This is a genomic window from Pseudoalteromonas sp. P1-8 (assembly GCF_001399985.1).
Taxonomy (GTDB): domain Bacteria; phylum Pseudomonadota; class Gammaproteobacteria; order Enterobacterales; family Alteromonadaceae; genus Pseudoalteromonas.
On sequence record NZ_LJSO01000001.1, the window covers coordinates 258070 to 315740 of the forward strand.

The window sequence follows — 57671 nt, forward strand, 5'->3', positions numbered from 1 at the left end:
GTTTCAAGTTTCAAGTTTCAAGTTTCAAGTTTCAAGTTTCTCCAAAGTATATTCGGTAATTTTTAGCACAATTAGCACAAAAAAAACGGGCTAATTTTCATTACCCCGCTTCTTTATCTTTTGTACAATTAATTTTTTACGATTAACTTAATGTCCCGCTAATCGCATACTTTAAAACCCAGTTCTTTGCAGGGCCTGTGTTATTAGCAAGCTTTAAAAACTTACTGCGCACCCAGCTCAGTGGTTTAATCTCGTTTGAAAAACCAAAATAACATGCATCCATCATACTCATCATTAGTAAATTAGCGTGGCGGCGTTTTTTCTCGTAGCGTTTTAATAACGCTTGCTGACCAACATCAGGTTGATCTGCCAAAATATCTGCCAGTGCTACAACATCTTGAAACCCTAGGTTCACACCTTGCCCTGCGAGCGGGTTAATTGTGTGCGCCGAATCACCCACCAAAACTAAACGTCCGTGCGAGTAATCATTGGCATGTTGGCGTGCAAGTGGAAAAACAGCATGCTCAAGTAATTCAAAGTCACCCGGTAGTTCAGGAAAATGGTCAATGAGCTTTGCTTTGAGTTGCTCATTCGACAATTTTTGCCACTGCTTTAAAACTGCAGCATCGTGATAACAAATTAAATTAGCATAAGGCGCCTGCATCGGTAGAAACGCCACAGGCCCGGTTGGCGTAAATTGTTGCCACGTTTTTACCTGCTGCGGGGCATCTAATTTGATTAACACGCCCATGCAATGCTGGCCATATTGCCAACCCGTTACACCTAAACCAGCTTTAGTTCGCAATTGTGACTGTCCACCATCTGCAGCAACAACTAAATCAGCGGTATATTGAGTATCGCCATAATGTAAGGTGATTGAATCAGCCGTTTGAGTAATATCCGTGATGGCAGATAACTGCTCTATCACTTCGATGTTGTACTTGGCGAATTGCTGCCAAAGACTTGCTTGAATTAAATTATTTTCGATTAAATGACCTAAATGCGTTTCGCCAATCTCATGGCTATCAAACAATAAATTCTCGCCTTGTTGCTGGTAGGCCTCTAATTGTTGATAGGGTGCGATACGATTTTGTCTTAGTAACGGCATTGCACCAAGCTCATCAAGTAAATTCTCTGAAAAACGATTAATAGCCGAAATGCGAATATCTACCTTATCTGAGCTTAAAATTTGATCAGCATCGATAAGGTGCTTTTCAATAACGGTGACATCCCTACCCTGCTTGGCCAGTTTTACAGCAGTAGCAGCACCTACCATGCCGCCACCGACAACAATTACCTTATTTTTATTCATTTAATATTCGCTCATTTGGCTATTTAAATACGGGATAAATTGTAACTTAATTCAATATTGCGTGTCAGTGCATTTACTGCTTATGAATTTCAAAACAGTGACTTGTTTGATTTCACACCACAAAGATAAAAACTATACTTGGATCTGTGCGGGTATCCAGCTAAAATACGCGTCCTTTAAGTCGGCATACTTGCCACTTAATCCTGTTTCTAACACATTTTTGTGTCACTACCGAATTGAAAACGAGGCTATATTTCAATGAGTAAAAAGCTGCATATTAAAACCTGGGGTTGTCAGATGAACGAGTACGACTCTCAGAAAATGGCTGATCTACTAGATGCGACTAACGGCTATCAGTTAACTGAAGAAGCTGAAGACGCTGACGTGATCTTACTCAATACCTGTTCAATCCGTGAAAAGGCACAAGAGAAAGTATTCCATCAGCTTGGCCGTTGGAAACTATTAAAAGACGACAAACCTGAGTTAATCATTGGTGTTGGTGGCTGTGTTGCATCGCAAGAAGGTGACTCAATTCGTCAACGTGCGCCGTTTGTTGATGTAATCTTTGGCCCGCAAACATTACACCGCTTACCTGAAATGATTAAGCAAGTGCAAAGTGGCGACAGCAGCTCGGTAGTTGACGTTTCATTCCCTGAGATTGAAAAGTTCGACCGTTTACCTGAGCCAAAAGCGGAAGGCCCAACTGCGTTTGTATCAATTATGGAAGGTTGCTCTAAATACTGTACATTCTGCGTAGTACCTTACACGCGTGGTGAAGAAGTAAGCCGCCCACTTGATGACGTCTTACTTGAAGTTGCCCAACTTGCAGAGCAAGGTGTTCGCGAAGTAAACCTACTTGGTCAAAACGTAAATGCGTATCGTGGTGAAACTCACGATGGTGAAATTTGTTACTTCTCTGATCTATTACGTTATGTCGCTGCGATTGACGGTATTGACCGCATTCGTTATACCACATCGCACCCAGTAGAATTTACGCCAGATATCATTGATGCGTATGCAGACGTACCTGAGCTTGTTGACCACCTACACTTACCAGTGCAAAGTGGTTCAGACCGTGTTCTTAACCTTATGAAACGTGGTCACACTGCACTCGAGTACAAATCTACGATTCGTAAGTTACGTAAAATTCGCCCTAACCTAAGCATGTCTTCAGACTTCATCATTGGTTTCCCTGGCGAAAGCAAAGCGGACTTTGAAGCAACTATGAACCTTATCAATGATATTGGTTTTGATATGAGCTTTAGTTTCATCTACAGTGCGCGCCCTGGTACACCAGCTGCTGATTTACCAGATGACGTAACAGAGCAAGAGAAAAAAGAACGTTTATACATTCTGCAAAACCGTATCACGCAAATGGCGCAGCAAATCAGCCGCCAAATGTTTGATACCGAACAGCGTATCCTAGTTGAAGGTCCTTCTAAGAAGAACCCAATGGAATTACGTGGCCGTACTGAGAACAACCGAGTGGTTAACTTTGAAGGCCCTCACTCAGTGATCGGTCAATTCGTTGATGTACGTATTACAGAAGCATTGCCAAACTCTTTACGTGGTGAATTAATTCGTACAGAATCAGAAATGAACTTACGCCGTGATGTGGCACCTTCAGCTATTTTAAATAAAGCTGCTGAAGCTGAGGCCGCTACGGCCCCTAACGAAATTGGCGTTGCTACTTTCGTACCTTAGGGTGACACTTGGTGCAGGCACAGCCTGCACCCATCAATAGGAAGCAATTTTGAGTAATCAGTTAAAAACATTAGAGATTTATTTAGAACCCGCCGACAACAAACGCCTTTCATCTTTATGTGGTCCGTTTGACGAAAACATTAAGCAAATTGAACGCCGCCTTGGTGTTGAGATTGCACACCGTGATAATTTCTTCAGAGTAACCGGTAAACTGCACCTTGCAGCTGCGGCTGTTGAGATACTAAAAAACCTCTATATTGAAACTCAACCTATTCGCGGCCTGATTGGCGAGATTGAACCTGAAGCCGTACATTTGGCAATTAGCGAATCAAATGCGCTAGAGCAAGATGAAAACCCAGGTGTATATGGCAAAGACATGGTGATTAAAACTCGCCGTGGCGTTATTAAACCGCGCAATGATAATCAAGGCGTGTATGTTGCAAATATTTTGCATCACGATATTACCTTTGGTATTGGCCCTGCTGGTACAGGTAAAACTTATTTAGCGGTTGCTGCAGCCGTTGATGCCTTAGAGCGTCAAGAAATTCGCCGTATTTTGTTAACTCGTCCTGCGGTTGAAGCAGGTGAAAAGCTAGGCTTTTTACCGGGTGACTTAAGCCAAAAAATCGACCCGTATTTACGCCCTTTATATGATGCATTATTTGAAATGCTGGGTTTTGAACGAGTTGAAAAGCTAATTGAGAAAAACGTGATTGAAGTCGCGCCCCTTGCCTACATGCGTGGTCGTACGCTAAATGACGCGTTTATTATTCTCGATGAAAGCCAAAATACCACAGCAGAACAAATGAAAATGTTCTTAACTCGTATTGGTTTTAATTCAAAGGCGGTGATCACGGGTGATATTACACAAGTCGATTTACCGCGCGGTGCCCGCTCAGGCCTACGTCATGCCATCGAAGTATTAAACGGTGTCGATGAAATTAGCTTTAACTTCTTCCAATCACACGATGTGGTTCGCCACCCGGTTGTTGCTCGTATCGTTGAAGCTTATGAGCGAAACGATGAAGCAGAACGTTTAAAACGTGCAGAGAAGCAACGTGCAAAAGAAGCACAAGCAAACCAACAAGAAGCAAACTCGTGACCGAATTAGATTTACAAATAGCCTGTGAGTTTGACGACTTACCAAGCTTTGAACAATTCCAGCTATGGGCTGACAAAGCCCTTAGCAACTACCGTGAAGATGCAGAGCTGACTATAGTGGTCAGCGATGAAGCACAAAGCCAGCAGCTCAACAATGATTACCGCGGCAAAGATAAACCGACTAATGTCTTATCTTTTCCATTTGAAGCACCACCGGGCATTGAGTTACCTTTAGTAGGTGATTTAATCATTTGTCCGGCTATTGTTTTAGCCGAATCAATTGAGCAAGAAAAAACCTTTCACGACCATTTTGCCCATATGGTTATCCATGGATGCTTGCATTTACTTGGATTTGACCATATAAAGGACGAAGATGCACTTGAAATGGAAAGCATTGAAAAGCAATTACTTGCCGATCTGAACATTGCTGACCCATATCGAGACGATATTTAAATTAACGGAGCAATTAGACGCAATGAGCGACGACAACTCGCAAACTAGCCAGGGTTCTTCTGGCAAAACGTGGCTGGGCCGCATAGCCCAAATGTTGCAAGGGGAACCCCAGAATAGAGAAGAGCTGGTAGAAGTAATTGCCGATGCGCAAGAACGCGACCTTATCGACCCTGAAACCAAAGATATGATTGAAGGGGTGCTAGGTGTATCAGAGCTAAAAGTGCGGGACATCATGATCCCACGCTCGCAAATGGTAACCTTAGAGGTTGATACACCATTAGAAGAGCTATTACCTATGATGGTTGATTCAACACATTCACGTTTTCCTGTGGTATGTGAAGACAAAGACCATGTTGAAGGTATTTTATTAGCAAAAGATTTATTACCACTGATCATCAACAAAGATGAGCAACTGCCTTCTTTACGTGAATATTTGCGTCCTGCAGTTGTAGTGCCTGAAAGTAAACGTGTAGACACGCTGCTTAATGAGTTCCGTCAACAACGTTACCACATGGCGATTGTTATTGATGAGTATGGTGGTGTGTCTGGTCTTGTCACTATCGAAGATATCCTTGAAATCATCGTGGGTGAAATCGAAGACGAGCACGATGAAAGTGAAGACCTACAAGATATTCGCCAAGTTGCAAAACACGTTTACGCTGTGCAAGCGCTGACTGAAGTTGATGACTTTAATGAGTATTTTAAAACTGGTTACAGCACCTCAGATGCTGACACCATAGGTGGTATTGTTTTACATGCATTTGGCCACATGCCAAGCCGTGGTGAAACAATCGAGGTAGAAGGCTTACAATTTAAAGTCACTAACGCAGATAACCGCCGTATCTTACAATTGCAAGTCACCATTCCAAAGGCTGATGATAACGACAGTGAAGAAACTGCTAACTAACCTAAGTCACCTTGCAAAAGATAAAAAAGCCTGGCTCGCACTTATTGCGGGCCTCTTTTTAACCTTAAGTTACGCACCCTATAACCTATGGTTTATAACTTTTCTTTCCCTTGGTGCTCTACTCTACTGCATTAACCCTCTCGCAAACGGTAAATTAGCCGCTAAACAAAGTGCTAAATATAGCTTTATATTTGGTTTAGGTTGGTTTGGTGCAGGTATAAGCTGGGTGCATGTATCAATAGCGACCTTTGGTGGCATGCCATTAATCGCATCACTTTCGTTAATGGTGCTGCTTTGTGCTTATTTAGCCCTTTATCCTGCATTAGCTACTTGGCTGGCAACACGCCTTGCTAAAGGCCCATATAGCTTTATATGTTGGTTACTCGCCGCTATCGCAACCACAGAATACTTACGTGGCACATTGTTAACAGGCTTTCCGTGGCTGAGTTTTGGTTACACGCAAACAGACAGCCCACTTAATTTTTTAGCCCCGGTAATTGGCGAGTTTGGGATTACGCTTGTATGTATGTTAATTGCGTTTGCTTTATATCGCACAGCTTACAAAGATGGCAAACCACTTATCGCCTCTGTAGCCTTATTAGCTGGCTTATATACGATAGCAAGCAGCAGCCAGCTACACTACCAAGACAAAACCATTAAAACTGTACTGGTGCAGGGCAATATTAAGCAGCATCTTCGCTTTGAGCCGTCTGAGTTTTGGACGACTATGAGCAAATACCAAGATATGACTCGCTTACATTGGGATGCTGATTTAATTGTTTGGCCAGAAGCTGCGGTGCCGGAGCTTGAAGCTTTATCAACCGAGTATTTAACAGGCCTTGATAGTGCCGCAACCTTTAATGACACCGCGCTTATTACTGGTATCGTTGATTACCAATACGACACGCGTAACATTTTTAACACTTTAATAGTGCTTGGTAAAAAAGAACACGATGACAGTGAAGGCCACTATCAATATTTAGGTAAAAACCGCTATCAAAAGCATCAGTTATTACCTATTGGTGAATTTGTGCCGTTTCAGGACTTCTTGCGTCCAATTGCGCCACTGTTTGATTTACCTATGTCATCTTTCACTCGAGGTGATGAAGTACAAAACAATTTACGCGCAAATGGCTTAAATATTTTACCGGCTATTTGCTATGAAATTGCTTTTTCTGAGTTGGTTCGCGGAAATTATCGCAGTGACTCCGACATTTTATTCACGGTGAGTAACGATGCGTGGTTCGGTGACTCACATGGCCCGCATCAGCACATGCAAATAGCGCGTATGCGCGCCCTAGAGTTACAGCGCCCACTAATTCGTGTTACTAATAATGGTATTAGCGCCGTTTACGACCCTATCGCTCAATCACAATTAGCTATGCCACAATTTAAAGCTGATGTACTTGAGGCCAATATCACTTTAATCAAAGGCGATAGTATCTATAGCCAATACGGCAATTGGCCGGTATGGGCGGTGGTGATGCTACTCAGTACTGTTGGTGTGCTTGCTAGGATTAAAAATAACAAATAAAAGTTTAGACAACAGTTAAAGAGTGGTAACTCCACTCTTTAACTTATAACGCTAGCATTGATAAGTGTATATTTCTTTATTTCCCTTCGTTTTGGTTTCCACAACTCGGCAGCTAACTCCTCCGTCTAGTGAGCTGGAGTATCTTTCAAACTTGGCGTGTTCATTTCTTTCGCTCTCATTTTTATCTTCGTTCTTAGCATTTGCGAATATAAAATCATGACCACTAATTTCGTCTTGGTTCAAAGGAATTGAGTTTTTAAATCCATCCCGCCCGCCTAAAATATTAAATGACTTAATTACTGGGTTTAGTGTTACGCTAACAAAACCATTTAGGCTTTTAGCCAAATCATCACTATAAAAGTTTATACGAACATATAGCTTTAACTTATTCATATTCGGAAATTTAATTGTTCCCTTAGTTGGTAATAATATTTTTGTTAAAGCTAATGTCTCACCCGCAAAATAAAAGTCATAAACATCATTTCTAAAATAACTGGCAAGCAAAAAGTCATAGGGACTTCCCTTGACTTCAATCCCCTTTCCTATCGGAGAATTATCATTTACATTGGAATTAGTATACTTAGGAGTCGATATATTACGTTGAGTACTTTGCGCATTTTTAAGCATACTCTTTTCAGAAGCACGCGTTATTACACGTACTAACTCTTTGCGGTATTCATAGAGAAGGTCTAAATCAAAAGCTTCATCATTACTAAGCTCAGACAAAGAAACACTAACTACTGGCTCACCATAACGATCTTCAATGTAGTTAGTATCATATTTTAATGCTGTTTCATTAATCATATCGACCACAATGACAGCTTTAGTATCAGAGTTAACGCTTAGCCTTGCAACCTTGTCTTTTTGACTTTGAGAGCAATTATTGCAGATTTCAACTTCTGCCTGACCAAAAGCAGGCAAGGATATTCCCGAAAAAATAATAAACAATAATATAAGTTTGTACATTCAAAAATCCTTTTATTAATGCAACTTTAAAATAACCAAAATACAAGAAACAACCTAATTTTCTGAAGGTTTTCTATGGGCTATAGAGGTTCATTTTAAAAAATGAGATGAGGCTTTACTACTTCAGTGCAAATAAAATACCCCAAAAAGGTACTTTAGAACATATATAGCGACCGAGCAATTTTGTCAACGCAAGATTAACTAGTTATTACACTGCAACGTGCATGTTCGAAAGAGCAAATTACTTTAAAAGTCTCAGCTACTTTACATTCAATAATGTTTGCATTGAGGTAAATCTGTTCAACTACTTTAGCAGGCAATTAAAAAAGGCTTCATGATGAAGCCTTTTTAACATTTTAAGATTCTATCTTTATCAACTCTACATCAAATATAAGTAGCGAGCCTGCTGGAATGCTACCGACGCGTTTACGGCCGTAAGCAAGCTGAGGCGGGATATAAAAGGTAAACTTATCCCCTTCGTTCATTAGCTGTAAGCCTTCGGTCCAACCTGCAATGACTTGATTCAAACCAAAGCTGATTGGCGAATTTCTTACCACTGAGCTGTCAAAAACACTGCCATCCATAAGCGTGCCATGATAGTGAACCTTTACTTTACTAGTTGCACTTGGCTTTGTGTCATTACCTGAACTTTGCTCAATTTTGTATTGCAGCCCAGATGCGGTTTCATGAACATCGTCGGCTTTACTGTTATTTGCTAAAAAGTCCGCGGCGAGCTTTTCATTTTCAAGGGCTTGTAGCTTCGCCTTTTTACTGTTTTTAAAAATTAAAAAACAAAAAATACCAATGATCAGTAAAAGTATTAAATTAATCATTCTGCGTCCTTCTCATCATCATTGTCGCCATTTACGATATCTGCAATATTGGCAAGCCTTGCTAACGCAAGTGCATTAATAGAGCCTTCGGGATAACCTTCTGCGGTCATTTCACCTGCGTCTTTATCCATTAATAAACTCAGTGCTTGATCAACCGTTTCAACGGCATAAATATTAAAGCGCCCTTTTTCAACCGCATCGAGTACTTCGTCATCAAGCACTAAATTAACTTGGTTTGATTTAGGAATAATCACCCCTTGCTCACCGGTTAAGCCACGCATTTTACAAAGCTTGAAGAAGCCTTCTATTTTCTCGTTTACGCCACCAATTGATTGCACATCACCATGCTGGTTAATTGAACCTGTCAGTGCGATAGATTGGCTAATAGGTAAGTTCGTAATGGCTGATATAAGCGCGCACAGCTCTGCTAATGAGGCGCTATCACCGTCGATATAGCCATAGCTTTGCTCTATTGCGATATTGGCACTGAGCGTTAGACTAAATTGCTGAGCATACTTATTTCCTAAGTAACCGGTTAATAGCATCACTCCTTTAGAGTGAATGGCTTTACCTAGTTCAGCTTCTCGTTCAACGTCAATTACGCCATCAGCACCTGCGTACACAGTGGCTGTAATGCGTGCTGGTGTGCCAAATGAGGTATCGCCAATATGCAGCACAGTTAAGCCATTTACTTTGCCCACTGCGTGACCTTCGGTTGCAATTAAAATTTGCCCTTCTTTGATATCACTCAGCATGGTTTCTGAAATTTGCCCTGTACGGTATTGCTTACCAACAATGGCTTCATCTATGTGATGAGCATCAATCACTGTTTGGCCATCTTGTTTGGCATAAAAACTGGCTTCTGCCACTAACTCTAATACATCAGCAAAACGAGCTGAGAGCTTGTTATGGTGCTCAGCTTGGCGATAACTAAACTTTAATAATCTCGCCATTGCCGCTTCATTTACAGTGCAGTTGAGTGTTTGCTGACAATACTCAGTCACCTTGGTAATGAACTGATATTGCAGTTTATCGCTACTTGGCAAGTAATAATCAAAGTCAGCAAGGACACGGAATAACTCTGCAAACTCTTCGTCATATTCACCTATGGTGTAATAAAGATCGCGAGAGCCTAGCAGCACTATTTTTACATCAAGAGGAATAAGCTGCGGACGTAACGTGAAGCTGCTTCCCACAGAGCTGTCTTGATAGGGTAAGTCGTTTTTGATTTGATGCGTTTTTAAAGAAAGTTTAAGGCCATCCCACACTTGTGGATTCGCCATGACTTTTTCAGCATCCATAATCAAGTAGCCACCATTAGCACGATGCAGTGCACCTGGCTGAATTGAGCGGTAACTGGTGATAAGCGAGCCTTGCGAAGTCGCATATTCAATTTTGCCGAAAATATTGCCAAAAGTCGGGTTTGGCTCATACACCACAGGGGCTGCATCGCCCTCTTTGTATTCGACTAGAATATTTGGCGCAAAGAAGTCTGTGAGCATCCCTTTACGGTCAAAGTCTTCTTTGTTTTCGTCGTTTTCATCATCGTCAAGCCATTCAAGTACCGCATCAATGATTTCTTCACGAATGTCTTTTAAATAACGTAATACACCAATGTGCGTAGCGTATTTATGTTCAAGGGCTTTTATTAGTGGCTTAGTAGCAAGCTCAGCAGTTGACTTTTTAAGGTTACGTAGTTTTTCAGATGACTCTCGTTTCCAGCGAGGAAGCTCAATTAATGCTTCGATTAACGCATCTTCAAGCTTTTCGATAACCTCATAAAATTCGATACGCAGTGGCTCATCAAGGGCTGCAAATTCACTGTCGCTCAGTTGTTTACCATTCACTAAAGGCGCAAATCCAACAACACCATTTTCTTCAATCAATGCCACGCTTTGCTCAAGAGCGGCAATTTCAACAGCAGTAATTGCCGCATCGTAAGTATCGGTAAACTCACGGTCGATTGACTTTTTCTTGCGTTGATAACCTGGGTTATCAAAAGCCGCTGGGAATGTATCGAGTACTTCGTCGATAAATGAATCTATATCGTCAGCTAACTGCTTTGATTGACCTGCTTGCATGAATAACGCGATTGGCTCGCGGTGGTCATCATAGTTGTTAACATACAACCACTCATTAGGCGTTGGGCGGTCTTTTGAATGGGCTGTGAGTTTGTCTTTTACTAAGGTGTAACGACCATGAGCCGCTTCACCCATCACATAAACATTGTAACCCGGTAATTCCATTCCGAGTGAAAAGTCGAGGGCACTTTGTGCACGTTGTTGACCAATAAATGGCAACGCTTCTGGATATGGGTTTTGCATACAAGTCGCAACATGACTTGCGGCAATTTTAGGCGCTAACGCAGAAATAGGTAGAGGGATTAGTTTTTTTGTCATTCTAACTTCTTATTTCCCAGTCTTGACTGGGCATTATAGGTAACGCCCAGCACAAGCCTGCGTCACTGATTAAGGTTGTAATGCCTTACGGCGAAAATAAATACCGCCACATTCAGTACAAGGAGTAATTTGCGTAGCATGGTAAACATCGTAACTATGCTGACAATTTTTACATACTAATGTGCCCATGGCTATCCATTCTCCCTCTTGATAAACACCATTATGTTGAAAATCTTGGTTTAAGGCTTGCCATTCGAGCTGGGTTTTATCTTCAATGTGCGATAACTCATACCAAAGCGATTCTTTAAGCTCTAGCCATGCGAGTGAATCATAGTGACTGTCGTTTTCTTTAATGTGGTCGATATCGCGTTGTAGATAGTCACGATACTGATTGAGCTTTTCTTGCCCTAAGTCTTTAAGTGCTTGCTCTGACTCAACAAATTTTTCCATTGCATCTTTTAGCTCATGATCTTTTACGTCTTTAAGCCATGCACTTAAATCGCTAAGCCAAGATTTATAATCTGCCATCGTTTACTCCTTCAAAAATGATGAAAAATCAACCGTTATTCTAGTAGAGTATAGGTTAACCTGCCCTGAAAATATATTTCCTTGGAAAATTAACAAAAGCGCCTATTTGCCGCTGTGATTAGCATGTATTTTGGGTTATCCTTATCGACAATTTTTTATTAATTTGCAAGAAGTCTGGAATCGTAGATGCAAGAGCAATATAACCCGCAAGACATTGAGTCAAAAGTACAAGCCTACTGGGAAGAAAACCAAGTATTTAAAGTCACTGAAGATGAGAGCAAAGAAAAGTATTACTGCCTATCTATGTTCCCATACCCAAGCGGCCGACTCCACATGGGTCACGTTCGTAACTACACCATTGGTGACGTAGTATCACGCTTCCAACGCTTGCAAGGCAAAAACGTAATGCAACCTATGGGTTGGGATGCGTTTGGTCTACCTGCTGAAAATGCGGCAATCAAAAATAACACAGCCCCTGCTAAGTGGACTTACGAAAACATCGATTACATGCGCGACCAGTTAAAGCAATTAGGCTTTGGTTATGATTGGGATCGTGAAATCGCAACATGTCACCCAGAATACTACAAGTGGGAACAATGGTTCTTCACTAAGCTTTACGAAAAAGGCCTAGTATACAAAAAGATGTCAACAGTAAACTGGGATCCAGTTGACCAAACAGTACTTGCTAACGAACAAGTTATTGATGGTCGTGGTTGGCGTTCAGGTGCCATTGTTGAGCAAAAAGAAATTCCTCAATGGTTCATCAAAATCACTGATTACGCACAAGAGCTACTAGACGATTTAGATAAGCTTGATCACTGGCCTGAGCAAGTTAAAACCATGCAGCGCAACTGGATTGGTCGCTCTGAAGGTTTAGAAATCGAATTTAAGCGTGCTGATAACGAAGATACATTCAGTGTTTATACAACACGCCCAGATACCTTTATGGGTGTGACGTACGTAGCTGTTGCTGCAGGTCACCCAATTGCACAAGAAGCCGCTAAAAACAGCGACGCTGTAGCTATGTTTGTTGATGAGTGTAAAAACACGAAAATCGCTGAAGCAGACATGGCAACCATGGACAAAAAAGGCATTGCAACTGGCTTTTATGCGATTCACCCATTAACAGGTAAGCAAGTACCGATTTGGGTTGCTAACTTTGTATTAATGGATTACGGCTCAGGCGCTGTAATGGCTGTTCCTGCACATGACCAACGTGACTACGAGTTCGCATCAGCTTATGGCCTTGAAATTGCCCAAGTTATCGCACCAGCTGCAGGTTCTGAAGAAACGGTTGATTTAGACAACCAAGCATTCACTGAAAAAGGCGTGTTAGTTAACTCGGGTGAGTTCGATGGTCTTGAGTTTGAAGCAGCATTTAATGCCGTTGCAGACAAACTAGAAGCGCTGGGTGTAGGTGAGCGTAAAGTTAATTTCCGTCTACGTGACTGGGGTGTTAGCCGTCAGCGTTACTGGGGTTCTCCAATTCCAATGCTTAGCGACGAAAATGGTGATGAGCTTGCAGCAACAGAAGACATGCTACCAGTTCGCTTACCAGAAGACGTAGTTATGAATGGTGTGACTTCACCAATCAAAGCGGATCCTGAGTGGGCTAAAACAACGGTAAATGGCGCGCCTGCATTCCACGAAACAGATACCTTCGATACCTTCATGGAATCGTCTTGGTACTACGCTCGTTACTGTAGCCCACGTTTTGACGAAGGCATGATCGAGCCAGGTGCTGCAAATTACTGGTTACCAGTAAACCAATACATTGGTGGTATTGAGCATGCGATCTTGCACCTACTTTACTCGCGTTTCTTCCACAAACTATTACGTGACTTTGGTTTAGTAAACTCAGATGAGCCATTTGAGCGCTTATTATGTCAAGGCATGGTACTAGCTGATACTTTCTATCGTAAAGATGAGAAAGGCGGTGATATCTGGATTTCACCAACTGATGTACAAACTGAAACAGACGACAAAGGTCGTGTTGTTAAAGCGTGGCACAAAGAAGATGGCGAGCCGGTATTCTCTGCGGGCATGAGCAAAATGTCGAAATCGAAAAACAACGGTATCGACCCACAACAAGTTATTGCCGAATACGGTGCAGATACAGTTCGTTTATTCATGATGTTTACAGCGCCACCAGAGCAAACTCTTGAATGGTCTGATTCAGGTGTTGAAGGTGCAATGCGTTTCTTAAAACGTATTTGGAAATACGCTGTTGATGTAGAAACAGTAGGCTACCAAGCGCTTGATAAATCAGCATTAAACAACGACCAAAAAGTTCTTCGTCGTGAACTTCATAAAGCAATTGCAAAAGTGACTGATGACGTTGAACGTCGTCAAACATTCAACACTGCAATCGCTGCTATCATGGAAATCTCGAACAAGTTACTTAAAGCACCACTTGCTGATAAACAAGATGTGGCAATTGCTAACGAAGCACTTGAAGCATTACTTATCATGCTTGCGCCTATCACACCGCACATGTGTCACCAGTTATGGCAAGACCTTGGCAAAGAAGGCGACATCTTAGATGCAGCATGGCCAACAGTTGATGAGTCAGCACTTGTTGAAGATGAGAAGCTAATCATTGTACAAGTTAACGGCAAGCTACGTGCTAAGTTAACAGTGCCTGCAGATGCAACCAAAGAGCAAGTTGAAGCATTGGCATTTGCTGAAGAAAATGTGACTAAGTTCACTGAAGGCGCGACTATCCGTAAAGTAATTTACGTACCTGGCAAACTACTTAACGTGGTTGCTAACTAAGATGGCAGCGCTTCAAGCACTGAAAAACGGACTAGCCCTTGCGCTAGTCTGTTTACTGCTGACAAGTTGTGGCTTTCACTTAAAGAAAGCCTCTAACTTGCCTGACGACTTGAAAGTAATCACCCTTGTTGGTGATGATGAAAAGTCAGCATTATTCGAATTAGTCGAAAAAGAACTGATTGCGAGTAAAGTTGAGCTTAACCAAGTTGGTAAACACCCTGAGTTAAAGATTCACAAAGACCGCTTAGAGCGTCAAATCTTGTCATTATTTGATAATGGTCAGGTTGCTGAATATGAACTTGCCTATAGCGTAAGCTATACCCTGAAGCGCCCTGGACAAAAAGCGATTAATCAAAGCTTTGAATTGTATCGTAACTACCAAGACGACCCAGACAATGCCCTTGCAAAAGCAAAAGAGCTTGATTTGCTATTAGGCGAAATTCGTAAGCAAGCGAGTCGTCGTATTGTTCGTGAGTTATCACAACTGTAATGCGTTGTTATGCAAACCAGCTTCCTAGCCAGTTAAAAAAAGGCCTCGCGCCTTTTTACATGGTGTTTGGTGAAGAGCCTTATCAAATTGCTCAGTGCATCATGCAAATTCGTCAAGCAGCTAAACAGCAAGGCTTTGACGAAGTCATTAAATTTACCTTAATGCCGGGTTTTGATTGGCAAGAAATTGTTGCTCAATACCAAAGTATGTCACTGTTCAGCGCTCGTACCCTAATTGAATTCGATTTAAACGAGCAAAAACCAGGTACGCAAGGCAGTCAAATCTTTAAGCAACTTGTTGAGCTTGCTAATCCCGATACTATTTTGGTTTTAAAAGGTGCCAAAGCCAGCCAAGATATTCAGCGCAGTGCTTGGTTCAAAGCCTTAGATAAACAAGGCTTATTTGTTCCTTGTTACCCATTAACAGGTAATCACCTGAGCCGTTGGCTAGATGAACAGTGCTATCGTTTAAACTTAAATCTTCACAACAACGCAAAACAAAGCTTAATTGATGCCACTGAAGGTAACTTACTTGCCTGTCATCAAGAGTTAGAAAAACTATCTTTGCTTTATGGTAGTGAGCTAATTGACCAGCAAGCCGTTATGCAAGGGCTACTGAATCAGTCAAAATTTGATATTTTTGATTTAAGTGATGCTTTATTAAATGGCCACGCCGAACAAGCGGTTAAAGTAATGACTAAGCTGGCTGCCGATAACACTGAAGCCATGAGTATTTTTTGGGCCATCAATAAAGAAGCAGCTAACTTAGTGGCAATGCAACACGGGCGCTTGAATGGTGCCAATATGGCTGATTTATACAAAAAGTATAATATTTGGAAAAACCAACAAGCTGTTGTACAACAGGCCTTAAACCGCTTGAACATCCAAGTACTCGAACAAATTACCAAACAATTAGCTCAGTTTGATGCTGCATATAAACAAGGCAACCTTGTAGCCCCCTACCAAGCATTAATGCAAATATGCTTAGTGTTTTGCCAACCAGTGGCGATACCTTTACCTTGCCACCCGGTCTTTGACTAAGAGTAACAATTCATGATTGCTATTTTTGGTGGCACCTTTGATCCAATTCACTTAGGTCATATTAATATGGCCCAGCAGTGTGTTCAGCAGTGCCAACTCGATACCCTTTACTTCATGCCTTGCGCTATTCCTGCCCATAAAGCCAAGCCAGGAATAAGTGATGAGCATCGCATTAATATGCTAAAACTTGCGATTGACAACAATCCGCATTTTGCTATCGATTACCGTGAGCTAAACCGAGAAGGTGCGTCTTATTCTTTGCTGAGTTTAGAAGAGCTTCGTGCAGAAAACCCAGCAGCGCCGATTATGTTTTTAATCGGCATGGACTCATTCAATAGCCTAGATAAATGGTTTAAATGGCAAGAGATTGTCAAACTTTGTCATATCGTCGTGTACCAGCGCCCGGGGCAGCACTGCCAAGTATCTGGTGAACTTGCAGCTTATAAAGAGAATGCCGTAACAGAGCAACTTAGCCAGCTACAACAGGCCCCTGCAGGTAAGTTATTCTTTTTAAATGGCTTACAAGTTAATGCCGCCTCAAGCGAAATCAGAAAAAAGCTGCATTTAAATAATGATATAGCGGAACTTTTACCTACCAATGTAAGTCAATACATTGCGCAGCATCATCTTTACCAAACAGATGAATAAATACTGCCTGCGTGATAAAATAACAAATTAAGATTATTTATTTTTGAGAAAACACTTTGGATTCTAAACAACTACTCGCATTTGCCCTTGATAAAGTCGACGATATGAAAGCCCGTGATGTGGTACAGCTTGATGTACGTGGTAAGTCTGACATTACTGATTACATGTTAGTGTGCTCAGGTAACTCTAAACGCCATGTACAATCGATTGCTGATCACGTTGCTAAAGAAGCACGCCATGCAGGTGAAGAGCCTCTCGGATACGAAGGCCAAAACGAAGGCGAATGGGTGCTGGTAGACCTAGGTGATGTGGTAGTGCATGTAATGCAAGACCAATCTCGCGACTTCTATGATCTAGAGAAACTTTGGGGCTAACCCTTAGCAAGGACATAGGTAACCATTTTGAAAATACAATTGATTGCTGTTGGCACCAAAATGCCAGCATGGGTTGAAACCGGATTCACAGAATATCAACGTCGCTTCCCACGTGATATGCCCCTTGAGCTAATTGAAATCCCCGCAGGTAAACGTGGTAAAAATGCGGATATCAAACGTATTTTACAACTTGAAGGCGAAAAGACCCTTGCTGCTATCCCTAAAGGCAACCGCATTGTGACGCTAGAGGTCACCGGTAAGCCAATGGATACCCATCAGCTGGCAAAAAGTATGGAAAAATGGCAGCTTGATGGTCGCGATGTCAGCTTATTGATCGGCGGACCAGAAGGTTTAGCACCTGAGTGTATTGCAGCGTCTGAGCAAAAGTGGTCATTATCAAACCTGACACTACCGCACCCTCTAGTGCGCATTATTGTTGCAGAAAGCCTATACCGAGGCTGGAGCTTGAATAACAACCACCCTTATCATCGCGAGTAGTAAAGCCAATGCGAAAACACAGACCCACGATTCGAGACCACTCGGCTGAGGCAAACTTATTTGCTCGCCGAGCATTTGTGGGTTTTGTGTTTGTTACACTGTTAATTGGTGTGTTGTTATCTAACCTATACAACATCCAAGTTATCGAACATCAAGACTACCAGACACGTTCGAACGATAACCGCATCAAAGTTATTCCAATTGCCCCTAACCGTGGGCTTATTTACGACAGAAATGGCGTATTACTGGCTGAAAACAAGCCAGTTTATAATTTAGAAGTCATACCCGAGGAAGTTGATAACCTTGAAGAGGCACTGAGCGAAGTTGAAAAAGTTATCGAAATAACTGAGCAACAAAAAGCTGACTTTCTAGATGACATTAAGCACAATCGCCGCTTTAAAAGCCAAGTATTAAAAGCCCGTTTAGACGAAATCGAAGTTGCAAAGTTCTCGGTTAATCAGCATAAGTTTCCAGGCTTTAGTATCGAAGCACGTTTGGCTCGCTATTACCCTTATGGTGATACCCTTACCCATGCCTTAGGTTATGTTGCCAAACTTAACAAAAAAGAACTCACCAAACTTGAAGCAGAAGACCAAGCAACCAACTACCGTGCAACGCACGACATTGGTAAGCTCGGTATCGAAAAGTATTACGAAGAACTTCTTCATGGTGTGGTTGGTTCGCAGCGCGTTGAAGTAAATAACCGTGGCCGAGTTATCCGTACTTTAAGCCTCACGCCACCTGAGCCAGGTCACGACTTAGTACTTACTTTGGATATTGGCCTGCAACAAATTGCTCAACATGCCTTAAAAGATATGCGTGGTGCCATTGTAGTGCTTGATGCTAAAGATGGCGGCGTTTTAGCACTCTACTCTAACCCAAGTTATGACCCGAATTTATTTGTTCATGGTATCAGCAGCACAGATTACAAAAAGTTGTTAAACCCAGACCGACCGCTAATTAACCGTACCACGCAAGGGCGTTATGCACCTGCCTCTACAGTTAAACCTCATATGTCAATTCTTGCCCTTGAAGAAGGACTGGTAACAGAGCAAACACAAATTTGGGATCCGGGCTTTTTCCAAATTCCTAATGTGGAGCACAAATGGCGTGACTGGAAACGTTGGGGCCATGGTCATGTTGATGTTTATCGTGCTATTGAAGAATCATGCGATACCTATTTTTACGATGTTGCTTACCGTTTAGGGATCACCAAAATCAGTGACTTTATGACGCAGTTTGGCTTTGGCGAGCTCTCTGGAATCGATATTCACGAAGAAACATCTGCCATTATGCCATCGCGAGAGTGGAAAGAAGCCCGCTTTAGAGAGTCATGGTGGCGCGGCGACACCATTTCAGTGGGTATCGGGCAAGGTTATTGGACCGCAACACCAATGCAAATAGCTAATGCTACCAACATATTAGTGAACCGCGGGCTCGATCATCCTCCGCACCTCGTACAAGTCGCTAAAAAAGAAAACGAAGTAACGCAAATCAATAATGATGAAAAGCCACCTGTAGTATTAAAAAATCCTCATCATTGGCAAATTGCGCTAGATGCGATGCACAACACCGTACATAAAGTCACAGGTACTGCACATAAAGCATTTAAAGGGGCGAATTACGACCCAGCAGGTAAAACGGGTACTGCTCAGGTTGTAAGTATTGCTCAAGGTGAGCGTTATGATGCTAAGTCACTTAAAGAGCGCCAACGTGATAACGCTATCTACGTTGGTTTTGCACCCTATAACGACCCACAAATTGTGGTCTCTGTGGTGGTTGAAAACACCGGTGGTGGTAGTACGGTTGGTGCGCCTATTGCGCGTCAATTAATGGATTACTACTTCTCAGCGAATCCGATTCAAATAGCCCAAAGTGACGCGCCATGATCCCATTAAATAAAAAACGCTCAATTTGGCAGCGCCTACACCTAGACTTACCGTTGCTTCTAGCTCTGATGACGATGATGGTAGCCAGCCTTGCCATTGTATACAGTGCCAGCGGCCAAGACTCAGCGATGATGATACGCCACGCAACACGTATGTTTGGCGCTATCTTAGGTATGTTTATACTCGCGCAGTTTTCGCCTAACACATTAAAAAGTATGGTCATTCCGCTCTACTGCGTGGGGCTTTTGATGCTGGTTGGGGTGTTGTTATTTGGGGTTAGTTCAAAAGGTGCACAGCGCTGGCTTGACTTAGGTGTGACACGTTTCCAGCCGTCAGAGTTAATGAAAATTGCCGTGCCAATGATGGTTGCATGGTATATCGGGCGTAACCATTTACCGCCAAGAATCATCCATTTAATTATTGGCTTTGCGATTGTAATGGTGCCAACCATTTTAATTAAAGAACAACCCGACTTAGGCACCTCTATTTTAATTGCCAGCTCAGGGATATTTGTATTGTTTTTATCTGGGCTAAGTTGGCGTCTTATTGGCTTTTTATCTGCTACTGTTGGTTTGGCAGCATGGCCGTTTTGGCATTACGTGATGCTTGATTATCAAAAACAACGGGTACTGACCTTTTTAGATCCTGAAAGCGATCCGCTTGGCTCGGGTTACCACATTATTCAATCGAAAATTGCGATAGGTTCTGGTGGCATTGAGGGTAAAGGCTGGCTGCAAGGCACCCAATCACAATTGGAGTTTTTACCTGAGCGTCATACCGATTTTATCTTTTCTGTACTGAGCGAAGAGTTTGGCCTGTTTGGGGTTTGTTTATTACTTTGTATGTACTTGTTTATTATTGGCCGTGGCTTATATATTGCAGTCAATGCGCAAGATGCGTTTGGTAAACTGCTTGCCGGCGCATTAACACTGACCTTCTTCGTTTATGTATTTGTAAATATTGGCATGGTTTCGGGCTTACTGCCTGTAGTAGGTGTTCCGTTACCTCTAATAAGCTATGGTGGCACCTCAATGGTGACCTTGATGGCCGGATTTGGCATTATCATGTCTATCGCCACCGATAAAAGGATGCTTTTAAAATAATGACACAGCGAGTCAATTACTTACTTATAGCGTTATTTTCTATGCTGTTAGCAGCATGTAGCTCTTCATCTCAGCAAGGCCGTTATGCTATGGAGCATGATGCAGCCCCGCTTCGAAAACCAACCGAACTTGAAATGCAAGATGCCATAGTCACCCCGGTTGTTAAAAGTGCAAGCGCTAGTCGCCCTTACGAAGTCCGTGGTAAACGCTACACGCCGATGCTAGATGAAACAGGCTATGCAGAAGAAGGGATTGCTTCGTGGTATGGTCGAAAGTTTCACAATTATCACACCTCAAACGGCGAAGTGTACGATATGTTTGCGATGACAGCAGCTCATAAAACACTGCCGCTACCGAGCTTTGCCAGAGTAACAAATTTAGATAACGGAAAATCAGTAATTGTTCGTGTAAACGACCGTGGCCCATTTCATGATGACCGAATTATCGATTTATCTTATTCTGCGGCCTATAAATTAGGTTATTACCGACAAGGTACAGCCCGTGTTAAGGTTGAGGCTGTTACCCTTGCCAATTCTGCCCCTCGTTTAAGCTACATTCAGGTTGCAGCGGGAAGTACTCTTGCTAACGTTGAAGCGCTCGCGTTTCAACTTCGTCAGCAATATCATGTGCCAACAAACATTGTTGAAAAAGATGGAATCTATCGATTACGTCTTGGTCCAATAAAAGATGCCGCAGAAGCACAAGCAGTTTTAGAAAAGCTAAAACAAAACCAATTTCAGAACGCGTTCTTGCTTTACAGTGAGTAAGACCTTTAGAATAGGTCAACGCAACATGTTTAACTTTAACCATTAATGAGTACGATGAAATCTATAAAATATAAAATCTTAAGTGGCGTTTGTGGCCTTGTTTGCACTGCTAGCGTATTTTCTGCAACAGCCCAAATTATCCCTGCCCCACCTCAAGTTAATGCGAAAGGTTATTTCTTGGTTGATTTCACCACAGGTAAAGTGATTGCCGAAGGCGAAGCAGATACAAAATTAGCACCGGCTAGTTTAACCAAAATGATGACCAGTTATGTAATTGGTACTGAAATCAAAGCAGGTAATATTGCACCAACTGATATGGTTACAGTCAGTGAAAAAGCCTGGGCAAAAAATTTCCCTGAATCATCAAAAATGTTTATCGAAGTCGGTAAGCAGATCAGCGTTGATGACTTAAACCACGGTATCATTATTCAATCGGGTAACGATGCCTGTGTAGCAATGGCAGAACACATTGCTGGTAGTGAAAGCGCATTTGCTGATTTAATGAATGCCCACGCTGAAAAGCTTGGCATGACTAACAGCCACTTCGTAAATAGCCATGGTTTAGATACTAACGAACACTTCACGACACCACGTGATATGGCAACCTTAGGTGCTGCACTTATTCGCGATGTACCTGATGAGTACGAAGTATACGCGAAAAAATCATTCACTTTTAACGGCATCAAGCAATACAACCGTAACTCATTGTTATGGGATGAAAGCATGAACGTTGACGGTATTAAAACTGGCCATACATCAGAAGCGGGTTATAGCTTAGTAACTTCTGCAACTAAAGATGACATGCGTTTAATCGCGGTAGTAATGGGCACAGAAAGCGAACGTGCTCGTAAAGTTGAAAGCAAAAAACTATTGAACTACGGTTTCCGCTTTTTCGAAACAATCACGCCATATAAAGCAGGCGACAGCTTTGCTGAGCAACGTATTTGGATGGGTAACAAAGAAAACGTATCGTTAGGTATCTTAGAAGATACACCTATTACTATTCCACGTGGTCAGCGTAAAAACTTAAAAGCGAACTTCGAGCTTGATAAAACATTAGAAGCGCCGCTTGCTAAAGGTACTAAAGTAGGCACGCTATTCTTACAGCTTGAAGGTGAAGAAATTGCACAATATCCACTAGTTACACTAGAAGAAGTGGAAGAAGGCAGCTTCTTTAGCAAGATCTACGATTACCTACGTTTACAAATTCAGTAATCTGGTCATAAAGTTTATAAACGCCTTGCACCGCAAGGCGTTTTTTTTTGTCTGAAAAATGATAGAATGCGCCCCATATCAGTCGCGCTGGGTCGAGTGCGTCGTAATCTAAGTTTGCTTAACGCCAAGAAATGGCAGAGAACACCTCTATTAAGCACACTCACTGTTTGAGGAGTCACCGTCGTGGTTCAACCTGTAAAAAATACTAAGTTTGATGAGTATTTAGATTTCCCTTGCCCATTCACATTTAAAATCATGGGCTTAGCTAACGTAAATCTAACAGATCAGATCCTAGAAAAGCTGCAACCAATTGCACCTGGCGATTATGCGCCAAAGGTAAAACCAAGCAGCAAAGGTAATTACGAATCTGTAACGCTTGTAGCAACCGTTACAAGTAAAGAGCACATCGAAGAAATTTATAACGTGATCAGCAACATCGATGACGTACGTCACATGCTATAGGCCGATTACGGAGTAACTCGTGAGCGAAAGAGAATTAATCGTTCGTCAATTAGGTCGTCAGCGTTACATGCCAATTTGGCAAAAAATGCAATCTTTTACTGACACCCGTGATGAGCACACAGCAGATGAAATTTGGCTTGTAGAGCACGAGCCAGTATTTACGCAAGGCCAAGCAGGCAAAGCTGAGCACTTATTAAATACCGGTGATATCGAAGTGATCCAAGTGGATCGTGGTGGTCAAGTTACCTATCACGGACCAGGCCAACAAATGATGTATGTGCTATTCAACTTACGTCGTTTAAACATTGGTGTAAGGGAGCTAGTAACCTGGCTTGAAGAGTGCATTATTGATACGTTAAAAGACTACGACATTGATGCCTACGCGAAAGCGGATGCACCCGGTGTTTACGTTAACGACAGCAAAGTTGCCTCATTAGGCCTTCGCGTTCGCCGCGGTTGCTCTTTCCACGGTTTAGCACTAAATGTAAGTATGGATCTAAGTCCATTCTTACGTATTAATCCATGCGGCTATGCTGGCATGAACATGGTGCAAACAACCGATCTTAACGGTCCGCAAAACCTCGAGCAAGCAGGTGCAGGGCTTGTAAAACACATGATTAAAAAGCTTAATGCTACTGTGGTTAAGCACACTGAAGGGTTTGAAAACGAATGAATAAACCAGTCAAAATGGAACCAGGCGTAAAACTGCGTGATGCAGAAAAAATGGCACTGATCCCAGTTAAAGTTTTACCGACTGAAAAAAACGAAATGTTGCGTAAGCCAGAGTGGCTTAAAATTCGCTTACCAAAATCAACTGAACGTATTGATGGTATTAAACAAGCGATGCGTAAACATGGTTTACACTCAGTGTGTGAAGAGGCTTCGTGCCCTAACCTATCTGAATGTTTCAACCATGGTACTGCGACTTTCATGATCTTAGGTGCTATTTGTACTCGTCGTTGCCCGTTCTGTGATGTTGCCCATGGCCGTCCATTAAAGCCAGACGCAGCTGAGCCAGAAAAGCTAGCGCTGACTATTAAAGACATGAAGCTAAGCTATGTTGTAATCACGTCAGTAGACCGTGATGATTTACGTGATGGTGGTGCACAGCACTTTGCTGACTGTATTCGTGAAATTCGTAAGCACAACCCAGAAATCACGATTGAAATTCTAGTACCTGATTTCCGTGGTCGTATGGACAGAGCCCTTGATATCTTAATCGAGACGCCGCCAGATGTATTTAACCACAATTTAGAAACAGCACCGCGTTTATACAAATTAGCGCGTCCAGGTGCTGACTATAAATGGTCACTTGAGTTGTTACGCCGCTTTAAAGAAGCACATCCAGATGTGAAAACTAAGTCTGGTTTGATGGTAGGTTTAGGTGAAGAAATTAGCGAAATCGAAGAGGTGTTACGTGACTTACGCGAGCATAACGTTGATATGCTAACAGTAGGTCAATACCTACAACCATCTAAGCACCACTTACCGGTTAAACGCTATGTGCCGCCAGCAGAGTTTGATGCTTTAAAAGATTATGCAGACGAAATTGGCTTTACACATGCGGCCTGTGGTCCATTTGTTCGCTCAAGCTACCATGCTGACCAACAAGCAGCTGGTAAAGAAGTGAAGTAAACCTTCTTGCAGATATTTAAAAAGCCCGCATTAAGCGGGCTTTTTTATGTTCCAAAATATCAGCGCCCATAACGCGCTAAGAACATTTTTACAGTTTCGCTTATTACTTTGTTATCGGAGTCGCCTTCTTGGCGCTCAAAGCCATACAGCAACGGATAAAAGATCAGAGACTTTAACTGATACACAAACTGTTTTGCTGCAAACTCAACATCATCAATAGTTAAAACCTGTGCTTTCACACCTGCTTCTAAAAACGCCACCAGATCTTGCATACAGCCCATGTTATTACTGGCTAATGATTTTGCTAAATCAGGCTGCTGTAACATCTGCATGAAAGCGACTTTCGCTACTTTTAAAAACTCTTCAGAGGTCAAAAGTGCCACTTCTTGTTCAGCAATGCGTGTTAACTGCTGTGCAATTGGCACAGCAGCATCAAATACAACCGCTTGCTCTTGGCGGACTTTTTCAAACATAAACACTAGAATGGCTTGAAACAACACATCTTTATTTTCAAAGTGATTATATACGGTACGCTTTGAGGCACCCGCTAAGCTTGCAACCTGATCCATACTGGTATGCTCAACACCTTGCTGAAAAAACAATGTCTCAGCTGCATTCAAAATATCTAATCGTTTTCTCTGTGATAATTTCATGGACCCCTCCGATAAGGGTTACTAGTGTAACGCAAAAATAAAAAATGCACTAGATAGTTTACTTTTATAGCAAACCATGAAAAACTACACCGTGTAGTTTACTTATGGTGACGATATGAAATTTCTAAAATGGCTCGCAATCGCCACTCTCTGCATCGTGATAGGAGTGTTTATTATGAATAACCAATTAGCCGCTGAAGGCGTGAGTGATAACAGCCACTCTGCGCAATTATCTGATGGCAAGTTCCACAATACTGCTGAGGTAGAAAGACCCAGCTTTAAGAAAACGCTAGGTATCTTCAAACGCTTTATTACAGAAAAGAAAATTGATGCAGAGCCAAAAGGTGAACTGCCTATGCACTGTGTTTCTCATGCACAGCTTGAGCGTTTATCTAATGACACAGTGCATTTTGTGAAATTAGGTCACTCCTCTATTTTAGCGAAAGTGTATGACGAATACTGGCTATTTGATCCGGTATTTTCAGAGCGCGCTTCGCCTTTTTCATTCATGGGGCCAAAGCGCTTTCAGCCAACACCTATCAGCATTGCAGAGCTACCAAACATTGCTAAAGTGTTTATTTCGCACAACCATTATGATCACTTAGATAAAGCAGCAATTAAACAGCTTGTTGATAAAACAGATTCTTTTTATGTGCCATTAGGAGTCGAAAACGACCTGAAAAAATGGGGCGTTGATAAACAAAAAGTCCATAGCTTTGATTGGTGGCAAGAGCAAAATATGGCAAATAGCCAAATTGTATTTACACCAACCCAGCACTTTTCTGGCCGAGGCTTAACAGACGGCAATAAAACTCTTTGGGGCTCTTGGGCTATTAAAGTAAATGACAAGCGCTTTTATTTTAGCGGTGACTCTGGCTATTTTGCTGGCTTTAAAGAGATTGGTAATCGCTATGGGCCGTTTGATATCACTTTTATTGAAACCGGTGCTTACGACAAAGATTGGGCTGACATTCACATGACACCAGAACAATCAGTGCAAGCTCACCTCGACTTACAAGGTGATGTGATGGTGCCAGTGCATAATGGTACATTCGATCTGGCCTTTCATGCTTGGTATGACCCACTTAAACGTGTCGCTAAAAAAGCAGGACAAGAGCAAGTATCACTGAGTACTCCGCTAGTTGGAGAGGTATTTAAAATTCAAGATACGGCGATTGATAAAACGTGGTGGTAAAATTGGCAGGATGAAAGGTGCATTATTATCCTTTCATCCTGAATAATTAGTTATTTGTAGACTCTTTCTGGACAGCCCCCCTTCGCGTCCCATATAGTGAAACCCTGTACAATCAACCAGAAAAACTATGACAACTCACCTTAAGTATGCAAGCTTGGCACTTGCAATTGGTTTATTCGGCTGCTCTGAGCAACCTACAACAAGCACTGATAAACCAAACGCTGAAAGCAATGAAGCCGTAAACATTGCCAATGTACGCTCACATATTAAAACCCTCGCCTCTGATGAATTTTTAGGCCGTGGCCCTTTAACTGAAGGCGAAACACTAACCATTAACTATTTAGCCGATGAATATAAAAAACTCGGCTTAAGCGGTAGTTTTAATGGCGAGTTTTTACAGCCAGTTACTATGGCAAAACTCACTCCAGATCAAAACATGACCTTACAAGTGGGTGATTTAAGCTTTAATGCTGGCAGTGATTTTACCGCCCGTACTCAACAAATTAACCCTGAAATCAACATCGATGGCTCTGATGTTGTTTTTGTTGGCTATGGTATTAATGCACCTGAATATAATTGGGATGACTTTGCAGATATTGATGTAAAAGACAAAACAATTATCGTGCTTGTTAATGATCCTGGTTTTGCCACCCAAGACGACGCGCTTTTCACCGGTAATGCTATGACCTACTACGGTCGTTGGACTTACAAATATGAAGAAGGTGCTCGCCAAGGTGCAAAAGCAGTATTTATCGTTCACGAAACGGCTCCTGCCGCATACCCTTGGGGCGTTGTAGAAAGCTCGAACACGGGTAGCAAATATACTTTAATCGACCAAGATAAGAATGCTTCTGACATCCCTGTAATGGGATGGATTGATGAGCAAGCAGCAAATGAAATTTTTGCTCAAGCAGGCCTTGATTATCAAACTGAAAAAGCCAACGCGCTAAAAGCTGACTTTAAACCTGTCGACTTAAAAGCGAAAGCAGCGCTGACACTGAAAAGTGATATCTCTCAAGCGCAATCGCATAATGTTGTTGCAACCCTTAAAGGTAGCGAAACCCCTAATGAGTACATTGTAATTGGTGCGCACTGGGACCACTTTGGCACCAAGCAAACAGATGACGGCGTGAAAATCTACAATGGTGCTGTTGATAACGCATCAGGTAGCGCAGCAACGGTAGAAATAGCCCGTATTCTTACTGAAATGCATAAGAAAAAACCATTTAAACGCTCGATTATCTTTGCCAACTTTACGGCTGAAGAAACTGGTCTTATTGGTTCTGAGCAATTCGCTACTGGCGAAATTGTACCAACCAAGCAAATGGTCGCACTGCTTAATATTGATGGTATGAACGTACTTGATGGCGTTGACTACATATTACAATACGGTAAAGGCATGTCTGAAATGGAAGACTACCTAGCAGATGCCGCGAAAGCACAAGGTCGTCATGTAAAAATGGACCCTCGTCCTCAAAATGGTTTGTTCTTCCGCTCTGATCACTTCTCTTTAGCTAAACAAGGCGTTCCTAGCTTACTATTTATGAGTTTAGGTGATACAGATCCTGATTACATCGCGCACAAATATCATAAAGAAGCTGACGACTATTCAGCAGATTGGTCTATGGGCGGTGTTGAGCAAGATATTGAACTGATTGTTGATATTGCCGCCAAACTTGCTGATAACGGCGATTGGCCTAAGTGGAAAGCCGAGTCTGATTTCAAAGCTCGTCGCTTACAAGATAAGCAATAACCTTCGCCTAGATACAAAAAACCGAGCTAGTTGCTCGGTTTTTTATTGTCAGTTTTACTTATTACTCGTTAAATTTAGCCTTAAGTGATTGTGCTTCTTCTTGCACTTCCTCTGGACCATTGGCAATAACATCTTCAATGGCTTGCAACGCTGAGTCAAAGTCGTCTATTTCGATATATGCCCGAGCTAAGTCCAGTTTCGCTGAGTAACCACCACTTTCGGCATCAACATCAGTTGGGTTCTCACCCGCTAGTAAGTCATTAAAATCACTCAGCCCTACATCCATATCAACCTCATCATAAGGTTCGTGGTCGAGTGCTTCATCGTCACTTTGTTCAAGTAATGAATCGATATCTACAAACTCATCCGTTGAAGTAGTTTGTTGCCCCTCGGAATCTAATGCCTGTACTTCAGGTTCAACTGGCTGTTCGCTTTCACCCTGTAAGTCTTCATTTAATAGTGCATTAAAATCAACATCGAACTCACTGGCATCAGCAATATCAGCTTCATCTGGCTCTGCTAATTCATTTAACAGCGCATCAAAGTCTGTTTGAGTAAGGTCAGCCATAAAATCATCATCGATTTCATCGTCTGACAGCTCACTTAAATCAGCCTCGTCAGCTAAATTAGACTCGATATCAGCTAATGTTTGCTCTGCTTCTACGGCATCATCAAGTTCAATATCGTCCAATTCGAATTCAGGGAACTCTTCTAATTCGTCTTGGCTATCAGCCACCTCATCGTCAATTGGCGCTTCGCTCGTTAACTCTGTTGTGCCTTCACTCTGTGATTGTTCCGATAAGTCGTCATCAGGATCAAGAATATCATCTTCTGTAAATTCATTATCAAGCAAGATCTCATCATCAAAATCATCGTCTAGCTGATCAAGCTCATTACCCGTTGCTAATGAATTAGCAAGGTCTTGCTCTGCCTGACTTAACTGTAATGGTGCATCTTCATCTAACTCACTAGAAGTGCCTTCATCAGACTCATCCAATTCAAAACCAGCTTCATCTAACTCAAGCTCTGGATACTCTTCCAACTCTTGGCTAGGAGTCACCGTATCTTGCTGTAATGGCTCTTCGTCGGCGGTTAAATCAAATTCATCAGTTAGGTCTTCATCTGCTAGCGGATCATCGCCTAAATCAATTTCAACTTCTTCTATGTCTTGCTCTGGTTCATCTATTGACCAGTCTGGTGCTTCGACATAGTCATCTTCTTCACCAATTTCATTTAATAACTCATCAACACTTTTCAGTGACGGATCAGCAAACTCGTCAAGGCTATCATCTTCATCTAATAGCTCATCGCTATCTTCATTAAACTCTTGATTGAGCGCTTCATCGATATCAACTTCATCTGTATCATCAACCAACTCTGATGCAATCGATTCAACATTCATGTCATCAACCGCTTGATCAGCATCGGCTAAATCTTCTAGCGATTCTTGTAGATTCTCATCATGCTCTGCACTGTCACTCTGTTCATGACTTAAATCTGAGATCTGGGCTTCAGTGTCTTGCTTCAGCTCATTTGTTTGCTGAATAAGCTCTTCGAGCTCATCATTAACGTCAGAGTCCTGCTCATCACTAGCGTCTTCATCAAGTAATGAGTCAATATCTGCTACATCGAGCTCATCGTCTTGCTCAGCATTGTCATCAATATCTGAGCTACTTTCATCTGTTAACTCAGGTTCTTCTGACTCTGCATCAACCTCATGAAGTAGTGAGTCTATTTCATCAGTATCAAACTCATCGCTTAAATCATCCGCAATAGGCTCTTCGGTAAGCTCTTCAACTGGTTCTAGTTCTGGCTCTTCCTGCGCTTCATCCAATAATGAGTCGATGTCATCGACATCTAAATCATCATCAAGCTCATCTTCGTCAATTAAATCGTCTGCACTAGGTTCTTCAATTGACTCTTCAACCAGCTCTTCAGATTCAGGCTTTTCTTGAGCTTCATCTAATAGTGAGTCGATGTCATCGACATCTAGGGCATCATCAAGCTCATCTTCATCGATTAAATCGTCTGCACTTGGTTCTTCTACAAGCTCTTCAGGCTGCTCATCAACAAGTTCCGATTCAGGCTCATGCTCTGTTTGAGCTTCATCTAATAATGAATCAATGTCATCAACATCTAGTTCGTCATCAAGCTCGTCTTCGTCGATTAAATCGTCTGTACTAGGTTCTTCTATAAGCTCTTCAGGCTGCTCCTCAACAAGCTCCGCTTCAGGCTCTTGCTCTATAATGAATCAATGTCATCAACATCTAAATCATCATCAAGCTCGTCTTCGTCGATTAAATCGTCTGCACTAAGTTCTTCAACAAGCTCTTCCGGCTGCTCTTCAACAAGTTCTGCTTCAGGCTCTGCTTGTGTCTCATCTAGTAATGAATCAATGTCATTAACATCGAGGGCATCATCAAGCTCGTCTTCGTCGATTAAATCGTCTGCGCTTGGTTCTTCTGCAAGCTCTTCAGGCTGCTCCTCAACAAGCTCCGCTTCAGGCTCTTGCTCTACATGCGCCTCATCTAATAATGAATCAATGTCATCAACATCTAAATCATCATCAAGCTCGTNCTGCAAGCTCTTCAGGCTGCTCCTCAACAAGCTCCGCTTCAGGCTCTTGCTCTGCTTGTGCCTCATCTAATAATGAATCAATGTCATCGACATCTAAATCATCATCAAGCTCATCTTCATCGATTAAATCGTCTGCGCTAGGTTCTTCTGCAAGCTCTTCAGGCTGCTCCTCAACAAGTTCCGGTTGAGGCTCTTGTTCTGCTTGTGCCTCATCTAATAACGAGTCAATGTCATCAGCATCAAGTTCATCACCGAGCTCGTCTTCGTCGATTAAATCGTCTGCGCTAGGTTCTTCTGCAGGTTCTTCTTGAACTTCATCCAATAATGAATCAATGTCATCAACATCCAACGCATCATCAAGATCATCGTTTTCTAATGCATCGTTAGCTTCAGCTACTGGCTCTTCTGTTTGTGCATCATCAATTAAGCTGTCGATATCGAAATCATCTTCATCGATGAGCTCATCCGCACTTGGTTCTTCGGCTGGCGCTTCTTCTTGAACTTCATCTAATAGCGAGTCAATGTCATCAACATCCAGCGCATCATCAAGATCATCGCTTTCTAATGCATCGTTAGCTTCAGCTGCTGGCTCGTCTGTTTGCGCTTCATCAATTAAGCTGTCGATATCGAAATCATCTTCATCGATTAGTTCTGCTTCAACATTAGTTGTTGAGGCATCATTATTTTCATCGAGTAAGTCATCAATATCGTCTAGGTTTACATCTTGATTAGAATCCGTGTTGTTTTGCTCATCAATTAAGCTATCAATGTCAAAATCATCTTCAGCGTCATCTTCTGCAAGCTCTTCACTAAGCGCTGCCATTTCATCATTGGCGTTATCTAACGAGTCATCTTCATCAGTATCAAATAGGTCATCAATGTCATCAGCACTTAAAATATCACCCGATGAATCTGCTGGAGACTGTTCGCTATCTAGGTCAATTTCATCACCTAAACTATCGTCATCGGTTTGATCGAAATCTTGCTGTAAAAATGCATCTAAATCATCATCGTCAGCACTACTCGAAGGCTCATCATTAAACTCGATGTCATCACTTAATAAACCTTCTAGTTCATCTTGATTTAAAACACTGTCATCTTCATCGAAACTATCATCAATGCTGTCGTCAAAAATGATGTCATCATCTGGCAACATGTCTTGGTCTAAGTCGTCATCTAACCGCACACTCAAGTCATCATTGTCTTCGACCGGATCGGGAACTAGCGGATCAGTTTCTACAATCGGCTCTAAATCATCATCAGGGTTATAACTTGGGCTTTGTGGTAAAAATTCATCGTCATCGCTGGCATCTGTATTATCATTGGCGCTGTTGCGTTTTTTCAAAAACATCACAACCGCTGCAATGATAAGTAATGCAGGAATAAACATTAATGCACCGAGAACAAATGGGTTGCTCAGTAAATTCGAAAAACTAAACCCACTGTCCTCTTCAATCTTTTTTGCTTTTTGCTGCTCTATGATTTCATTTTGTTTAGTGATCAACTCTTTCAGTTGCTTTTGAATTTCACTGTCTTGGCCAAGTTGATCACGAACGGTTTCAAGCTCTTTAGAAATACCGCTCAGTTGCTTTTTGAGCTTGTTGTTCTCAGCTAAGATTTCTTCAACATTTTCAACCGACGATTTAAACTGCTTTTGAAGCTCTACTAGCTGCGTGCCCTGCTCTGTTTTAATGGTGTTGATTTCTTGCTTAAGTTCTTGTTTTGCTTCGTCTACATCAACTTTACGGGCTTGAGTTACTTTCTTTTGCGATTCATTAATTTCAGCTGTAGTCAGCGTACCATTTTTCTTTTTTTCCCACAGCTCATCATCTTGTTCAGAACGCGCTTTTGCTAGTGTCGGGTTGACCGCACGCATTTCTGCAATGGTTGGAATTTTTAGGTATGCGCCATCACGCATATGATTTAGGTTTTGATCTAAAAATGACGATGGGTTTTTGTCATACAGAGCTTGCATGACCTGATAAATGCTTACAGAGTTGTCAGGGCGAATTTTAGCGGCAATACGCCATAATGTATCGGTCGGTTTAATTGGACCAATAGAGCGCCCCTGCGCACCGTAATCGACACCTTTAGGGCCTTTAAGTGTGGTGCCTTCATCAGAGTATGTCGGTGTTACCACCAATGCAGACGCTAATATGAAGAGTGTTGCTAAACCGCGCATGCTGATCCTTTATGTTTTAAATGTTAACGCAGCAACCTTGGTTGCTTAAACATCAAGTAATTCTTGCAGAATTGATTCTTAATTATGTTTTCTTGCAAGCTCTATTCCAGCTGCAAACTATAACTTAGTTGCCTTGCAATATCTATTGCAACACCTTGATAGTAAATAGCTTAAATAATAGCGGCTGAGAGGCTTTTTTATTGTTATCGTTAAGTTTATACGCTTTTACAGCGTATGCGGCAATAATTTGGCAGTGAATTCACAAAAAAAGCGGCAAATTGCCGCTTTTCTTAAATTTAGCTCAGCCTAAATCATCAGATTTATAAATAATTTGCGATAAGCTCTTCAGCAATCTGCACACTATTTGTTGCCGCACCTTTACGCGTATTATCGCTAACAACCCACATGTTTAAGCCATGTGGGTGCGAAATATCAGCTCGTAAACGACCTACGTATACAGTATCGTTACCACTTGCGTCTGATACTGCAGTTGGATAATCGGCTAAGTCTTCAATAAACTCTACACCAGGTGCATCGTTTAATAGCTGCTTCACATGTTCGATATCTACTGGCATACGCGTTTCAATATTAATCGCTTCACTGTGACCAAAGAACACGGGAACACGAACACAAGTAGGGTTAACCACAACACTGTTATCACCTAAGATTTTTTGTGTTTCGTTGACCATTTTCATTTCTTCGCGGGTATAACCGTTATCTTCAAAGCTGTCGATTTGTGGAATCACGTTAAAAGCAATTTGTTTAGGGAAAACGGCATTATCCATCGGACGCGCATTCATTAAGTTTGCTGTTTGCTTAGCTAGTTCATCAACGGCTTCTTTACCCGCACCCGATACAGCTTGATAAGTTGATACGTTAATGCGGTCAATGCCATAAGCATCATAAATTGGCTTTAGTGCCATCAGCATTTGAATCGTTGAGCAGTTAGGGTTTGCAATGATGTTGCGGTTTCTGAAATCCGCTAAGCTTGATGCATTCACTTCAGGAATAATTAGTGGCACATCGTAGTCATTACGAAAGTGTGAGGTATTATCAATTACCACACAGCCTGCGTCCGCCGCAATCGGTGCGTATTTTTCAGAAACACTGCCGCCTGCTGAAAATAAACCAATGTGAGCTTGGCTAAAATCAAACTCTTCAACATCAATTACTTCAATACTCTCACCGCGAAATTGAATTTCTTCACCAGCACTACGGCTGCTTGCAAGTAAAAATAATTGGTCTACCGGAAACTTACGATCTTCTAAAGTTTCGATAATCTGACGACCCACTAAACCTGTGGCACCTAATACGGCTACATTAAATTTTTGCGACATGTGTTTTCCTCTTTTGAATAAAGCAAATGGCTTTATTCGTTAATTCTAAATCCCAGTGCAGCTAATGCGCCTTCACATGCACTGTTGGCAGCCACCGACAAAGTACTAAACTCGCGTCGTGGCGGGTAATTCTTGCGTAAACTATCAAAGCCTTCGCTTGCTAATTTACTTCGTAAAATGCCATCGTCGCGACGCACATCAAAAATTAAGTGCACTAAGCGACCTATATCATCTAGGTTAAAGGTTTCACCTAGCGTGACAGAGTGGCTAATTGGTTCTGGCAAAAAATCGTCCAGAGACTTAAGCGCTGCGATGCCTTCAAGCTCACATACTTGCTGATACAGCATTTGTGTACCGCGGGCTTTGCCTTCAAGTGTATGCCCTGCAATATGCACACTGGCATAACGTACATAATCAAGCAGAGGTGTCAGTATATTGGGTTCGTTTTCCCAAACATCAAGCACACAATCTAATTTTGCGCCTTGCTCAAACAATGCTAGCAATGCTTGGTTATCAATCACATCACCACGGCTTGCATTGATAATCGTCATACCCGGCTTAAGTGCTTTTAAGCGAGTTTCGTCTAGCATGTGCAAGGTTTTATGCGGACCTTGTTTAACCAATGGCACGTGAAAAGTCACAATATCGGCTTGGGCTAGTAATGTGTCTAACTCAATATGCTCTGTAAGCTCACCGGCTTCATGTTTTGGTGGATCACATAACAATACATTCATACCAAGCAGGCTAAGCTTATCACGTAAACAGCTACCTATACTGCCAACACCCACTATGCCGATGGTTTTACCTTGTAATGAACTGGCATTTTCTTGGCTCAAGGCATACAAGCAGCTAATAACATATTCAGCAACCGCCACGGCATTACAACCTGGTGCGCTGCTAAATGCGATATTTCGCTCAGCAAGTAACTCGGTATCAATGTGATCAACACCTATGGTTGCTGTGCCCACAAATTTTAATTTATCTGCTTGAGTGAGTAAGGCTTTATCTACATTGGTAACAGAGCGGGTTAACAAGATATCAACCCCGACTAGCTGCTCGGGTTGAAGATTACGGCCATCAAATCGCTCAACATCACCAAAATCGGCAAAGTACTGCTCAACCAATGGCATATTTTGATCTGCAAGAATTTTCATTTGTGTGTCCGAGAGGCAGAAAGTGGCGCTATTGTAGCGAATTTATCAGTATTCGGATAGGTAACAACTAAGACTTTATAACAAATGAAAAAGCCGAGCTATTGCTCGGCTTTAAGCAAATACTGGAGAGGTTTAACCTTTATATTTGCTCATTACTAATGTGGCGTTAGTGCCACCGAAACCGAAGCTGTTAGACATAACTGTATTTAGTTCAACGTCTTTACGCTCAGTTACAATATTTAGACCTTTAGCTTGCTCATCTAGTTCATCAATGTTGATAGATGGAGCAACAAAGTTATGCTCAAGCATTAATAGCGAGAAGATTGCTTCATGAACGCCTGCTGCACCTAAAGCGTGACCTGTCATCGCTTTGGTTGCACTGATCATTGGCGAGTTACCACCAAATACTTCTTGAATAGCGCCAAGCTCTTTCACATCACCAACAGGTGTTGAAGTACCGTGAGTATTTAAGTAATCAATGCCGCCTTCAAGATCTTGCATTGCTTGCTTCATACAACGTACAGCGCCTTCACCTGATGGAGCTACCATGTCGTAGCCGTCAGAAGTTGCACCGTAACCAGTGATTTCTGCATAAATGTGCGCGCCACGAGCCAGTGCATGCTCAAGTTCTTCAACAACAACGATACCGCCACCGCCAGAGATAACGAAACCGTCACGGTTTGCATCGTATGTACGTGATGCTTTCTCTGGTGTTTCATTGTACTTAGTAGACAATGCACCCATTGCATCGAATTCCATTGCTAGCGTCCAGTGAAGCTCTTCACCACCACCTGCAAAGATTACGTCTTGCTTGCCTAATTGAATTTGCTCAACCGCATGACCGATACAGTGTGCAGATGTCGCACATGCAGAGCTTAGTGAGTAGTTAACACCTTTAATTTTAAATGGTGTTGCAAGACACGCTGAAGTCGTACTCGCCATAGTACGTGGTACCATGTAAGGACCAACACGTTTTACGCCTTTTTCACGTAAAATGTCAGCCGCTTCAACTTGCCATTTAGATGAACCACCACCTGAACCCACTAATAAACCAGTGCGCTCGTTTGAAACTTGATCTTCACTAAGGCCAGCATCTGCAATCGCTTGTGACATTGAGATATAAGCGTATGCAGCAGCATCGCCCATAAAGCGCATTGCTTTACGATCAACAAACTCTTTAACATCAATATCGATTTTGCCAGATACGTTACTACGTAGGTTGTAGTCAGCAAACTCTTGGTTGAACGCGATACCACTACGGCCTTGTTTTAATGATTCTAATACTTCTTCTTTGTTGTTACCGATGCTTGAAACAACACCGATGCCCGTAATAACGGCTCTTCTCATGGGTAATTACCTTAGCTCTATACTAAATTGTGTTCTATTTTACGCTGAAATTACTTTCGAAGTGGTCAGCTTTCTAGCGTACACATGTACTCTGAATGTCTAGCTTATAAATAACGCCAGACTATTTCAAAGAAAACACGTAAAATAATGAAAAAAGTTTGTAGTTAATTAGTTAAACCATGATCAAAAACGCACATATTCATTTTAATCACCTTGGTACCCCTGTCGCCGATCAGTTTGACGATGTTTATTTCTCTAATGACGATGGCTTAGCCGAATCACATTATGTGTTTTATCAACAAAACCATATCCCGCAACGATTACAAAATCATGACCGTAACCACTTTGCGATTGCTGAAACAGGCTTTGGTACGGGGCTTAACTTTTTAAATACCTGGCAGCACTTTGCTGCTCACCTAGATAGGCAGCATGCAGAGCAAGAAGTTCAAAATCAACCCGACCATAGTGGTAAAAAAAGCGTGACCCGCTTGCACTTTATCTCTTTTGAAAAATTTCCTATTAAGCGTGATGACCTTGCTCAAGCTCTCAAAGCCTGGCCTAGTTTAAGCAAGTATAGTGAGCAACTAATTACTCAATACCCAATTAATTTGGCCGGCTGTCATCGCCTTGAGTTTGCAGGCGGCAAACTAATACTCGACCTTTATTTTGGTGACGTACAAGACAGTATTGATGCCATGAGCTACCCAAGTGAAGGGATTGTCGATGCGTGGTATTTAGACGGCTTTGCTCCGAGCAAAAACCCAGATATGTGGCAACAGAGTTTGTTCAACAAAATGCGTGCTATCTCAAGAGCAAATGCCACACTCGCCACTTTCACTGCCGCAGGCTTTGTCAGAAGAGGACTCATCGAAGCTGGCTTTAGCATGAGTAAAGCAAAAGGCTATGGTAAAAAGCGCGAAATGCTGATTGGCGATCTCTCTGAGCCTAATGAGCAACAGTCAGGGCCTGCCTATTTTGCTCATCAGCAAAGTGAACTGAGTAATGTTGCTGTTATTGGCGGTGGTATTGCCAGTAGCAGTGTACTGTATTCACTGGCAAAAAGAGGCCTAAAAGCCACGCTTTTTTGCCAAGACGAAGCGCTTGCCATGGGCGCTTCTCACAATGTACAAGGGGCTGTGTATCCGCATTTACAAGCGAAAAATTCACCACAAAGTGAAATGTTCGCCCATAGTTTTTTATATGCGATGCGTCTATACCAACAATTACTTGATGATGGTTTTGACTACCCTCACCAGTGGTGTGGTGTATTACAGCACGCGGTTAAACAAGGCCTAGCTGATAAACATCAAAACCTTGCCGATAAAGAACTTTGGCCAGCTGAATTAATGCGTAATGTAAGTGCCGAAGAAGGTGACGAAATTGCCGGTGTAGAAACAGGCTACTCAGGTGTATTCTTTGCAAAAGGTGGCTGGGTAAATCCACCAGCACTGGTTACAGCATTATTTAATGCGGCAAATTCGTTAAGTGCAACTACCAATAATAAAATGGACAGTCACTTTAATTGCCATATTGAAAAGCTCGAGAAAACCGCAGATGGCTGGTTACTACACAGCAAAGAGCAAACTTTCGGGCCATTTAGTGATGTGATTAATTGTGCAGGTGAACACAGTGACCAGTTTAGCCAAACTCAAGCGCTACCTATTGTTGGTGTGCGCGGCCAAGTCTCGCATGTGCAAGCAAGCGAGCAGTCAAAACGCCTAAAGACCGTGCTTTGCCACAAAGGCTATTTTACCCCTGAATATCAGGGCCATCATTGCATGGGCGCAACCTTTGAAAAAAACTCAAAAAGCCGTGAAGTTAAAGAGCAAGACAACCACACCAATCGCGAACAACTATTAAGTTTTTACACAAACAGCGAGTTTGCAACGACCTTAGGTGAGATAACAGCAGCGAAAGCAGCTGTAAGGTGCACCTTTATCGACCATCTACCTATGGCAGGTGAATGGGCTGAACAAAGTGATTATGTAAGCGCATTTGCTAATCTACGCTTAGGTAAGCGTTATCAGTACCAAACGTTAACGAAACCTCAGCAAGGCTTGCATCTACTCACTGGCTTTGGTGCAAGAGGCCTGTGCAGTGCCCCTTTGTGTGCTGAGCATTTAATTGCATGTTTAAACAATGAGCCAAGACCGTTTAGCGAGCGCGTGAGTCAGGCTATTCACCCCGCCCGCTTTATTGTTCGCGACCTAATTCGTAATAAAATTTAAAGGGGCCAAAAAGCCCCTTTTGATTGGTTAATTACCTAATCGCTCAACTAGCTCTACGCGCCGGTTTAGCTGACGACCCAAATCATTCTTATTATTGGCAGCTGGCGCATAAGGGCCTACACCATAACCAATTAAACGCGACTCTTTAATGCCGTATTGACTCACGAGCGCTTTAACAACTGCTTTAGCTCGCTTAGATGACAACCCTAAATTATATTCTGGGCTCCCTTTATCATCAGTATGACCAACAACGTACAAGTTTAAGCTGTTATTTTTATTTAAAACATCCGCAATCACTTTTAATGACTCTGCTGACTCAGGTTTAATGTCTGATTTATCATGATCAAAGTAAATGCCATAAATGGCTGCTTTACCTTTTTGCTCTAGTTGCTTTAACACCTGGTCCGGATTGGTTTTAACTAAATCTCCTTGTAAAGGCTCCGTTCGAATTATAACAAGCTGCACTCGCGTAGTGCCTTGGTAATTACCCACAAAAAATGCGACAAAGGTTGTTTGGTTTTCTATGGTGTTTTTCATTAACTGATAGCGCGGCTGGCGATAATAGTTATAAACTTGTTTTACCGACAAGTGATCACCAAGTGCTTGTATTGCCTTTCGGTCGTCACCACATGCTTGACGTTCGCAACTAAAAACCGTTTCGAAACCTTCTTTTGTTAAGGCAGACACATAGTTATGAAAGACCTTAAGGGTTGATACTTTTCTAATTTCATAAGTAATACGAGTGATATCACCTATCACATCTTCAACAGGTAGCGCTTTGTTTTTACGGTTGAATATTCCTGTTGGTAGTGAAAATTCTTCGTAATCAATTTGCTCGTAGTCTTCAATAAAACTACCAGGATAACGGCTAAGTAATGGATGATCGCTTGAGCCTCTAATATCGTCTTTAGGTGCTTTGGTAACGGGATTTGTTTGCTGTTTTGCAAAAGCAGCTGTATTGGCTTTTATCAGGCCTGTTTCAAGCTCTTTAATCGCAATTGAGCTATTCATAACACGCGTTTTACTGTTGTACTGGCCAACAAATAATGACACAGCAAACTCAGGCTTTTCACCTTTAGTGGCAAATAGATAATATGGCTTACGATGATAATTATAGAGCTGAAAGTAACCGACTTCCTCTGCAAAATCACTGCTGTCACCGCAAGCGTCTAGCTGACAAGAATAAACAATATTAAAGCCATCTGTGAGTAAAGCGTGTTTATAGTTTTCAAATACTTTGAGAGTGGCAACATTGTTTATTTCGTACAATGTGTGGGTTACATCGCCAATAAAGTCTGTGTAACTAAATCGCTCTGATGACTTTTTACTGCCATCAAACTGATTCATTAATTGTGTTTGTTCGCCACTGAGTTTAACCGACTTTTCAACGTCACTATTTGGATAAGGTGATATCCATTGATTAGCAGATACCGCGTTGCAAAATGCTAATGTTATCACCATCAAAAGATTAGAATAAATTTTCACTTTAAGTCCTTTTAATTGAATTTGTACCTATTTCAGCACTATGCCAAATAATACTTTTTTATTCAAAGTTTGCTTGTACCCCTTTAAAAATAAATCCACACCCCAAGGTCTTTAGTAACACAGCAATTAGAAGGAGTTTGATATGAAGACCTTAATCATTGGCGCAACGGGCCAAATAGGTAAAATGACCACCGAAAAAATGCTGGCAAACGGTCATGATGTAGTGGCTCTGGTTCGAGATAAAAGCAAACTGAGTACACTTGAAAGTAGTCATTTAATGATTGTAGAGCAAGACCTCGAAAACGATTTTAGTCGTGCCTTCGAGGGCGTTGAACAAGTGATTTTTAGCGCGGGCTCCGGCGGCGCAACGGGTGCTGATAAAACCTTACTGATAGATCTATGGGCCGCTGTTAAAGCGATTAATTATGCGGTAGATGCCAAGGTTAAGCACTTTATAATGGTGAGCTCTATTGGTGCTGATGCCCCTGACAACATTGAAAGTAGTATCAAACCGTATTTAGTTGCAAAACACATGGCTGATCAACATTTAATCAATAGCGAATTGAATCACAGCATTGTCAGACCTGGCACGCTATTAAATGACGCTGCAACAGGGCTATTAACCACCACGCGGCCTGCAACCCGCCAAGATGCGGTGATCAACCGTGAAGATGTAGCAGATACCCTGCTATACCTTGCTGAACATACACCGAAAAAACCACAAGTGTTTGAATTATTTAATGGTGATAAGTCAATCGACAGCCTACTAGGCGATTGATTAGGTATGAATACGTATGCATAAGAAATAAGATTGAGAAAGCGCGTAAAGCACTTTAGTTTATTGTTTACATAATAATAACAAAGGTGCTTTATGCGTCATTTTGCTTTACTTTTTTGCTTTGCTTTTACGTCGGCTTGTTTTGCCGCACCGGTAAAAGTTCAAAGCTACAGTGGCGATACCTCCCTTCCCCACAAATTACTGATCAGCGCCATCGAACGTGCTGACTTAGAGTATATTCACCCTTATGAAACCAATAAAGATATCTCTAATGCACGTATCTTAAACGATGTAAAAAACAACCAGCTTGATGTGATGTGGAGCATGACATCAACTCAGTTAGAACAGGATTATAAAGCCGTTTATATTCCCTTATTTCGTGGCTTACTTGGCATGCGAGTAGCAATAGTGAAAGCACAAAACCGCGAACTGTTTAGCTCGGTAACTAGCTTACAAGATTTAAAACGTTTCACCGCTGGGCAAGGTAAAACCTGGCCAGACACTAAAATATTAAAAGCAAATCAACTACCCGTTGTTACCACATTAAAATACCCTAATTTGTTCCCAATGCTTGAAGGCGAGCGCTTTGATTACTTCCCACGTGGGGTGAATGAACCTTGGGATGAAATTGCCAATCACTCAGAGCTTAACCTCACTGTAGAGCCGCATTTGGTGATTAAGTACACCGCACCACTTTACTTTTTCGTCAACAAAAACAACCACACGCTGCATAAACAGCTAAATGATGCGCTAAACGAGATGATTGCTGATGGCACATTTAACGCCATGTTTTTGGCAGACAGCCAAGTACAAACGGTTTTATCAAAAGCCAACTTAAGCTCGCGTCGCGTTATTGAGCTAGATAACCCAACATTATCGTCGAACACACCTAATAAAAATAGCCCTTTGTGGTTTAACCCATTTCAATGAGCGCACAATGAAATCATTAAAATATAAAATGACCTTGGCACTGTCTTTGTGCCTTTTACTGAGCGTGATCTTCGTGATCAGTGCAAACTATCTGCTCGCAAAGTCGAGTCAAACACAACAATGGCAAGACGACATCACGGCTCTCAATGAGCAAATGCAGGTTATTTTAGCCGAGCCGGTATTCTCTTATGATGAGCCGTTAATAAATCAGATTATTAAAGCCTTTTCGCAAAACAAACATGTACATAGCATTTCAGTGACAGATCATCGCAATAAGCCACTTGCTTCTATCACTAAACAAAGCAATAGCGCATCGGTTAGCAAAACTATTGATTTGCACTATTTAGATAATTTAATTGGTCACATAAAAATTGGTTACTCACAACAAGCACTGCATAGCACCATTGCTGATTCGACACGCACCATGTTTATTACCTTGCTGGTCTCTTTTATCGCCTTGGGTGCGGTGATTATTTATATCGTGCGACTGTTAGTGATAAAACCAATCGATAGCGTAAATAGCCTTGTTGATGAAATTGTCAAAGGTGAAGGCGACCTTACAAAACGTATTAGCTATCAATCTAATGATGAAATAGGCTATTTGGTTGATGGTTTCAATCGATTTATAGCGCAAGTACAAGAAATAATTACAGAGCTAGGCAGCACAGCCAGTGAACTTGAAATGATAGCCAGTACAGTAAACGAAGCATCTGTGCGCTCTAAAAACGAAGCCGAGCTTGAATATAACCGCACTGATTCAGCAACCAATGCGCTTAGTCAGTTAAGTGAAGCAACCAAAGAGATTGCGCAAGGAGCTAATCAAACTGCACAGCAAACAACCGACGTTCATCGCTTATGCCAACAGGGCGAACAAAATATGAATGCCAATGGCAACATGGTTGGCGAATTAGCTGCACAACTCGACCATACATCAAACGTAGTTAAACAATTAAACGCCAGCAGTAACGAAATCAGCCAAGTGCTCGATGTTATAAAAAGTATTGCCGAGCAAACCAATTTACTGGCTCTAAATGCTGCTATTGAAGCGGCTCGTGCAGGGGAATCAGGTCGTGGCTTTGCGGTGGTGGCCGATGAAGTAAGAGCGCTTGCTAGTAAAACCTATGATTCAACGTCTGAGATTGAGTCGATTATTGTATCGCTACACAACAATACCTCTGATTGTGTAACCGCAACGGAGCAAAGTAAGTCACTCAGCGATAAAGTGAGCCAAGCGAATCAAAAAAGCCAAGCGGTGTTTAAAGATATTGCTAAACAAATCAATACCATTAATCAAATGAACGAAAGCGTGGCAGCAAGTTCTGAAGAGCAAACCAGTGTGACCGCTGATATCTTAAATACCATGCAGCTCATTAACCAAGGCGCTAAGAGCCTATCGCAAGAAGCTCAGCACCTTGATAACACCATAGGCCAACTCAATGAATTAGAACGCGGCATCGTTGCCAAACTGGGTTTGTTTAAATACTAAAAGCCATAATTCCCTGCCACGCAAGTTGCAGGGAAAGCACAGTTAACACTAAACGAAAAATCTTTTTAAATTTATCTGACGAAATGCGGTGCAATAACTTAAGGCCAAGCCAAGTACCTAAAGCACCGCTCAATATCATGAGCATAACCAGCGGCAACCACTGCCAAAATGCAAAGCCCACAGCCCCATATAAAATCGCTTTTAAGGTATGTTGTACTGTCATGCAGCTTGAAAATGTGGCAGTAAACTTAAGCTTATTATAATTATTGACATATAAGCAGCTGCCAACCAAAGGCCCACTTGCCCCGACGAACATCGAAATGAACGTGGTCCAAAGCCCCGCAAGAACACGCCATAACTTTGAGGTTTCTCTGAGCTTTGGCGTCACACCCCACAGTAAATAAAGCACAAAGGCAGCGACCACTATTTTCATTAATTCAAGGGGAATTGATGTGACAATCGTTGAGGCAACCAGCGCTCCTATGACTCCCCCTAAAGAGAAGTACACAAACATAGCGCCATCAATATGTTTAAACGTAAATAAAAAGCGGTTTGCGTTAGAGCCTAACTGCACTAACCCATGGACAGGAATAACCACACTCATAGGAAGCATAGATGCCATGATCACCAGCAGCATTAATCCGCCACCCGCACCAAAAGCTGCTGAAATCATAGAAGTAAAGCCCGCAACCACAATGAGCATTATAGTGCTGATCGGACTTAATAAATCTCCACCCAAAAACTGCCAACTGATCAAATCCATTGTTACGCTTTAAATAGTGTGTTTGAGCTAACGCTATCATGGCTCACCACTATTAGCGACTATTTGAAAAACCCTTTCGACTAAAAGACCATATCAACCAAAAGAGAAGTGCCCCTAAATTTAAAACTGGTCAGACTTGTGGTTTATTTTGTTAAACCTATGGGTTATAACTATGCCCACAACACAATAAAAATGAAGGCACAGCATGACACTGATGAATGTAAGCACACAAGGATCTGTTGCTATCTTAACTATGACAACAGCTGAAAATCGTCATAACCCTGCTTTTGCAGAGGCTTTTTTAAATTGCCTTGACGAAATCGAACGTAATCCTGAACACAAAGCACTGGTGATCACTTCAAGCAGCGAAAAGTCATGGAGCTTGGGCATAGATACCGATTGGCTTATGCCCGCATTAAAAACACAAAAATTTGCAGAAGTAAGTAGCTTTATGCACTCGATGGATGCGGTATTTAAACGCCTATTACTCTTCCCAATGCCAGTAATCGCAGCGATAAATGGCCACGCATTTGGTAATGGCGCCATTTTATCGTGCGCTTGTGATTTTAGGTTTATGCAAAGCGACCGTGGTTTCTTCTGCTTCCCCGAAGTGGACTTATCGATCCCGTTTTTACCGGGCATGCTCGCTTTCATTAAAAAAGCCATTCCAGACTATCGTTTTAACGAAATGATGCTAACTGGCCGCCGCGTTACCGCTGGCGAACTTGCCACAGATCATGTTATCGAACAAGCTTGCCCAAACAGCGAAGCTTTATTTAATACCGCCCTCGAATTTGCCAGCCAATTCGATAAAAAACGCGCTATTTTCGCAGAGCACAAAAAGCGCCTACACAAACACATCATCGACACCATTGATACCGAAAACAAACCGATTATTGATGCTGTGCAGTTGGTTGTATAGAAAAAAACCTCTAAGCATCTGTGCTTAGAGGTTATTTTATATTTAATTTCACATCGATAATATAATAACACTTTAAAATTACCAAGCATAAAAATCTTGTAAAAATTTAAATTTGCACACCCTCAAAAAAGAACTAATATATTATTTTAAATTCGAAGTTAAAATTTAAAATAATATAAATAAAATTCATTATATTTAAGATAAAAGCATACACTTTTTTATTAGGCAAAGGAGAATGCTCATGAAGTTTATTACATTTATTTTATCTATCTCAGTTCTAGCTGGATGTACCTCACATACTAAAATTCCTGATACATTAGCTGAGAAACAAACATCATATAGTTACATACCATTTGATCCCTTACCTGTACAGACTCTAGAGGGGGCTAGTTGCTTCCCAGCAGATAACGAACTTAGATTTAAAAATAAAGAAATTGTTTTGCGCAATTTAAAAGATTCATTTCCTGATCAAACAGTTCGTTTAGCAGTTGCTGAATTTACATCTGATGGGACACTTAACTTTGGCCCATCAACAATTGGTTATGAAGGTCGTTCTTATCAAGTTATTATTGACTATGCAAATACAGACACCACAAAGGGTAGCTTTTTAGTTAAAAGAGAAATATCCGGCCAAATACCAGATGTAAAATGGTGGGGAGCTGAATATACTTACCCAAATTACAAAAAAGGCCAACCCCTAAAGTTATTTGAACACGTTCCAAATAATGTAGTATCTAATTATAATGTTATAGTTAATCCAAATGATGGTTTATTCTCAAAGGTAGATGAAAACAAAGAGCTAAAATCACTTTTTGATTTGTCTAACTACGATATTCAGAGCTATGAACTCGTGAATTTGCCAGTATATGTAGGAGTTGGGTTAAGGCTCACTGCGACTATTAATGTCTTAAATGGAAATGTGAATTTGTCTGGTTTACCTGCAATTGCAGCTGAAGCAAAAGCTGGAAACTTAACAGGTACTTTAGTTGTTCAAACACTGGGGGCTACAGGTGAACTTGTTTCTGCTAATCTACCTTTACCAAGCGAGTTAAATCAAACAACCATTCAAAATTCGATTTTATCACTCGGTTCGATCAAAGCTTTGCTCCATGACGAGAATATTAGAATAACACCCAGAGTAATCGGCATTTATAACCCAATAGGCGGAGGTCAAAGTTTTGTTAATAAAGTTATTTCAGCCTTAGCATCTGAAAGGTTAACATGGTATCAGCCCTGTGATGCCATAGATAAGAAATAGTAAATAATGCCATCTATTACTTCTATATTTTAGGCAATAAAAAAGGCCGCTCTGAGAGCAGCCTTTTTCATATTTGGTGGAGCTGGGGGGATTTGAATGAGCGTCCAACCCCAAACTTTAAAGGGCTATAGCAGTGCTAGTGTATTTATTGTGTAGTTCCTGCTTTAGGGTTACCCTTTATTTATAAAATATTAAAAAAATGCCCATCAAAAGGTGGGCATCAACCTATGTGATAACAGCTGCACTTTTGTTTGGTTAAGTTTGCCGTTAATTTTAAATATGACCATGAAGGGAAAACTTTACTTTGTTGTCCCATAATATATTTTAAGGTTCTCATGAAAATCAGATATCGAGCAATCAAACAAATGATAGAAATGCTGTAACTGTTACATGTAAGGCTGGATTCTACTATTTTACAATAATCAACAAGTAACACAGTTAGGCTAAAAGAGTCACACAGTTTTCAAACTCAAACATCGGTTATACCCGCTAAGGTAGAACCCATGTTATTGAGCTTCGATTTTTCCCCACAACATAGTCGTAGTTGAAAAATAGGTTTCACTGTTATTTTTATTATTTCAAAGATTGTGTTTATATAATCAACTAAACACCAAAGTAACTACGACGACACCAAAGTAACTGCGACGACACCAAAATGCCACTCCAATTACGACAACACCAAAATGCCGTTCCAATTACGACAACACCAAAATGCCGTTCCAACTACGACGACACCAAAATACCGTTCCAACTGCGACGACACCAAAAATATAAGTGTGTTTATCAAACATGGTAGGTAGTATTTCGATATTTCCCCACCTCAAGGTCGTAGTTGAAAGTAGGAATATTGCTCATTCACAATAATGTAAATAAGCACTATTGCGGCAGAAATTCAGTCACAACACTGCTTAATTACACTATTACGAACAATGCGAAATATTAAATAAGTAACAAGTGAAAGCATTTTTAACACTCTTAAGCCTGGTTAAAAAACAGGTATTCACAAGCGATAGTTTTCGTTATATCCCCAACGTTTCGTCGTAGTTAAAAATATCTATTTATTAATTACTTATATAAATAAAATACCATATACTAAAACCTAAATACGCTTGATAAAACTTGGGGAAATAATGCTGACTGTTTACGTTGATATGGATGATGTTCTTTGTGATTACTCAACTAAGATCCGCGAGAAAAAAGCTAAATCGTCAGCTACTTCATATCCACAAAGTGAACCTGGTTTTTTTAGAAGCCTAGAGCCTATAGAAGGTGCTTTAAGCGCTATAGAACAGTTAAGGTCTCGAAAAGATATTGATTTGTATATTTTAACAGCCCCGTCTACCAAAAATCCTCTGTCCTACACAGAGAAAAGATTATGGATTGAAGACAAATTTGGATATGAAATGACCTCTAACTTAATCATTTGCAGCAATAAAGGGCTTCTCAAGGGTGACGTCCTAATTGATGACCATAGCAATGGGCGTGGGCAAGAGCATTTTGAGGGAAAGCTAATTCACTTTGGGCAGAGCGACTACCCAAATTGGGAAGCTGTATTTGAATATTTTACAGCTCAATTCTAAGCATAGCGAAATAAGTTAAACTTAATCAGTTTTATCGTTCTTTTTAACGTTATGTATAGAGTATAAAACCGTGAAGGTTAAGATTAGTGCAGGAATAAACCAAAGCAATTCAATAGACATTTTCATCCCTTAGAGCTTACTTTTTCATCGTTACTGATTGAATTCATGGTGTCCACACTCTTTTTTGTCAGTAAATAATATGCATGACAAACACAAACAATCGTAATAATGAACGCGAGAAGAATATAGATACCTAGTGTCACAGCACTTTCCTCACCTCAACTTTGTTATAGCGAAATACTAACTATTAGTAAGTAACAAATATACTCAACAGCAGTCAAATAGCAATTACTTCCTCTAAATCAGATAACGTTACCGTTTACATCAACGAGAGTTATCGCATCGATATCATAAATTCCCAGTTCTACGTCTTTGTAACGAACATCATCTGAGACTTGGTAAACAAGTCGCCAATTTAAACCTTTAGTATTTACTGGGTAATAGCCAGTTGCTACCCACTTATTGCCTCTAGCATCAACAGCAACAGCCCCTGGTGTAAATCGCTCAGCGGTGTTGTTTAAGCTATCTACCCATTGAGTTTCAGTTTTATAACCTGTTACAACATAGCCTTCGCCCTTGGCCGCATTATTAAGGTTGGTATCTCTATACTTTTGTGTTGCTAAATACTCTGGATCGACACAAAGGTTGTCATTTTCGCGCAGAGCTAGGAATTGAATTTCCGATGATGAAGCTATGGTTAACCCATATTTATCTTCAATTTTATTGTTGAGTTTGCTTATCGTTTCACGTAATGGGATTTCTTCAATAGTTGGTAAATCATGAAGGTAATCCCACATGTTTTTCTGTATTTTATAGTGATCATGCTCATCACTAATAATCCACCGTCCATTCTCATCATACAGCGCTTGAACGATCAGATAAATATCATGTTTGGCAGCTAAAGTTCGACTACTCAAACTTAACTCAACATGGCCGTCTATTAGGTAAAATGCACAAAATCTTGGTTTCGGACAATTAGACTGTTGCTTATTCTCAATGTGCTCGAAATTATTCAAGGGACTACTACTCGCATGACAAAGTAAACTAAAACATATTATTCAAAAACACGTTTCCAAAATACAATAAACAGCTTTTCCTGCACTAACCACTTAACCTAAAGAAACAATGTTCATATTCGCATCTATTTCAAACTTGAAGCGACTTTTAATCCAGTGGGGTATCGACAAGTCATGTGCTGGTTTAATAAGAAATAACTCTTCTTGACTATAACTGTAGTCGGGATCATCTTCGAATATGATTAAGTCGATCTCTGCTTCTTCACAATAATATTGCTCCAAATCATCTGTCGAAAGTTTTGAAACGATATCGGTATATGTCGAGTCACTGTAGCTAACTGCCCACCTCACATAGAAATTTGATGTAACCATTTTCATCCTCTAATAAATTTATGCATGTAAAAGATTAAACGAAACAAGGTTTCCGAAATACATGAAAATGCCCACCAAAAGGTGGGCATCAATCTATGTGGTAACAGCTTTACTATTGTTAGATTAAGTTTGCCGTTAACATTATTTATGACCATGAAGGGAAAACTTTGCGTTGTTGCCCCAATCACATATTTAAAGGTTCTCAAAAAAATCAGCTATCGAGCAATTAAACAAATGATAGAAATGCTGTAACTGCCCTGACTGCAATACATGCTCTCTGATGAGGCTTTTTAACTGCCTGAGCACATAAAAGTTAGACTGAACAAAGACGTTGGTTATCGGTCTATGCTCTTCAGGCAGCAATTCAAACATTCCTGCACTCAATACAATGAATTCTTGCGACATAACATAATTACGTACGTAGTAAATGTATTCTGTCCCCTTTTCATAAAGGGCAATATAGTCTTCATCGCTGGCAATACTTGGTTGCTTTTCTGTTAGCTCGATTGATTTTAAGTTAGTGTTCACTGTGGTCTCCTAAATTTTAATAACCTCAGAAGTACCTAGCTCCACTACCAGAAAATTTAGTGCTATTTTTCTTTTATATACTTGGCTTCAAGTGTCTTTTTGATCACATAATAAACCAATAAAAAGACCAGCACTGTACCTGCCCCAACGCCCGCGATAAACATTAAATCAATCATTACGCATCTATTTTGTAGTCATCTTTAGAGTCTAGTGGTGTATTACACCACTGCCAAAACGTTTGGTTATTTTGTTTACACTCTTTGTAGACTCTGATGGCCTCATATATGACGTAGCTTAAAAACAATACCCATTCCATATATTTACTCTTCTTAGCTTTTACTTGGCTTTTTGACTTTAATGAAAAAAACTTAGAATCAAAGCGCTTTATAAATTTTCCTCAGCCTGCTCCTTGATATCAACTGAAGCAAATTAAAAGGAGAAAGCTTTATGAAGAGTAAACCATTAAAAGGCTCATATATGTGCTTTTTAAATGAAGAACTAGGTCGAGCTATTGCGATAACTCAACACTCAATCGATGCACAAAACCTAACGAGTAAAAACCTATATAAGTTGGACTGGTATCGTATGTTTGATTATCAACTTGATCACCTACACCCAGCTGAAAAAGACGCACTGGCAAGAATTGCGAAAATATTAGCTGAACTAGCCCTTGAGACCCAAGTTTACGATTCTAGAAAAACTAACTTGCACCAACTCATCATTGCTTTGGATGAATGTGATAGCAATCAAGAGGCTTAATTCTCTGGTGCCGAACTTAATTACTCATGAGGTTTATCAACTAAGGACTTACCCCATGAATAACAAGACAGAAAATGATCAAACACCTTTTATTCATTTATTTACGAGGAAAACTCGAACGCCTGAGCATTGGGATGATCGGTTTAGGGTGTGCTGGTATTTTGATTCAGATTCACTGGACTATATTTACGAGCACAAAAATGAGCGCTTTCAAACCAACGGCTTTGTATTATCGAAAGGCTTAGTAGAGCAACTACCTGAAGAGTTGCAATCAAAGTTTTTTGAGGCAAATGAGCGAGGGCTAATTTTCTCGGTTTTCGGCTCAATTATGCAAAAATATCTAGCTGAAAATGTCACAGATGAAGAGCTGTTCTCTATATTTGGAATATCAAAGAAACGTTGCTTTAGCTCCGAGGCATATGATGAATTTGAGGAAATGATCGATTTTTTCTAAGGGCTGGCTATCAGCCCTTTTTTATTCATTCACAGTTTCAAACTCAAACAACACCAAAAAACTTCTCTCAATACGGCACTAGTTATATTTAAGTGCAGGAACCAAAAACTAACTTTTCTCTATGTCGCTGCCATGCTTTTTTAATGCAGCGGCGAACGTATTGAAAATTTGATAAACCTCAGATCGAATTTTTCCGTTGGTTCGACAAGCAATGAGGTTGCTTGTTAAGTATTCAGGATTATTCAATATGAATAATTTTGAAAGCTGAATGCTAAGGTCAAAATTAAGAGGGGCTATACGCCCCACAGGTCAATCTGTATGTGAAATACCAAGCACTACCCCAGCATCTTTAAATCCATCTAAACGCAGCCGCAAAACAGTGTCTGATGACGACTCTGCCAATGCAGTCAGTTCATCTAACTTTTCTAAATAGCCTTTTATATTAATTTCTGGAGCGTTTGTTTCAAAAGTGAGTTTACGCCCATAGTTAAACATTAACTCATAAATATGGCTGCACTCGTGAGCTTTAAATTTTATATTGTTTTTTAAAATATCAACTTGTTGGTTGGTGAAGCCAAACTTAGAAGTGGTAAAAATACGCTGATGAGTTTTCTCAACCTGAGTTAGGAACCGTTGCCGATGGCTGTACATATATACTTGGCTATACAGACCATCTTTCAAATGAAGCTGCTGATGATATTTATCTAATATTCGTTTGCGAAGCTCACCGTTGCCTTTGTTTTTAGAGTTCGATGTTTCCATTTCAATAGCAACATTGGTCATTGTTCCTGCAAGCCTAACAATACCGTCAACCAATCGTTCATCATTCTTACGTTGCTCTAAGCACAACGCTAGCTCACGCTCAGTTATCAAACCATCTATTTTGTTATCACGAATTAGGTTTATCACCACAAGCTGAATACTGAGATCATGAACCAAGTTGCGTTCATTGATCCGACTAACATCTGATTTCAGATGCAACTCTTGTTGTAAAATAAATTCAGCACGTCGAAAACCTTCGCTCGTTAATACAATAAACCCCTGGTCGGTATTACCGAACGTTTGGTGAACATGCAAAAGCCCTTTACGTTTCATTCTATTAATGAGTTTATTAACGGCTTCCCGATTTATACATAATAATTGCTGAACTACCGTTTTACTGCTCATGCCGAATCGACCAACCCAGCTAATAACAGCATCCTCTCGGACAGAGCCGAGTTGTGCTGGATTAGTAATGTCTGGCATTTCAAAATAAGCTAACGTTAGCTGTAAGTATTTATCGACTTGTCTCATGTTTCATCCTTGTCTTATTTAATCCAAATTAACAAGGTTCAAACAATACGAATTATTAGCACAGGCTTAGCATATGCCTTGCAGTATGCTAGAGCTTCGCATTGCCAAGCAGTCTGCTTAGCGAACTCAATTATTCCAAATTGAGAAGAACTTCGTTCTATCTGTAAATCTTTTACACGCCAGTTTTTACGCGACTTGTCGCTACACTGGCTCTCCTCACTTCGTTTGTCGGTAATAGATTCACTCGGAGTCAGCTACCGCTGATTAAGCGCCTTCTCACCCGTCATTGTTCAGGGAAAGAGGCATAAATGCACCTGTCCAATTCGGTGCCGCTATCGCGTTTTGGCTGGCTACCACTTTGCTTCGCAGTGATAACCAGTTTTGCTGAAGCAAAATTCGAACGCGCTTAATCTGCGATACTGACTCCGGCTTCACATCCAGAGCAATTTCATTGCCCTAGATGCTACGCGATTTACTGTTGAGCTTTGCTCAAGCTTTTGTTAACTTTTTCATGTTTGAAAAAGTTGAAACTGTCTTCGAAGAAATGACAAACTCAATTGACTATCCTTAAAAATCAACTATATTGGTATAATCAAATTGATTACACTAATATAACAAATATGAGTTCGCTGATAGAATCAAAAGAAAAAGCAGCCGATATAGCCAATCTGAATTTTGCTCAAAAGCAACGATTGTCTTTTATAGATTTCTCTTTATTGTTTAAAGGTCAAATCACACGTAAAGAACTCACATCAAAATTTGAAATGGGAATGGCTAATGCAACTAGAGACTTAGCCCTTTATAAGGATCTAGCGCCGTTAAATATTGAATTTGATCAGAAAGAACGAACATATTTTCAGGCAAAATCATTCAAACCGCTTTTTAACTATGACGCTCGCCAAACTATGGCGAAACTGTCGAATAAAATTAGTGATGGATTTGACGGTGTTTTAGATATTCCTTTTCCTGTTGACGCACCACACCAACTTAATGTCCCTGATATTTTTATAGTAGCCAAAATTGTTCAAGCCATATTAAGACAAAAGCCAATATCCATCATTTATACTTCTTTAAGTTCAGGCTCAAAAGCAAGAGAGATTATTCCTCATACCATTATTGATAATGGCCTTCGTTGGCATGTTCGAGGATTTGATCGCAAAACTCAAAGCTTCAGAGATTTTGTCTTAACTAGGATTACCAAGGTTACAATTAAGAACAGTACCGTTATTGAATGTGAATCAAAACTTGAAGATCATCAATGGATGAGAATGATGCCGCTAGAATTAGTTCCTCATCCGAAAAACATAAAGCACCCAACTGCGATTGCGCTTGATTATGGTATGGATAATGGAAGTTTAGAAATCAATATCCGTGCTGCTATGGCGGGTTATTTATTGAGACGCTGGAATGTAGACTGCACTGAAGAAGCTTCACTACAAGGTAGCGAATATCAGCTGTGGTTAAAGAACAGACAAACTCTTTATGGTGCTGATAACCTCTCGATTGCACCAGGTTACACGGAAAAGTAAAAATGAAAATAATCGACAACATCAATAGCCTACTAGGTGATGACTTAAAAGAGACTGTTCAATCTGGCGATAAGCTAAGAATAGCCGCCTCATGTTTCTCTATTTATGCTTATGAAGCACTGAAAGATGAATTAGCAGATATTGATGAATTGGAGTTTATTTTCACTTCTCCTACATTTGTGCCAAGTAATGTAACCGACAAACTAAAGAAAGAACGTCGGGAATTCTTTATCCCACAAGATAAAAGCAATAAAGGCGAAACAAGTCTTTACGGCACAGAATTCGAGATTCAACTTAGAAACAAGTTAAATCAAAAAGCCATAGCAAGAGAGTGCGCAAATTGGATTCGAAAAAAAGCGACATTTAAATCCAATACCACCAATGCTCCCATGCAACAATTTGCGGTTGTCGATGGCGAACAACAACACGCCTCTTATATGCCTATAAATGGTTTCACAGCAGTGGATTTGGGGTATCAAAAAGGAAATGCAGTATCTAACTTTGTTCATAAAATTGATGACAATATGATGTCGCAACAGTACGTTCAATTATTCGAACAAATTTGGAAGGACGACAACAAAGTTAAAGAAGTCACTTCTTCAATCGTTGAGCATATCGAATCTATTTATCAAGAAAACTCGCCAGAAAAAGTTTACTTCTTAATGCTTTACAACATTTTCTTTGAATTCCTTGATGACTTAAATGAAGACGTTCTCCCCAATGATCGAACAGGATACCAAGATACACTTATCTGGAATAAGTTGTTTAATTATCAAAAAGATGCCGCAACTGGCCTTATCAACAAACTAGAGCAGTACAACGGCTGTATTTTGGCAGATTCCGTAGGTTTAGGTAAAACCTTTACAGCCCTAGCGGTGATGAAATACTACGAGCTACGCAATCGCTCTGTCTTGCTCCTATGCCCCAAAAAACTTGCTGATAACTGGCTGAACTACAATAGAAATTTAAAAACTAACATCTTTGCGAAAGATCGCTTTAACTATGATGTGCTTTGTCACACCGATTTGGATAGAACTAGCGGCGAGTCTTTTGGTACACCTCTTAATCGAATTAATTGGGGCAATTACGATTTAGTCGTTATCGATGAGTCGCATAATTTCAGAAACGACAATCCAGTTAAAGATCGTGAAACTCGCTATCAAAAACTAATGAATAAGGTGATCAGAGCTGGTGTAAAAACAAAGGTTTTAATGCTTTCTGCGACACCAGTAAATAACCGCTTCACCGATTTAAAAAATCAGCTAGCCCTAGCTTACGAAGGAAACCAAGAAGAATTAACCGAGAAGCTACGCACTACAAAATCGATAGACACTATTTTTAAAAATGCGCAGAGAGCATTCAATGACTGGTCTAAATTAGAACCAGAGCAAAGAACGCCAGTGGCAATTTTAAATGCGTTAGAATTTGATTTTTTTGAGTTGCTTGATGCCGTTACCATTGCAAGATCTCGCAAACATATTCAGACGTTTTACGATACGAGCGATATCGGCAAGTTTCCAACGCGCCGAAAACCTCTATCTCATCAGTGCCCATTGACACATAAGCCAGGCGTTATTTCCCTGAATGAAATATTCGCTCAATTGAAACTGTTAAAGCTATCTGTCTATGCACCTGTTAGCTACATATTACCTAGCCGTCTCAAAAAGTATGAAGATCTCTATGACACTGAAGTTGAAGGAGGCAAAGGTAAACTACGCCAAGTAGACAGGGAAAAAAGTTTAGTTGCATTAATGACAACTAACTTATTGAAACGACTAGAAAGCTCTGTAGAAGCTTTCAGATTAACGCTTCAAAGCTTATATGATAACCATGCGAACACGCTCAAAATGATTCAAGCGTTCTATGACAATAATGGCGTTACTGAGATTGATGACTTCGCGGGTGCACTAGCAGCGGTAGATTCAGAAGATGATGATTTACCAACATTTCAAGAAATGGAAATTGGCGGAAAAGTTAAGATCCAGCTTATGGATATGGACTTACCCTCATGGCAGCAAGATTTAAGTGGCGACCTTGAAATCATATCCGCGCTATTAACGGAAATGAAAACGATAACGCCTGAGCACGATGCTAAGCTTCAACACTTGAAACAACACGTGCTCGACAAAATCGAGAACCCTATAAACCCTGATAATAAAAAAGTCATAATATTCACTGCATTTGCCGATACAGCCGAATACCTATATAGCAACCTTGCTAGAGAGTTACTTGAAGTAAAAGGTCTACATACGGCTAGAGTTACTGGGCAAGGTAATCCAAAAACGACGGTTAAAACGGGTAAAAAAGGCTATGACTTACAAGAGTGCCTGACGTTATTCTCTCCTAAGTCTAAAGAAAAACACCTTGTGCTTCCCTATGAACAAGCAGAGATAGATCTTCTAATCGCTACCGACTGTATCTCCGAAGGCCAAAACTTACAGGATTGTGATTACTTAATTAATTACGACATTCATTGGAATCCTGTACGAATAATTCAACGCTTTGGCCGTGTAGACCGTATCGGCTCTCCGAACGAGTCAATCCAACTTGCCAACTACTGGCCTGATATTTCTTTAGATGAATACATTAATTTAAAAGAACGTGTTGAAAGCCGCATGACAATAGTGGACGTTACAGCCACTGGAGATGACAACGTACTCAGTGCAAAAGCGAACGATGTGAGTTATCGCAAAGAACAGCTTAAACGCCTTCAAGAAGAAGTCATCGAGTTAGAAGATGTAAAAACAGGTATATCGATCACTGACCTTGGTCTAAATGAATTTAGAATGGACTTACTTAACTATGTGAAGGAGCAAGGTGAGCCTAGAGGTATACCAAATGGTATGCACGCCGTTGTGCCTAGTGATGAATCACTAGGCTTAAAACCTGGGGTTATTTTCACATTAAGAAACGTCAATGAAAGTGTGAATATCGACCAGAAGAACCGCCTACATCCTTATTACCTAGTTTATATCAGTGAGCATGGTGAAGTTATTGCTAACCACTCTGAAGTCAAACGCATACTCGACCTAGTGCGCACATCTTGTAAAGGTATATCGGAACCAGTTGCTACTGTTTGTAAGATATTCAATGAACAAACCAACGACGGCAAAGAAATGGAAAAGTATTCTGAGCTACTATCCAATACAATTCACTCAATGATTGCGGTTAAAGAAGAGCAAGATATTGATAGTTTATTTAGTAGTGGGGAAACCTCTGCTTTGGTTAACACAATTCAAGGGCTAGATGACTTCGAATTAATAAGCTTTTTAGTGATTCAAAAGGAGTGTTAATGGATCAACTATCTAAAAATTCAAAAAAAGGATTTTTTAAATATCCAAGCGGTACACAGGTGAACCGAAATTTACCTAAAACTAAGCTGTACGAGCAAGCAAACGC

General features: G+C 40.9%; 49 protein-coding genes (1 of these 49 running past the window's edge). 32 read left to right on the plus strand and 17 right to left on the minus strand.

Annotation, left to right across the window (positions count from 1 at the left end; translation table 11 throughout):
* Positions 1-142 precede the first annotated feature (142 nt).
* Entirely contained in the window at positions 143-1312 is a 1170-nt protein-coding gene (locus AN213_RS01140) for an FAD-dependent oxidoreductase (RefSeq protein ID WP_055020913.1), read from the minus strand.
* 258 nt (positions 1313-1570) lie between these two features.
* On the opposite strand from AN213_RS01140, the gene miaB reads away from it, so the two are divergent.
* From miaB to lnt, 5 genes are read left to right on the plus strand one after another with little or no spacing between them, the layout of a single operon-like run.
* On the plus strand, positions 1571-3016 hold the full coding sequence (gene miaB, locus AN213_RS01145) for a tRNA (N6-isopentenyl adenosine(37)-C2)-methylthiotransferase MiaB (RefSeq protein ID WP_054551657.1): 1446 nt from the start codon (positions 1571-1573) through the stop codon (positions 3014-3016).
* 49 nt (positions 3017-3065) lie between these two features.
* Positions 3066-4118: a PhoH family protein gene (locus AN213_RS01150; RefSeq protein ID WP_054551658.1), complete on the plus strand. Its 1053-nt coding sequence runs from the start codon at positions 3066-3068 to the stop codon at positions 4116-4118.
* Entirely contained in the window at positions 4115-4570 is a 456-nt protein-coding gene (ybeY, locus tag AN213_RS01155; protein WP_054561820.1) for an rRNA maturation RNase YbeY, read from the plus strand. The genes AN213_RS01150 and ybeY overlap by 4 nt, the downstream gene beginning before the upstream one ends.
* Positions 4571-4592: 22 nt before the next feature.
* On the plus strand, positions 4593-5477 hold the full coding sequence (corC, locus tag AN213_RS01160) for a CNNM family magnesium/cobalt transport protein CorC (RefSeq protein ID WP_054551660.1): 885 nt from the start codon (positions 4593-4595) through the stop codon (positions 5475-5477).
* Positions 5458-7011: an apolipoprotein N-acyltransferase gene (lnt, locus tag AN213_RS01165; protein WP_173637067.1), complete on the plus strand. Its 1554-nt coding sequence runs from the start codon at positions 5458-5460 to the stop codon at positions 7009-7011. Before corC ends, lnt begins: the two co-directional genes overlap by 20 nt.
* A 51-nt stretch (positions 7012-7062) precedes the next feature.
* Here lnt and AN213_RS01170 read toward each other — a convergent pair whose 3' ends face one another.
* The 4 genes from AN213_RS01170 to AN213_RS01185 form a co-directional block, all read right to left on the minus strand.
* The gene (locus tag AN213_RS01170) at positions 7063-7977 is read right to left on the minus strand and encodes a hypothetical protein (protein ID WP_055196907.1); all 915 of its coding nucleotides are present in this window, start codon (positions 7975-7977) and stop codon (positions 7063-7065) included.
* Between the two features lie 356 nt (positions 7978-8333).
* The gene (locus AN213_RS01175) at positions 8334-8810 is read right to left on the minus strand and encodes an FKBP-type peptidyl-prolyl cis-trans isomerase (protein WP_055020917.1); all 477 of its coding nucleotides are present in this window, start codon (positions 8808-8810) and stop codon (positions 8334-8336) included.
* Positions 8807-11209, minus strand: a complete 2403-nt coding sequence (locus tag AN213_RS01180; RefSeq protein WP_055196909.1) for a Lon protease family protein — start codon at positions 11207-11209, stop codon at positions 8807-8809. The genes AN213_RS01175 and AN213_RS01180 overlap by 4 nt, the downstream gene beginning before the upstream one ends.
* A 69-nt stretch (positions 11210-11278) precedes the next feature.
* Positions 11279-11737, minus strand: a complete 459-nt coding sequence (locus AN213_RS01185; RefSeq protein ID WP_054551664.1) for a zinc ribbon-containing protein — start codon at positions 11735-11737, stop codon at positions 11279-11281.
* Positions 11738-11923: 186 nt separating this feature from the next.
* Between AN213_RS01185 and leuS the strand changes: the two genes are divergently transcribed.
* The 13 genes from leuS (at position 11924) to lipA (ending at position 24633) form a co-directional block, all read left to right on the plus strand.
* Entirely contained in the window at positions 11924-14512 is a 2589-nt protein-coding gene (gene leuS / locus AN213_RS01190) for a leucine--tRNA ligase (protein WP_055020919.1), read from the plus strand.
* A gap of 1 nt (position 14513) precedes the next feature.
* Positions 14514-15002: an LPS assembly lipoprotein LptE gene (gene lptE, locus AN213_RS01195; protein ID WP_055196911.1), complete on the plus strand. Its 489-nt coding sequence runs from the start codon at positions 14514-14516 to the stop codon at positions 15000-15002.
* Positions 15002-16042: a DNA polymerase III subunit delta gene (holA, locus tag AN213_RS01200; RefSeq protein ID WP_055196912.1), complete on the plus strand. Its 1041-nt coding sequence runs from the start codon at positions 15002-15004 to the stop codon at positions 16040-16042. The genes lptE and holA overlap by 1 nt, the downstream gene beginning before the upstream one ends.
* A 12-nt stretch (positions 16043-16054) precedes the next feature.
* A complete protein-coding gene (gene nadD / locus AN213_RS01205) occupies positions 16055-16690 on the plus strand; it encodes a nicotinate-nucleotide adenylyltransferase (RefSeq protein WP_055020921.1) in 636 nt (211 codons plus the stop codon).
* Positions 16691-16746: 56 nt separating this feature from the next.
* Positions 16747-17064: a ribosome silencing factor gene (rsfS, locus tag AN213_RS01210; RefSeq protein WP_054561829.1), complete on the plus strand. Its 318-nt coding sequence runs from the start codon at positions 16747-16749 to the stop codon at positions 17062-17064.
* 27 nt (positions 17065-17091) lie between these two features.
* Positions 17092-17562 carry a 23S rRNA (pseudouridine(1915)-N(3))-methyltransferase RlmH gene (rlmH, locus tag AN213_RS01215; protein WP_036967350.1) on the plus strand — a complete coding sequence of 157 codons (471 nt, stop codon included), beginning with the start codon at positions 17092-17094 and terminating at the stop codon, positions 17560-17562.
* 8 nt (positions 17563-17570) lie between these two features.
* The gene (gene mrdA, locus AN213_RS01220; protein ID WP_055196914.1) at positions 17571-19451 is read left to right on the plus strand and encodes a penicillin-binding protein 2; all 1881 of its coding nucleotides are present in this window, start codon (positions 17571-17573) and stop codon (positions 19449-19451) included.
* The gene (gene rodA, locus AN213_RS01225) at positions 19448-20554 is read left to right on the plus strand and encodes a rod shape-determining protein RodA (RefSeq protein ID WP_055196917.1); all 1107 of its coding nucleotides are present in this window, start codon (positions 19448-19450) and stop codon (positions 20552-20554) included. Before mrdA ends, rodA begins: the two co-directional genes overlap by 4 nt.
* Positions 20554-21321, plus strand: coding sequence for a septal ring lytic transglycosylase RlpA family protein (locus AN213_RS01230; RefSeq protein WP_055196919.1), 768 nt, complete (start codon positions 20554-20556; stop codon positions 21319-21321). Before rodA ends, AN213_RS01230 begins: the two co-directional genes overlap by 1 nt.
* 54 nt (positions 21322-21375) lie before the next feature.
* On the plus strand, positions 21376-22536 hold the full coding sequence (locus tag AN213_RS01235) for a serine hydrolase (RefSeq protein WP_054551673.1): 1161 nt from the start codon (positions 21376-21378) through the stop codon (positions 22534-22536).
* Between the two features lie 183 nt (positions 22537-22719).
* Complete coding sequence (gene ybeD / locus AN213_RS01240) at positions 22720-22998, plus strand: DUF493 family protein YbeD (RefSeq protein WP_054551674.1); 279 nt, start codon at positions 22720-22722, stop codon at positions 22996-22998.
* A 19-nt stretch (positions 22999-23017) separates the two neighbouring features.
* Positions 23018-23671: a lipoyl(octanoyl) transferase LipB gene (gene lipB, locus AN213_RS01245; RefSeq protein WP_082389180.1), complete on the plus strand. Its 654-nt coding sequence runs from the start codon at positions 23018-23020 to the stop codon at positions 23669-23671.
* Positions 23668-24633, plus strand: coding sequence for a lipoyl synthase (gene lipA, locus AN213_RS01250; protein ID WP_054551675.1), 966 nt, complete (start codon positions 23668-23670; stop codon positions 24631-24633). Before lipB ends, lipA begins: the two co-directional genes overlap by 4 nt.
* Before the next feature lie 59 nt (positions 24634-24692).
* Here lipA and AN213_RS01255 read toward each other — a convergent pair whose 3' ends face one another.
* Positions 24693-25286 (minus strand): TetR/AcrR family transcriptional regulator, encoded by a 594-nt coding sequence (locus AN213_RS01255; protein WP_054561833.1) that lies wholly within the window; start codon positions 25284-25286, stop codon positions 24693-24695.
* Positions 25287-25461: 175 nt separating this feature from the next.
* Between AN213_RS01255 and AN213_RS01260 the strand changes: the two genes are divergently transcribed.
* On the plus strand, positions 25462-26481 hold the full coding sequence (locus AN213_RS01260) for an MBL fold metallo-hydrolase (protein ID WP_236702871.1): 1020 nt from the start codon (positions 25462-25464) through the stop codon (positions 26479-26481).
* A gap of 127 nt (positions 26482-26608) precedes the next feature.
* Complete coding sequence (locus AN213_RS01265) at positions 26609-28234, plus strand: M28 family metallopeptidase (RefSeq protein WP_054561835.1); 1626 nt, start codon at positions 26609-26611, stop codon at positions 28232-28234.
* Between the two features lie 61 nt (positions 28235-28295).
* Here AN213_RS01265 and AN213_RS01270 read toward each other — a convergent pair whose 3' ends face one another.
* From AN213_RS01270 to fabB, 5 genes are all read right to left on the minus strand, one after another.
* Entirely contained in the window at positions 28296-30068 is a 1773-nt protein-coding gene (locus AN213_RS01270; protein ID WP_055196923.1) for a FimV/HubP family polar landmark protein, read from the minus strand.
* Positions 30069-30800: 732 nt separating this feature from the next.
* A complete protein-coding gene (locus AN213_RS01280) occupies positions 30801-32993 on the minus strand; it encodes a FimV/HubP family polar landmark protein (protein WP_055196927.1) in 2193 nt (730 codons plus the stop codon).
* A gap of 320 nt (positions 32994-33313) precedes the next feature.
* The gene (locus tag AN213_RS01285; protein ID WP_055196928.1) at positions 33314-34330 is read right to left on the minus strand and encodes an aspartate-semialdehyde dehydrogenase; all 1017 of its coding nucleotides are present in this window, start codon (positions 34328-34330) and stop codon (positions 33314-33316) included.
* A 32-nt stretch (positions 34331-34362) separates the two neighbouring features.
* Complete coding sequence (locus AN213_RS01290; protein WP_055196931.1) at positions 34363-35484, minus strand: 4-phosphoerythronate dehydrogenase; 1122 nt, start codon at positions 35482-35484, stop codon at positions 34363-34365.
* A 132-nt stretch (positions 35485-35616) separates the two neighbouring features.
* Positions 35617-36831: a beta-ketoacyl-ACP synthase I gene (gene fabB / locus AN213_RS01295; protein WP_055196933.1), complete on the minus strand. Its 1215-nt coding sequence runs from the start codon at positions 36829-36831 to the stop codon at positions 35617-35619.
* A gap of 179 nt (positions 36832-37010) precedes the next feature.
* Here fabB and mnmC point away from each other — a divergent pair, with 179 nt between their 5' ends.
* The gene (mnmC, locus tag AN213_RS01300; protein WP_055196935.1) at positions 37011-39059 is read left to right on the plus strand and encodes a bifunctional tRNA (5-methylaminomethyl-2-thiouridine)(34)-methyltransferase MnmD/FAD-dependent 5-carboxymethylaminomethyl-2-thiouridine(34) oxidoreductase MnmC; all 2049 of its coding nucleotides are present in this window, start codon (positions 37011-37013) and stop codon (positions 39057-39059) included.
* Between the two features lie 27 nt (positions 39060-39086).
* Here the strand turns inward: mnmC and AN213_RS01305 are convergent, their stop codons facing one another.
* Positions 39087-40544 (minus strand): OmpA family protein, encoded by a 1458-nt coding sequence (locus tag AN213_RS01305; RefSeq protein WP_055196937.1) that lies wholly within the window; start codon positions 40542-40544, stop codon positions 39087-39089.
* A gap of 142 nt (positions 40545-40686) precedes the next feature.
* Here AN213_RS01305 and AN213_RS01310 point away from each other — a divergent pair, with 142 nt between their 5' ends.
* The 3 genes from AN213_RS01310 (at position 40687) to AN213_RS01320 (ending at position 43738) form a co-directional block, all read left to right on the plus strand.
* A complete protein-coding gene (locus AN213_RS01310) occupies positions 40687-41322 on the plus strand; it encodes an SDR family oxidoreductase (RefSeq protein WP_055196939.1) in 636 nt (211 codons plus the stop codon).
* A 93-nt stretch (positions 41323-41415) separates the two neighbouring features.
* A complete protein-coding gene (locus tag AN213_RS01315) occupies positions 41416-42252 on the plus strand; it encodes an ABC transporter substrate-binding protein (protein ID WP_055196941.1) in 837 nt (278 codons plus the stop codon).
* A 7-nt stretch (positions 42253-42259) separates the two neighbouring features.
* The gene (locus AN213_RS01320) at positions 42260-43738 is read left to right on the plus strand and encodes a methyl-accepting chemotaxis protein (RefSeq protein ID WP_055196943.1); all 1479 of its coding nucleotides are present in this window, start codon (positions 42260-42262) and stop codon (positions 43736-43738) included.
* Here AN213_RS01320 and AN213_RS01325 read toward each other — a convergent pair.
* Positions 43728-44501 (minus strand): sulfite exporter TauE/SafE family protein, encoded by a 774-nt coding sequence (locus tag AN213_RS01325; RefSeq protein ID WP_055020932.1) that lies wholly within the window; start codon positions 44499-44501, stop codon positions 43728-43730. The two genes, AN213_RS01320 and AN213_RS01325, sit on opposite strands and share 11 nt — an antisense overlap.
* Before the next feature lie 205 nt (positions 44502-44706).
* Here AN213_RS01325 and AN213_RS01330 point away from each other — a divergent pair, with 205 nt between their 5' ends.
* The 3 genes from AN213_RS01330 to AN213_RS01340 all read left to right on the plus strand — a co-directional run bounded on the left by AN213_RS01330 (position 44707) and on the right by AN213_RS01340 (position 48261).
* The gene (locus AN213_RS01330; RefSeq protein ID WP_055196945.1) at positions 44707-45423 is read left to right on the plus strand and encodes an enoyl-CoA hydratase/isomerase family protein; all 717 of its coding nucleotides are present in this window, start codon (positions 44707-44709) and stop codon (positions 45421-45423) included.
* A 241-nt stretch (positions 45424-45664) separates the two neighbouring features.
* Positions 45665-46681: a hypothetical protein gene (locus AN213_RS01335; RefSeq protein WP_055196948.1), complete on the plus strand. Its 1017-nt coding sequence runs from the start codon at positions 45665-45667 to the stop codon at positions 46679-46681.
* Between the two features lie 1130 nt (positions 46682-47811).
* Positions 47812-48261, plus strand: coding sequence for a 5' nucleotidase, NT5C type (locus AN213_RS01340; protein WP_201779626.1), 450 nt, complete (start codon positions 47812-47814; stop codon positions 48259-48261).
* A 362-nt stretch (positions 48262-48623) separates the two neighbouring features.
* On the opposite strand, the gene AN213_RS01345 is transcribed toward AN213_RS01340, so the two are convergent.
* The 3 genes from AN213_RS01345 to AN213_RS01355 all read right to left on the minus strand — a co-directional run bounded on the left by AN213_RS01345 (position 48624) and on the right by AN213_RS01355 (position 50237).
* Entirely contained in the window at positions 48624-49238 is a 615-nt protein-coding gene (locus tag AN213_RS01345; protein WP_236702872.1) for a hypothetical protein, read from the minus strand.
* Between the two features lie 192 nt (positions 49239-49430).
* Positions 49431-49688: a hypothetical protein gene (locus AN213_RS01350; RefSeq protein WP_138624688.1), complete on the minus strand. Its 258-nt coding sequence runs from the start codon at positions 49686-49688 to the stop codon at positions 49431-49433.
* A 213-nt stretch (positions 49689-49901) separates the two neighbouring features.
* Positions 49902-50237, minus strand: coding sequence for a hypothetical protein (locus AN213_RS01355; RefSeq protein WP_036967286.1), 336 nt, complete (start codon positions 50235-50237; stop codon positions 49902-49904).
* 447 nt (positions 50238-50684) lie between these two features.
* On the opposite strand from AN213_RS01355, the gene AN213_RS01360 reads away from it, so the two are divergent.
* Positions 50685-50996, plus strand: a complete 312-nt coding sequence (locus AN213_RS01360) for a hypothetical protein (RefSeq protein ID WP_036972371.1) — start codon at positions 50685-50687, stop codon at positions 50994-50996.
* Positions 50997-51051: 55 nt separating this feature from the next.
* Positions 51052-51450 (plus strand): hypothetical protein, encoded by a 399-nt coding sequence (locus AN213_RS01365; protein ID WP_055196952.1) that lies wholly within the window; start codon positions 51052-51054, stop codon positions 51448-51450.
* Between the two features lie 309 nt (positions 51451-51759).
* Here the strand turns inward: AN213_RS01365 and AN213_RS01370 are convergent, their stop codons facing one another.
* Positions 51760-52743, minus strand: a complete 984-nt coding sequence (locus AN213_RS01370) for a hypothetical protein (protein ID WP_055196954.1) — start codon at positions 52741-52743, stop codon at positions 51760-51762.
* Positions 52744-53363: 620 nt separating this feature from the next.
* On the opposite strand from AN213_RS01370, the gene AN213_RS01375 reads away from it, so the two are divergent.
* The 3 genes in view from AN213_RS01375 to AN213_RS01385 are tightly spaced (at most 2 nt apart) and all read left to right on the plus strand, a layout consistent with a single transcriptional unit that may run on beyond the window.
* Positions 53364-54272, plus strand: coding sequence for a WYL domain-containing protein (locus tag AN213_RS01375; RefSeq protein WP_055196956.1), 909 nt, complete (start codon positions 53364-53366; stop codon positions 54270-54272).
* A 2-nt stretch (positions 54273-54274) separates the two neighbouring features.
* A complete protein-coding gene (locus AN213_RS01380) occupies positions 54275-57565 on the plus strand; it encodes a helicase-related protein (protein WP_036967276.1) in 3291 nt (1096 codons plus the stop codon).
* A protein-coding gene (locus AN213_RS01385) for a DUF4391 domain-containing protein (RefSeq protein WP_055196958.1) crosses the window boundary here: on the plus strand, positions 57565-57671 show its beginning. 583 nt of this gene lie beyond the right edge of the window; 107 of the gene's 690 nt are visible here — the first part of the coding sequence; it begins with the start codon at positions 57565-57567; its stop codon lies beyond the right edge, outside the window. Before AN213_RS01380 ends, AN213_RS01385 begins: the two co-directional genes overlap by 1 nt.

What these genes read in the sequence shown, in the direction of transcription:
- AN213_RS01140 (WP_055020913.1), bottom strand. Translation starts at nt 1,312, where the DNA reads ATGAATAAAAATAAGGTAATTGTTGTCGGTGGCGGCATGGTAGGTGCT.
- miaB (WP_054551657.1), top strand. Translation starts at nt 1,571, where the DNA reads ATGAGTAAAAAGCTGCATATTAAAACCTGGGGTTGTCAGATGAACGAG.
- corC (WP_054551660.1), top strand. Translation starts at nt 4,593, where the DNA reads ATGAGCGACGACAACTCGCAAACTAGCCAGGGTTCTTCTGGCAAAACG.
- AN213_RS01170 (WP_055196907.1), bottom strand. Translation starts at nt 7,977, where the DNA reads ATGTACAAACTTATATTATTGTTTATTATTTTTTCGGGAATATCCTTG.
- AN213_RS01175 (WP_055020917.1), bottom strand. Translation starts at nt 8,810, where the DNA reads ATGATTAATTTAATACTTTTACTGATCATTGGTATTTTTTGTTTTTTA.
- AN213_RS01180 (WP_055196909.1), bottom strand. Translation starts at nt 11,209, where the DNA reads ATGACAAAAAAACTAATCCCTCTACCTATTTCTGCGTTAGCGCCTAAA.
- AN213_RS01185 (WP_054551664.1), bottom strand. Translation starts at nt 11,737, where the DNA reads ATGGCAGATTATAAATCTTGGCTTAGCGATTTAAGTGCATGGCTTAAA.
- leuS (WP_055020919.1), top strand. Translation starts at nt 11,924, where the DNA reads ATGCAAGAGCAATATAACCCGCAAGACATTGAGTCAAAAGTACAAGCC.
- lptE (WP_055196911.1), top strand. Translation starts at nt 14,514, where the DNA reads ATGGCAGCGCTTCAAGCACTGAAAAACGGACTAGCCCTTGCGCTAGTC.
- holA (WP_055196912.1), top strand. Translation starts at nt 15,002, where the DNA reads ATGCGTTGTTATGCAAACCAGCTTCCTAGCCAGTTAAAAAAAGGCCTC.
- nadD (WP_055020921.1), top strand. Translation starts at nt 16,055, where the DNA reads ATGATTGCTATTTTTGGTGGCACCTTTGATCCAATTCACTTAGGTCAT.
- mrdA (WP_055196914.1), top strand. Translation starts at nt 17,571, where the DNA reads ATGCGAAAACACAGACCCACGATTCGAGACCACTCGGCTGAGGCAAAC.
- rodA (WP_055196917.1), top strand. Translation starts at nt 19,448, where the DNA reads ATGATCCCATTAAATAAAAAACGCTCAATTTGGCAGCGCCTACACCTA.
- AN213_RS01230 (WP_055196919.1), top strand. Translation starts at nt 20,554, where the DNA reads ATGACACAGCGAGTCAATTACTTACTTATAGCGTTATTTTCTATGCTG.
- AN213_RS01235 (WP_054551673.1), top strand. Translation starts at nt 21,376, where the DNA reads ATGAAATCTATAAAATATAAAATCTTAAGTGGCGTTTGTGGCCTTGTT.
- lipA (WP_054551675.1), top strand. Translation starts at nt 23,668, where the DNA reads ATGAATAAACCAGTCAAAATGGAACCAGGCGTAAAACTGCGTGATGCA.
- AN213_RS01255 (WP_054561833.1), bottom strand. Translation starts at nt 25,286, where the DNA reads ATGAAATTATCACAGAGAAAACGATTAGATATTTTGAATGCAGCTGAG.
- AN213_RS01260 (WP_236702871.1), top strand. Translation starts at nt 25,462, where the DNA reads ATGAATAACCAATTAGCCGCTGAAGGCGTGAGTGATAACAGCCACTCT.
- AN213_RS01265 (WP_054561835.1), top strand. Translation starts at nt 26,609, where the DNA reads ATGACAACTCACCTTAAGTATGCAAGCTTGGCACTTGCAATTGGTTTA.
- AN213_RS01285 (WP_055196928.1), bottom strand. Translation starts at nt 34,330, where the DNA reads ATGTCGCAAAAATTTAATGTAGCCGTATTAGGTGCCACAGGTTTAGTG.
- AN213_RS01290 (WP_055196931.1), bottom strand. Translation starts at nt 35,484, where the DNA reads ATGAAAATTCTTGCAGATCAAAATATGCCATTGGTTGAGCAGTACTTT.
- fabB (WP_055196933.1), bottom strand. Translation starts at nt 36,831, where the DNA reads ATGAGAAGAGCCGTTATTACGGGCATCGGTGTTGTTTCAAGCATCGGT.
- mnmC (WP_055196935.1), top strand. Translation starts at nt 37,011, where the DNA reads ATGATCAAAAACGCACATATTCATTTTAATCACCTTGGTACCCCTGTC.
- AN213_RS01310 (WP_055196939.1), top strand. Translation starts at nt 40,687, where the DNA reads ATGAAGACCTTAATCATTGGCGCAACGGGCCAAATAGGTAAAATGACC.
- AN213_RS01315 (WP_055196941.1), top strand. Translation starts at nt 41,416, where the DNA reads ATGCGTCATTTTGCTTTACTTTTTTGCTTTGCTTTTACGTCGGCTTGT.
- AN213_RS01320 (WP_055196943.1), top strand. Translation starts at nt 42,260, where the DNA reads ATGAAATCATTAAAATATAAAATGACCTTGGCACTGTCTTTGTGCCTT.
- AN213_RS01325 (WP_055020932.1), bottom strand. Translation starts at nt 44,501, where the DNA reads ATGGATTTGATCAGTTGGCAGTTTTTGGGTGGAGATTTATTAAGTCCG.
- AN213_RS01330 (WP_055196945.1), top strand. Translation starts at nt 44,707, where the DNA reads ATGACACTGATGAATGTAAGCACACAAGGATCTGTTGCTATCTTAACT.
- AN213_RS01335 (WP_055196948.1), top strand. Translation starts at nt 45,665, where the DNA reads ATGAAGTTTATTACATTTATTTTATCTATCTCAGTTCTAGCTGGATGT.
- AN213_RS01340 (WP_201779626.1), top strand. Translation starts at nt 47,812, where the DNA reads ATGCTGACTGTTTACGTTGATATGGATGATGTTCTTTGTGATTACTCA.
- AN213_RS01360 (WP_036972371.1), top strand. Translation starts at nt 50,685, where the DNA reads ATGAAGAGTAAACCATTAAAAGGCTCATATATGTGCTTTTTAAATGAA.
- AN213_RS01365 (WP_055196952.1), top strand. Translation starts at nt 51,052, where the DNA reads ATGAATAACAAGACAGAAAATGATCAAACACCTTTTATTCATTTATTT.
- AN213_RS01370 (WP_055196954.1), bottom strand. Translation starts at nt 52,743, where the DNA reads ATGAGACAAGTCGATAAATACTTACAGCTAACGTTAGCTTATTTTGAA.
- AN213_RS01375 (WP_055196956.1), top strand. Translation starts at nt 53,364, where the DNA reads ATGAGTTCGCTGATAGAATCAAAAGAAAAAGCAGCCGATATAGCCAAT.
- AN213_RS01380 (WP_036967276.1), top strand. Translation starts at nt 54,275, where the DNA reads ATGAAAATAATCGACAACATCAATAGCCTACTAGGTGATGACTTAAAA.